55 protein-coding genes and 1 tRNA gene (2 of these 56 running past the window's edge) are annotated in these 57,154 nt (G+C 62.1%); 23 read left to right on the forward strand and 33 right to left on the reverse strand.

Going from position 1 to position 57,154, the window contains the following annotated elements:
• Positions 1-974, reverse strand: partial view of an ATP-binding cassette domain-containing protein gene (locus CEW83_RS10400; RefSeq protein ID WP_108949279.1) — the 5' portion only. It extends 937 nt beyond the left edge of the window; 974 of the gene's 1,911 nt are visible here — the first part of the coding sequence; its start codon is at positions 972-974; its stop codon lies off the left edge, out of view.
• Positions 975-1,109: 135 nt separating this feature from the next.
• Between CEW83_RS10400 and CEW83_RS10405 the strand changes: the two genes are divergently transcribed.
• Both CEW83_RS10405 and CEW83_RS10410 read left to right on the forward strand, forming a co-directional pair.
• Positions 1,110-3,239 (forward strand): site-specific recombinase, encoded by a 2,130-nt coding sequence (locus tag CEW83_RS10405; RefSeq protein WP_234418765.1) that lies wholly within the window; start codon positions 1,110-1,112, stop codon positions 3,237-3,239.
• A gap of 34 nt (positions 3,240-3,273) precedes the next feature.
• Positions 3,274-3,348: transfer RNA gene (locus CEW83_RS10410), tRNA-Arg, on the forward strand.
• Between the two features lie 22 nt (positions 3,349-3,370).
• On the opposite strand, the gene CEW83_RS10415 is transcribed toward CEW83_RS10410, so the two are convergent.
• The 7 genes from CEW83_RS10415 to CEW83_RS10445 form a co-directional block, all read right to left on the reverse strand.
• A complete protein-coding gene (locus CEW83_RS10415) occupies positions 3,371-4,162 on the reverse strand; it encodes a S1 family peptidase (RefSeq protein WP_108949280.1) in 792 nt (263 codons plus the stop codon).
• Positions 4,159-5,040 (reverse strand): lytic transglycosylase domain-containing protein, encoded by an 882-nt coding sequence (locus CEW83_RS10420; RefSeq protein WP_108951336.1) that lies wholly within the window; start codon positions 5,038-5,040, stop codon positions 4,159-4,161. Before CEW83_RS10420 ends, CEW83_RS10415 begins: the two co-directional genes overlap by 4 nt.
• Positions 5,041-5,120: 80 nt before the next feature.
• Positions 5,121-6,401, reverse strand: a complete 1,281-nt coding sequence (locus tag CEW83_RS10425) for a nucleotide sugar dehydrogenase (RefSeq protein ID WP_108949281.1) — start codon at positions 6,399-6,401, stop codon at positions 5,121-5,123.
• A gap of 119 nt (positions 6,402-6,520) precedes the next feature.
• Positions 6,521-9,325, reverse strand: a complete 2,805-nt coding sequence (gene prsT / locus CEW83_RS10430) for an XrtA/PEP-CTERM system TPR-repeat protein PrsT (protein WP_234418766.1) — start codon at positions 9,323-9,325, stop codon at positions 6,521-6,523.
• A 2-nt stretch (positions 9,326-9,327) separates the two neighbouring features.
• Positions 9,328-10,686 carry a PEP-CTERM-box response regulator transcription factor gene (gene prsR / locus CEW83_RS10435; RefSeq protein WP_108949282.1) on the reverse strand — a complete coding sequence of 453 codons (1,359 nt, stop codon included), beginning with the start codon at positions 10,684-10,686 and terminating at the stop codon, positions 9,328-9,330.
• Positions 10,679-12,763 carry an XrtA/PEP-CTERM system histidine kinase PrsK gene (prsK, locus tag CEW83_RS10440; RefSeq protein WP_108949283.1) on the reverse strand — a complete coding sequence of 695 codons (2,085 nt, stop codon included), beginning with the start codon at positions 12,761-12,763 and terminating at the stop codon, positions 10,679-10,681. The genes prsR and prsK overlap by 8 nt, the downstream gene beginning before the upstream one ends.
• 76 nt (positions 12,764-12,839) lie before the next feature.
• Complete coding sequence (locus tag CEW83_RS10445; protein WP_108951338.1) at positions 12,840-14,222, reverse strand: TIGR03013 family XrtA/PEP-CTERM system glycosyltransferase; 1,383 nt, start codon at positions 14,220-14,222, stop codon at positions 12,840-12,842.
• Positions 14,223-14,587: 365 nt separating this feature from the next.
• On the opposite strand from CEW83_RS10445, the gene CEW83_RS10450 reads away from it, so the two are divergent.
• Complete coding sequence (locus CEW83_RS10450; RefSeq protein WP_108949284.1) at positions 14,588-15,037, forward strand: MaoC family dehydratase; 450 nt, start codon at positions 14,588-14,590, stop codon at positions 15,035-15,037.
• A gap of 149 nt (positions 15,038-15,186) precedes the next feature.
• On the opposite strand, the gene CEW83_RS10455 is transcribed toward CEW83_RS10450, so the two are convergent.
• The 7 genes from CEW83_RS10455 to nifH all read right to left on the reverse strand — a co-directional run bounded on the left by CEW83_RS10455 (position 15,187) and on the right by nifH (position 21,092).
• Entirely contained in the window at positions 15,187-15,453 is a 267-nt protein-coding gene (locus CEW83_RS10455) for a DUF6129 family protein (protein WP_108949285.1), read from the reverse strand.
• Entirely contained in the window at positions 15,450-16,172 is a 723-nt protein-coding gene (locus CEW83_RS10460) for a dinitrogenase iron-molybdenum cofactor biosynthesis protein (protein ID WP_108949286.1), read from the reverse strand. The genes CEW83_RS10455 and CEW83_RS10460 overlap by 4 nt, the downstream gene beginning before the upstream one ends.
• 65 nt (positions 16,173-16,237) lie before the next feature.
• Entirely contained in the window at positions 16,238-16,441 is a 204-nt protein-coding gene (locus tag CEW83_RS10465) for a 4Fe-4S dicluster domain-containing protein (protein WP_108949287.1), read from the reverse strand.
• 29 nt (positions 16,442-16,470) lie between these two features.
• A complete protein-coding gene (nifT, locus tag CEW83_RS10470; protein WP_234418768.1) occupies positions 16,471-16,683 on the reverse strand; it encodes a putative nitrogen fixation protein NifT in 213 nt (70 codons plus the stop codon).
• Positions 16,684-16,824: 141 nt separating this feature from the next.
• Positions 16,825-18,393, reverse strand: coding sequence for a nitrogenase molybdenum-iron protein subunit beta (gene nifK / locus CEW83_RS10475; RefSeq protein WP_108949289.1), 1,569 nt, complete (start codon positions 18,391-18,393; stop codon positions 16,825-16,827).
• A 191-nt stretch (positions 18,394-18,584) separates the two neighbouring features.
• Positions 18,585-20,060, reverse strand: a complete 1,476-nt coding sequence (nifD, locus tag CEW83_RS10480; protein ID WP_108949290.1) for a nitrogenase molybdenum-iron protein alpha chain — start codon at positions 20,058-20,060, stop codon at positions 18,585-18,587.
• A gap of 126 nt (positions 20,061-20,186) precedes the next feature.
• Positions 20,187-21,092 carry a nitrogenase iron protein gene (gene nifH, locus CEW83_RS10485; protein ID WP_108949291.1) on the reverse strand — a complete coding sequence of 302 codons (906 nt, stop codon included), beginning with the start codon at positions 21,090-21,092 and terminating at the stop codon, positions 20,187-20,189.
• Positions 21,093-21,226: 134 nt separating this feature from the next.
• Between nifH and CEW83_RS10490 the strand changes: the two genes are divergently transcribed.
• The 3 genes from CEW83_RS10490 to CEW83_RS10500 all read left to right on the forward strand — a co-directional run bounded on the left by CEW83_RS10490 (position 21,227) and on the right by CEW83_RS10500 (position 23,564).
• Positions 21,227-22,129 carry an NAD(+)--dinitrogen-reductase ADP-D-ribosyltransferase gene (locus tag CEW83_RS10490; RefSeq protein ID WP_199915094.1) on the forward strand — a complete coding sequence of 301 codons (903 nt, stop codon included), beginning with the start codon at positions 21,227-21,229 and terminating at the stop codon, positions 22,127-22,129.
• Between the two features lie 191 nt (positions 22,130-22,320).
• Positions 22,321-23,166: an SIR2 family protein gene (locus CEW83_RS10495; protein WP_108949292.1), complete on the forward strand. Its 846-nt coding sequence runs from the start codon at positions 22,321-22,323 to the stop codon at positions 23,164-23,166.
• A gap of 2 nt (positions 23,167-23,168) precedes the next feature.
• Complete coding sequence (locus CEW83_RS10500) at positions 23,169-23,564, forward strand: bacteriohemerythrin (protein ID WP_108949293.1); 396 nt, start codon at positions 23,169-23,171, stop codon at positions 23,562-23,564.
• A gap of 41 nt (positions 23,565-23,605) precedes the next feature.
• On the opposite strand, the gene draG is transcribed toward CEW83_RS10500, so the two are convergent.
• The 8 genes from draG to nifB form a co-directional block, all read right to left on the reverse strand.
• Positions 23,606-24,538 (reverse strand): ADP-ribosyl-[dinitrogen reductase] hydrolase, encoded by a 933-nt coding sequence (gene draG / locus CEW83_RS10505; RefSeq protein ID WP_234418770.1) that lies wholly within the window; start codon positions 24,536-24,538, stop codon positions 23,606-23,608.
• Positions 24,539-24,561: 23 nt separating this feature from the next.
• Positions 24,562-25,137, reverse strand: coding sequence for a nitrogen fixation protein NifQ (locus CEW83_RS10510; protein WP_108949294.1), 576 nt, complete (start codon positions 25,135-25,137; stop codon positions 24,562-24,564).
• A 72-nt stretch (positions 25,138-25,209) separates the two neighbouring features.
• Positions 25,210-25,572 (reverse strand): 2Fe-2S iron-sulfur cluster-binding protein, encoded by a 363-nt coding sequence (locus CEW83_RS10515; RefSeq protein WP_108949295.1) that lies wholly within the window; start codon positions 25,570-25,572, stop codon positions 25,210-25,212.
• Between the two features lie 54 nt (positions 25,573-25,626).
• On the reverse strand, positions 25,627-25,914 hold the full coding sequence (locus CEW83_RS10520; RefSeq protein WP_108949296.1) for a 2Fe-2S iron-sulfur cluster-binding protein: 288 nt from the start codon (positions 25,912-25,914) through the stop codon (positions 25,627-25,629).
• Between the two features lie 10 nt (positions 25,915-25,924).
• The gene (locus tag CEW83_RS10525) at positions 25,925-27,214 is read right to left on the reverse strand and encodes an FprA family A-type flavoprotein (RefSeq protein ID WP_108949297.1); all 1,290 of its coding nucleotides are present in this window, start codon (positions 27,212-27,214) and stop codon (positions 25,925-25,927) included.
• A complete protein-coding gene (locus CEW83_RS10530) occupies positions 27,211-27,684 on the reverse strand; it encodes an arsenate reductase family protein (protein ID WP_108949298.1) in 474 nt (157 codons plus the stop codon). The genes CEW83_RS10525 and CEW83_RS10530 overlap by 4 nt, the downstream gene beginning before the upstream one ends.
• Positions 27,672-27,962: a 4Fe-4S binding protein gene (locus tag CEW83_RS10535; RefSeq protein ID WP_108949299.1), complete on the reverse strand. Its 291-nt coding sequence runs from the start codon at positions 27,960-27,962 to the stop codon at positions 27,672-27,674. The genes CEW83_RS10530 and CEW83_RS10535 overlap by 13 nt, the downstream gene beginning before the upstream one ends.
• A gap of 13 nt (positions 27,963-27,975) precedes the next feature.
• A complete protein-coding gene (gene nifB / locus CEW83_RS10540) occupies positions 27,976-29,487 on the reverse strand; it encodes a nitrogenase cofactor biosynthesis protein NifB (RefSeq protein WP_108949300.1) in 1,512 nt (503 codons plus the stop codon).
• Between the two features lie 374 nt (positions 29,488-29,861).
• Here nifB and CEW83_RS10545 point away from each other — a divergent pair, with 374 nt between their 5' ends.
• Complete coding sequence (locus tag CEW83_RS10545; RefSeq protein ID WP_108949301.1) at positions 29,862-30,938, forward strand: cytochrome-c peroxidase; 1,077 nt, start codon at positions 29,862-29,864, stop codon at positions 30,936-30,938.
• A 70-nt stretch (positions 30,939-31,008) separates the two neighbouring features.
• Here CEW83_RS10545 and CEW83_RS21045 read toward each other — a convergent pair whose 3' ends face one another.
• From CEW83_RS21045 to nifL, 3 genes are all read right to left on the reverse strand, one after another.
• On the reverse strand, positions 31,009-31,146 hold the full coding sequence (locus CEW83_RS21045) for a hypothetical protein (protein ID WP_159099441.1): 138 nt from the start codon (positions 31,144-31,146) through the stop codon (positions 31,009-31,011).
• Between the two features lie 185 nt (positions 31,147-31,331).
• Positions 31,332-32,876 carry a nif-specific transcriptional activator NifA gene (gene nifA, locus CEW83_RS10550; protein WP_108949302.1) on the reverse strand — a complete coding sequence of 515 codons (1,545 nt, stop codon included), beginning with the start codon at positions 32,874-32,876 and terminating at the stop codon, positions 31,332-31,334.
• On the reverse strand, positions 32,873-34,432 hold the full coding sequence (gene nifL / locus CEW83_RS10555; protein ID WP_108949303.1) for a nitrogen fixation negative regulator NifL: 1,560 nt from the start codon (positions 34,430-34,432) through the stop codon (positions 32,873-32,875). The genes nifA and nifL overlap by 4 nt, the downstream gene beginning before the upstream one ends.
• Positions 34,433-34,759: 327 nt before the next feature.
• Between nifL and rsxA the strand changes: the two genes are divergently transcribed.
• The 8 genes from rsxA (at position 34,760) to CEW83_RS10595 (ending at position 41,310) form a co-directional block, all read left to right on the forward strand.
• Positions 34,760-35,341 (forward strand): electron transport complex subunit RsxA, encoded by a 582-nt coding sequence (gene rsxA / locus CEW83_RS10560; RefSeq protein ID WP_108949304.1) that lies wholly within the window; start codon positions 34,760-34,762, stop codon positions 35,339-35,341.
• 23 nt (positions 35,342-35,364) lie between these two features.
• The gene (locus tag CEW83_RS10565) at positions 35,365-35,892 is read left to right on the forward strand and encodes an RnfABCDGE type electron transport complex subunit B (RefSeq protein ID WP_108949305.1); all 528 of its coding nucleotides are present in this window, start codon (positions 35,365-35,367) and stop codon (positions 35,890-35,892) included.
• 10 nt (positions 35,893-35,902) lie between these two features.
• A complete protein-coding gene (gene rsxC, locus CEW83_RS10570) occupies positions 35,903-37,447 on the forward strand; it encodes an electron transport complex subunit RsxC (protein WP_108949306.1) in 1,545 nt (514 codons plus the stop codon).
• On the forward strand, positions 37,444-38,499 hold the full coding sequence (locus CEW83_RS10575) for an RnfABCDGE type electron transport complex subunit D (protein WP_108949307.1): 1,056 nt from the start codon (positions 37,444-37,446) through the stop codon (positions 38,497-38,499). Before rsxC ends, CEW83_RS10575 begins: the two co-directional genes overlap by 4 nt.
• Before the next feature lie 26 nt (positions 38,500-38,525).
• A complete protein-coding gene (rsxG, locus tag CEW83_RS10580; RefSeq protein WP_108949308.1) occupies positions 38,526-39,188 on the forward strand; it encodes an electron transport complex subunit RsxG in 663 nt (220 codons plus the stop codon).
• Complete coding sequence (locus CEW83_RS10585; RefSeq protein WP_108949309.1) at positions 39,185-39,916, forward strand: electron transport complex subunit E; 732 nt, start codon at positions 39,185-39,187, stop codon at positions 39,914-39,916. The genes rsxG and CEW83_RS10585 overlap by 4 nt, the downstream gene beginning before the upstream one ends.
• A 12-nt stretch (positions 39,917-39,928) precedes the next feature.
• A complete protein-coding gene (locus tag CEW83_RS10590; protein WP_108949310.1) occupies positions 39,929-40,204 on the forward strand; it encodes an RnfH family protein in 276 nt (91 codons plus the stop codon).
• A gap of 68 nt (positions 40,205-40,272) precedes the next feature.
• On the forward strand, positions 40,273-41,310 hold the full coding sequence (locus tag CEW83_RS10595; RefSeq protein ID WP_108949311.1) for an HD domain-containing phosphohydrolase: 1,038 nt from the start codon (positions 40,273-40,275) through the stop codon (positions 41,308-41,310).
• A gap of 36 nt (positions 41,311-41,346) precedes the next feature.
• Here the strand turns inward: CEW83_RS10595 and gloA are convergent, their stop codons facing one another.
• The 5 genes from gloA to ffh are packed head-to-tail and all read right to left on the reverse strand — an operon-like array spanning position 41,347 to position 45,438.
• The gene (gloA, locus tag CEW83_RS10600; protein WP_108949312.1) at positions 41,347-41,736 is read right to left on the reverse strand and encodes a lactoylglutathione lyase; all 390 of its coding nucleotides are present in this window, start codon (positions 41,734-41,736) and stop codon (positions 41,347-41,349) included.
• Between the two features lie 3 nt (positions 41,737-41,739).
• Positions 41,740-42,522: a SprT family zinc-dependent metalloprotease gene (locus CEW83_RS10605; protein WP_332871087.1), complete on the reverse strand. Its 783-nt coding sequence runs from the start codon at positions 42,520-42,522 to the stop codon at positions 41,740-41,742.
• Entirely contained in the window at positions 42,504-43,253 is a 750-nt protein-coding gene (locus CEW83_RS10610; protein WP_108949313.1) for a competence/damage-inducible protein A, read from the reverse strand. The genes CEW83_RS10605 and CEW83_RS10610 overlap by 19 nt, the downstream gene beginning before the upstream one ends.
• Entirely contained in the window at positions 43,250-44,059 is an 810-nt protein-coding gene (locus tag CEW83_RS10615) for an EI24 domain-containing protein (RefSeq protein WP_108949314.1), read from the reverse strand. Before CEW83_RS10615 ends, CEW83_RS10610 begins: the two co-directional genes overlap by 4 nt.
• 11 nt (positions 44,060-44,070) lie before the next feature.
• Positions 44,071-45,438, reverse strand: coding sequence for a signal recognition particle protein (gene ffh, locus CEW83_RS10620; RefSeq protein ID WP_108949315.1), 1,368 nt, complete (start codon positions 45,436-45,438; stop codon positions 44,071-44,073).
• Between the two features lie 49 nt (positions 45,439-45,487).
• On the opposite strand from ffh, the gene CEW83_RS10625 reads away from it, so the two are divergent.
• From CEW83_RS10625 to aspS, 8 genes are all read left to right on the forward strand, one after another.
• Positions 45,488-46,318, forward strand: a complete 831-nt coding sequence (locus tag CEW83_RS10625) for a cytochrome C assembly family protein (RefSeq protein WP_108949316.1) — start codon at positions 45,488-45,490, stop codon at positions 46,316-46,318.
• 162 nt (positions 46,319-46,480) lie between these two features.
• Positions 46,481-47,674, forward strand: a complete 1,194-nt coding sequence (locus tag CEW83_RS10630) for an HlyC/CorC family transporter (RefSeq protein ID WP_234418772.1) — start codon at positions 46,481-46,483, stop codon at positions 47,672-47,674.
• Positions 47,675-47,813: 139 nt separating this feature from the next.
• Entirely contained in the window at positions 47,814-49,526 is a 1,713-nt protein-coding gene (pilB, locus tag CEW83_RS10635) for a type IV-A pilus assembly ATPase PilB (protein WP_108949318.1), read from the forward strand.
• 25 nt (positions 49,527-49,551) lie between these two features.
• Positions 49,552-50,790 carry a type II secretion system F family protein gene (locus tag CEW83_RS10640; RefSeq protein WP_108949319.1) on the forward strand — a complete coding sequence of 413 codons (1,239 nt, stop codon included), beginning with the start codon at positions 49,552-49,554 and terminating at the stop codon, positions 50,788-50,790.
• 51 nt (positions 50,791-50,841) lie between these two features.
• On the forward strand, positions 50,842-51,693 hold the full coding sequence (locus CEW83_RS10645; RefSeq protein WP_108949320.1) for a prepilin peptidase: 852 nt from the start codon (positions 50,842-50,844) through the stop codon (positions 51,691-51,693).
• A gap of 213 nt (positions 51,694-51,906) precedes the next feature.
• Positions 51,907-52,188 carry an FmdB family zinc ribbon protein gene (locus tag CEW83_RS10650; RefSeq protein WP_108949321.1) on the forward strand — a complete coding sequence of 94 codons (282 nt, stop codon included), beginning with the start codon at positions 51,907-51,909 and terminating at the stop codon, positions 52,186-52,188.
• Between the two features lie 24 nt (positions 52,189-52,212).
• Complete coding sequence (locus CEW83_RS10655) at positions 52,213-52,839, forward strand: DUF502 domain-containing protein (protein ID WP_108949322.1); 627 nt, start codon at positions 52,213-52,215, stop codon at positions 52,837-52,839.
• A 59-nt stretch (positions 52,840-52,898) separates the two neighbouring features.
• On the forward strand, positions 52,899-54,698 hold the full coding sequence (gene aspS, locus CEW83_RS10660; RefSeq protein WP_108949323.1) for an aspartate--tRNA ligase: 1,800 nt from the start codon (positions 52,899-52,901) through the stop codon (positions 54,696-54,698).
• A 75-nt stretch (positions 54,699-54,773) separates the two neighbouring features.
• Here aspS and CEW83_RS10665 read toward each other — a convergent pair whose 3' ends face one another.
• Both CEW83_RS10665 and CEW83_RS10670 read right to left on the reverse strand, forming a co-directional pair.
• Positions 54,774-55,823, reverse strand: coding sequence for a Glu/Leu/Phe/Val dehydrogenase dimerization domain-containing protein (locus tag CEW83_RS10665; protein WP_108949324.1), 1,050 nt, complete (start codon positions 55,821-55,823; stop codon positions 54,774-54,776).
• A 152-nt stretch (positions 55,824-55,975) separates the two neighbouring features.
• Positions 55,976-57,154, reverse strand: partial view of an indolepyruvate ferredoxin oxidoreductase family protein gene (locus CEW83_RS10670; protein WP_108951342.1) — the 3' portion only. Its footprint extends 2,397 nt past the window's final position; only the last 1,179 of its 3,576 coding nucleotides appear in the window; the start codon falls outside the window, past its right edge — the gene reads right to left on this strand; it ends in the stop codon at positions 55,976-55,978.

The following is a 57,154-nucleotide window of genomic DNA, read 5'->3' on the forward strand; positions in this document are numbered from 1 at the left end:
ACATTGGTCAGCTCTGCGACCATCTGCCCGCTTTTCTCGCCACGGTCGACCGCCAGATTGACGTTGCCGAGGCGATCCCGGCGCGCCACGCGCTCCCTGCGCAGCGCTTCCAGCCGCCGAACGCGGCCTTCATTACGCGTGCGCCGGGCCTCCACGCCCTTGCGAATCCAGACCTCTTCCTGCGCCAGCATCTTGTCGAAGCGCGCATTGGCCTTGGACTCGGACTCGAGTTCCTCGGCCTTGCGCCGCAGATAATCCTGGAAGCGGCCGGGATAGCTCGCGAGCTTGCCCCGATCCAGTTCCGCGATGCGGGTTGCCACATTGTCGAGAAACACCCGGTCGTGGGTAATCAGCATCACCGCACCGCGAAAATCCCGGATCAGCCCTTCGAGCCAGAGGATGCCGTCGAGGTCGAGATGGTTGGTGGGTTCGTCGAGCAACAGCAGGTCGGGTTCTGCCACCAGGGCGCGGGCAAGCGCAACACGCTTGATACCGCCACCCGACAGGCTCGACACCATGGCCTCACCCGGCAGTGCCAGCAGCCCGAGCATCCGTTCGACGCGCTGGCTCAGGCGCCAGCCATCGGCGGCTTCAATCGCATGTTGCAACGCATCGAGCCGGGACAGGGCGTCAGCATCGCCGTGGTCGGACACCGCGACCATGGCCGCATGGTAATCGACCAGCAGTTGTGCGGCATCGCCAAGCCCGTCTGCGACGGTGGCAAAGACATCGCGATCGAGCGGAAAATCCGCCTCCTGGGGTACATAGGCAACCGTCAGCCCGGACTGGCGCCACACAGTGCCGTCATCAAGCGTTGACTGGCCTGCCAGTGCGCGAAGCAGGCTGGATTTACCCGAACCGTTACGGCCGATGAGCGCAACGCGCTCTCCGGCATCAAGCTGAAACTCGGCGTGAGCGAGCAGGTCGACGTGACCGAAGGCAAGACAGGCGTTGTCGACAGATAGAAGTGGCATGGCGTGCTCGACTGTGGCGAATTCTGGAAAGAGAAAGGGATTTTAACGGGCTGCACCCTTCGCGGACACAAAGCCGCATAATGCAGCGCAACATTTGGACAGCCGACCAGTGTAAGGATACGGGGAAGACACCGGGTGAACACACTGCTTTCACGACTTGCCGAACGCGCCGCCACGGAGGCGGACCAGACCCGAATCTGGGTGGAGCTGGTCGACAGCATTCGCCCGCCGCACGCCAGCCGTCATGAAACGGCCAGTGAGGCCTTGCGCTCGCTGACGCACATCCTCGCGCGTCGCGACGAGTTGAGGCGCCCCTTGCGCTCGGCTTTCCTGCGTCTGTTCATGGAGCGCAAGCAGGTTTCACTCTACGTTTCGTCGGGCCTGCTGCCGTCCACGGGCTTCTTCTCGGAAACCGGCCGGCGCATCTCGGACAAGTTGCTGCCCGACGTTGTCGACACAGCCTACATGAAGGACGTGCTGTCGGTTGTTTTTCATCGCCACGACGACGAAGTCTGGGTGAATGCGATTGCCGATGAAACCTGGATCGACTTCATCCATGCCTTGCTCGCCCCGGAGGGGGATGCGATTCCCGCCAGTCCCGGGCACAAGGCGCCGATGGCGGTCACCGAGATTCTCGAAGCGCTGCGCATGCTTTCGTACCACGTTTCGGCGATCGGGCTCGACCCCGAACTGGTGCGAGTGGACCCGAAGCTGGAAGAGGTGGAGTCTCCATTTCTCGCCCAGAATGCGGAAATCGTCCGTTACCTCCGTCACTACAAGACGTGGTGGAGCGCGCCGGACACGCCGATTGATGACTCGGATCATCTCACGGTCATGCTCGACCAATGCGCCGAAGTCCTGCTGCGCATCCGCAGACGGGCCATGCGCCGGGGCACGAGCCTGACCCTGACCTTCAAGCTCGAGCGACTGCGACAGCACCTTGATCGGATCGGTGAGTTGCTCGGACTCTTGCGCGATCTCTATGCTTCACGGCTGCTGATGCCCCTGCTCCCGCGCGCAGTACGACTGTTCAAGCGCCTGGTGCATGCCGAATGCCGCAAGAACCGCCTCTCCGACTACTGGGGGAAGAACGTCGAACTCCTGTCCCTGCGCATGACCGAAAGCGCAAGCAAGACTGGTGAGCGCTACATCGCCTCGAATCTGCGCGAGCATTTCGAGCTGCTGCGTTCAGCGGCGCTCGGCGGTTTCATCATCGCCCTGATGGCCGCCCTCAAGGTTCTGATCGACCGCCAGGACTTTGCCCCCCTGAACGAGCTCCTGGGCTTCTGCCTCAACTATGGCCTGGGTTTCGTACTCATCCACATGCTCGGCGGCACCGTGGCAACCAAACAGCCTGCGATGACGGCGAATGCAATTGCGGCATCGATCGGTGAAACCCGGGGCAAGACACGCAGCCTGGACAACCTCGCCGACCTCATCATCCGGACCATCCGCAGCCAGGGCGCGGCGATTCTGGGCAACGTCGGCATCGCCGTGCCGGTCGCGATCGGGCTTTCGCTCGCCATCCTGGAGCTCACGGGCACACAGTTCATCGACACGACCAAGGCCGCAGCCCTCCTTGATGAAGCAGCCCCGCGTGGCAGCACCCTGTTCTTTGCCGCCGTCGCAGGCGTCTGTCTGTTCCTGTCCGGCCTGATCTCGGGCTATTACGACAACCTGTCAGCATACAACCGGGTTCCGCAGCGCCTGCTGCAGTTGCGCTGGCCACGGCGACTCCTCGGCGATGCACGCATGGCACGCATATCACGCTATGTGGAGAACAATCTGGGGGCGCTCGCAGGCAACTTCTTCTTCGGCTTTCTGCTTGGCGGCGCCACGGCCCTCGGAGTGCTTTTCGGCCTGCCGATGGATATCCGCCATATCGCGTTCTCTTCGGCCTACGTCGGCTACGCTGCAGCAGCGTTCGACTTCACGCTCCCGGCGCATGTGCTGAGCCTCGCACTCGGCGGGGTCTTGCTCATCGGCGTGGTCAACCTTGCGGTGAGCTTCACGCTCACGCTGTATGTCGCCATGCGGGCTCGGCGCATCACCTTCGCACAGGGCAGGACGCTAAGCGCTCTGGTGCTGCGGCGCATGCTGTTTCGCCCCAAGGATCTTTTCATCGCGCCACGGCGGAATGCCGCGGCTCAGCGGACTGACGCAGGACCACAAACGCGCCAGCCCCCCTTGAAAACGACGTCATCTGCCGAAAACAACCGAACGCCGGACGGAGAAAAGACGCCGCCGCCCCAATCGCCGCTTTGAACAGCGGCGCCAACCGGATAGAATGCCGGCCGGCCTCCTTGTAGTTCAATGGATAGAACAGCCGCCTCCTAAGCGGCAAATGTGGGTTCGATTCCCGCCGAGGAGACCAACGCCCATCAGGCTTGATGACCTCAGTTCAGGCCTTCGATCAGGTTCGCCAGGTATTTGACCGGAATCGCATAGCTGATGCCCGAGGGGCTGCTCAGGATATTTTCCTTCGTCGTCTTCACGAACACCATGTTGACGACGCCGAGCACTTCTCCTGAATCGGGGTCGAACACCGGGCTGCCGCTGTTTCCCGGGTATGCGGTAGCGTCAAGCTGATACACACGAAAGGCACCGCCGGCCAGACGCCTCACCAGGGCAGGATTCAGATCACGCGCATTGCCCTGTGGAATCCCGATCGGCGTGAGCGCAGAAATGATCCCACGATGCGTGACCGGCGTCATGCCCAGAGCATTCCCGATTGGAAAGCCGGTAAAGGCGATTGACTGCCCTTCCTGCGCGCCGCCGTTACCCGAAAGCGTCAGAGGCGGGAGCGAATTTCCCGCATCAAGACGCAGCACCGCAAGATCGCGTTCCGGGTCGACCGCAACCCGGGTAACCCGTCTTACGCCACGCGTCTGCTCGTCTCCGGGCAGCACGACAACGAGCATCTCAAACTGATCCTCCGAAACCACATCGGGGATAACGTGCGCATTGGTTGCAATCAGGCGCCCATTGCCAACCGCAAAACCTGTCCCGAGAAAACGGAAGGGGGGGCTCCGGGTCTGCTGGTAAGTGCCTACGGCGACCACCGACTCCTTGATGTGCGGCACGGTTTCGATCAGGCCTGCAGCGACCGGCAGTGCCAGAATCAGGGAAAAACCACAGACCAGAATGCGTGCGGCACGAGAAAGAACGGGCAAAAGCAAACCAGTCATGAGTCCTGCTCCTTTTGCGCGGCCAGACGAAAGGTGGAGATTGCCGAACTGGGCGCAACGACGCTGCTGTCATACGGGTGCTGACGGTTGCGCACGAACGCGAGGATGCGTTCAACGTATTTCTGGGTTTCGCGATACGGCGGCACGCCGCGATAGCGTTCGACCGCCCCCTCTCCGGCATTGTAGCCGGCCGCGACCAGCGCAATGTCACCTTCGAAGTAGGCAAGCAACCAGCGCAGATACGCCAGCCCCCCCTTGATGTTCTCTTCCGGGTCGAGCGGTTTGCGCACGTTGAAGCGCTCAGCCGTCTCCGGAATGAGCTGCATCACACCCATTGCGTTCTTCGGCGACAAGGCCGAAGGATTCAGATTCGACTCGGCGAGCGCAATGGCAAGCGCAAAGCGCGGCCGGATGCCGTAGCGCGGCGCATGCTCCACCAGCAAGCGGGCAATCCGTTGCCGGTCTCCCGACATCGCAGCAATCAGCTCATCGGCTGGCCACTCGGCGAGCAGCGTGCTTGCAGGCGGATGCAGACAGTCGGGCACGGCGCCGGTGTAGTCACCCGTATAGCGCGTCATTTTTTCTGCATGTGCATTGCCAAGGAAGGCAGCCATCGCAAAAAGGGTCCCTGCGTACTCGTCGTTGCGGGTGACACCGCGTGCATTGGCGTACATCCAGCCAAGGGCATACATCGCCTCGGGGTCGCCGAGGCGGGCCGATTCGCAATAGAGCACCGCAGCGTGCTCGGGGTCGCGACGCACGCCTTCCCCATGCTCGTAACTCAATGCCTGCTCTGCCAGATAGCGCGCCTGACGGGCAAACGCCGATGCAACCTCGTCCTCCGGCGTCGCATGCGCTGGGGAGACACTGCTCATCATCAAGCAGGCGGAGAACAGCCCCCACCTGCTCAACAGGCGCCAGACCGACAGGTTCGGTTTCACGCCTGGCGCGAGGAACATCAGAGCCGCCAAATCCGCGAGCCGGCCGACTTCAGCGCATCCGGATCATAGGCCGACTTGACGTCGGTGAACACGCCACCCGGAACCAGCTTTTCGAGAATGCGCTCGACCGGCATCTGCAGATATTGGCTGTGCGACACCGCGGCGACAATGGCCTGCGCCTGCGGGAGATCGTCCCATTCAGTCAGGCTGACACCGTACTCGTGCATGGCCTCATCAGACTCGGCAACGGCGTCATGCACGTGGACCTTGCAACCATAGCTCTGCAGCTCACGAATGACATCGATGACCTTGCTGTTGCGCAAATCCGGGCAGTTCTCCTTGAAGGTCAATCCAAGCACGATGACATCCGCCCCCTTGATGCTGGAACCCGCGCCAATCATCTCCTTGACGGTCTGCTCTGCGACGAACTTGCCCATCCCGTCGTTGATCCTGCGACCGGCCAGGATCACCTGGGGGTGGTAGCCGAGCATATCCGCCTTGTGCGTCAGATAGTAGGGGTCGACGCCGATGCAGTGACCGCCGACAAGGCCCGGCCGGAACGGAAGGAAGTTCCACTTCGTGCCGGCGGCCTTGAGCACCTCAAGCGTATCGATCCCGATCTTGTGAAAGATCAGCGACAGCTCGTTCATCAGCGCAATATTGAGGTCACGCTGGGTGTTTTCGATGACTTTCGCCGCCTCTGCGACCTTGATCGAACTGGCAGGATAGACGCCAGCCGTAATCACCTCGCCATACACCTTGCTGACGGTTGCGAGCGTCTCCGCGGTATCGCCAGAGACGACCTTCACGATCTTGGTGACCGTACGCTCCTTGTCACCCGGGTTGATTCGCTCAGGCGAATAACCAACAAAGAAGCCCTCCTTCCACTTCAATCCTGACTCGCGCTCAAGGATCGGAATGCAGACTTCCTCGGTTGCCCCCGGATACACGGTCGACTCGTATACGACGATAGCGCCAGGCTTGAGGTTTCGTCCGACGGTCTGGGACGACTTCACCAGAGGCGTGAAGTCCGGTTGATGCGCCTCATCGACCGGGGTCGGCACCGCGACGATAATGAAATCCGCATCCTTGAGGACGGCAGGGTCGGTGTGGCAGCTCAGCTGAGTCGCCGCTCGCAGATCTTCCGACGAAACCTCGCCCGTGGGGTCAACAAAATCACGATAGGCCGCCACCTTCTCTTCCGACAGGTCGAAACCCAGCGTGCGGAACTTCTTTCCGAACTCAACGGCCAGGGGCAAACCAACGTAGCCCAGGCCAATAACGGCGATCGTACTCATTGAACTGTTTCCTTGATCAACTCAAAAAATTCAGCGCTGAAGCATCAAGCGAGACAGGCGCCTGGGTCTATGGGCAGGCATTACACTCGACGAAGCCCCGACTTCCAGGAACATGCTGCTCAAAGCGTCTTAAGCAACTCCGCCGCCTCTGCCTGGATAGGCGAACCAGCTTCCAGCTTGGGCAACAAAGCCTGCAGCATTTTCTTCGCATCAGCCTTGCGGTCAAGCCTGGCGTAGGTTTTTGCCAGATTCAATCGCAGCGTTGCGATATCCGGTGCAAGGGATACGGCACGCTCAAGGTTGGCCACGCCCTTCTCGATCTGCCCGGCGTCAACCTGAATCATCCCGATCGTATCGAGCACCACAGGATTGTCCGGTGCCGCCGACAGCGCCTGTTCGGCATACGTCAATGCCTGCCCATCCTTGGCCGCTGCAGCGGTCCACGCAAGATTATTCAGAATCAGGGCATTGCCGGGAGAAAGCTCATTCATCGCACGGAACAACTGCAAGGCGTCACCATAGCGCTTCTCGCCGAGCGCACGTTCAGCCATGTACCCGCGCGCAACGAGATCGTTTGGCTCGCTACTCAGCCAGTCGCTCATCACCTTGTCGGCTTCGGCCTTGCGGGAGCTTCGCATCAACGCGGAATGAAGCTTGTTCACCAACTCGCCGCTCTTGCCGCGATCCATGGCCTTGCGGTAGGCAGCGGCAGCCTCTGCCCATCTTCCGCTGCTGACAAGCACATCACCCTCGAGCACATATCCGGCAGCAACAGTCGGCTGCTGCTTCTGAACCGTCTTCGCCGTTTGCAAGGCTGCGTCCCGGTCACCACGAGATGCCTGAATCGCAAACAGTCGTTGCTGTGCCTCAAGCAAGTCCGGCTTCAGCGCGAGGGCCTTGAGCAGGCTCTGCTCAGCCGCGCTGTCATCCTTACCCTGCCGCTGAGCATCCGACAGTAATACCAAGGGCCCCGGAGACCGTGGTGCGAAGCTGCTCAGCTTGTTCAACGAGGCGATGGCTTGCAGCGTCTCCCCTGCAGCCATCTGCGCACGTGCTAGCGCTTCGATCGCGCGCGGATCGGAAGCGTGCGCAGTCGACGCCTGCAAGGCGATCGTCATGGCCTTCGCCGGCTCGCGCACCCTCAGGAAATGTTGAATCAGCGCAAGTTGAGGTGGCAACAGTCCCGGGCCGGCGGCCGCGGCGCGCTCGAGACTGGTCAGGACCTCCTTCGGATCTGACCCGGTTGCACTTTGAAGGTCGGCATAAGCCAACCATGCCTCGACATTCTCCGGAGTGGCCTTGATGATGCGCTCGAAGCGCGCCTTCGCTACCTCAGGCTTCTTTTCAGCAAGATCCAGGCGCCCAAGATTGATGGCGGCCGCGAGAAAGCCGGGTTGAAGCTCAAGCGCTTTGTCAAAGGCGAGACGCGCACCGGCAACATCGCGTTTCGCAAGAAGGATTCCGCCCTTCAAGTTATATGTCTGCGCACTATTCGGCTGTTTCTGCTCCAGAACTTTCTGGGCATCAAGCGCTCGGTCAAACTCACCCCTGCGCATGTGCGCAAGAATCAATGCAAGGTCTGCCTGCCCGGAGCTTTCATCAAGCGCAGAAGCCGCCTCTAGATCGGCATATGCGCGCGCCACGTCGCCCCCAGCAAGGCGGGCCACCCCGAGACGTGTCCGTGCGCGAGCGTCGTCAGGGGCCCCTTGTGCCGATCTCGCGAGGAAGACCTCAGCCCTCTCGTAGTCCCCCATGGCCAGATAGATCTGGCCGACAAGACCAGCCAATGCGGCATCCTGACCCGGCGAGGCCAGCAGGGGTTGAATGATCTCGAGCGCACGAGACGCTTCGCCCGTTGCAAGGTGAGATGCTGCAAGCAGCCTGCGAGCGAGCGTTTGCCTTGGCGCTCGTGCCACGACCATGGATAGATGCGGCCTTGCCTGTGTATGCTCATTCATGCGAACCAGTACCGAGCCCGCCAACAACCGTGCAGGAAGGAACTCCGGCGCGTTCTTCACCACTTCCAGAATTTCATCACGCGCCTCGGGCAGGCGACCGTTACGGAAATCAAGAAACGCCTGCACGTATCTCGTTGACGGATGCTTGGGAGCAATCTTCTTCATTGCCTCCAGCTGGATTGCAGCACCTTCAAAATCGTTCTGCCTGAGCATGAGCGACACCAAGGCGAAATTGTGGCTGACCGAATCCGGTTTCGCCTTGACGGCCGCCTTGAGCGCGGCAACGGCCGCCTCCTGATTGCCTTGCACCATCATCACGTCTGCAAGCAAGACCTGCGCCTCAGCCAGATCCGCCCGGCGCGCAATCACCGACTCAGCCTCCGCGAGCGCGCCAGCCGCGTCTCCGGAAAAGAGCTTGGCACGCCCAAGCCCGACGCGGGCGAGATCGTCTTCAGGATTCAACTCAAGCGCGCTCTCAAACGCCTTACGTGCCTTCTGCACGTCTGCCTTGGCGAGGTGTGCATCCCCCAGAACGCCAAGCAGTTCAGCCTGCGCCTTGTTGTCATTCAACGTCGTAGCGCCGAACTCCTTCAGCACTCGGTCGACCTCGGCGGAGCCCAGCAACGCCCGTGCGAGCAAAGGCGTAACCTTCTCGTTCGCATAACCGTATTGCAGCGCGCGCTCGAACTCCTTCACTGCCCCCAGCATGTCCCCTTGCTCAAGGTTGATCTTGCCGAGCAGATAGCGACCTTCGGCCAGACTCCCATCTTCCTGAAGCGCGTTCTTGAGCTGAATGACAGCCGCATTCAAATCATCTTTTGCAATATAACCCTTCGCGGACTCGAGCATCGCCTCGGGGCTGTCGCCACACCCTGCCAGCAGGACAGCGGATACCAGCACGGTGACAGCGTTGCGGGCATGTGCCGGCCATGTGGAGTGACTCCGGCTACTACGCGTCTTCGACAAGATCAATTCTCCTTCTTCAATCCGAAACGATTCATGAGATCGTAAAGCGAGGGCCGACTTACGCCGAGCACTTCAGCTGCCTTTGCGATGTTGCCATTGGTACGGGCGATGACGCGCACCACCGCCCGGCGCTCCGCCTCATCTCTGACCTGTCTGAGATTGAGCATCTCAAGGTCTTCATCGGCGCTCTCCAGGCCAAGATCCTCGGCCGTGATCCGGTTGCCGTCAGCCATGATCACCGCGCGCTTCAGGCAGTTCTCCAGCTCCCGCACATTCCCCGGCCACGCATGAGCCTCAAGTGCGGGAATCGCATCCTCTGCCAGGTGCATGCTGCCGCGTCCATTCTCGGCGGCAAAACGCTGAACGAAAGCATGTGCAAGCAGAATCGCATCCCCTTCGCGCGCTCGCAGCGGCGGGATATCGACCACGATCTCGGCAAGCCGGTAGTAGAGATCCTCGCGAAACTGCCCGGCCTCGATCTGAGCCTTCAGATCACGATGGGTCGCACAGACGACGCGCACATCGACCGGGATCTCCTGCCGTCCGCCGATGCGCTCGATGACCCGTTCCTGCAGAAAGCGCAGAAGTTTCGCCTGCAACGGCATTGGCAGGTCGCCAATTTCGTCGAGAAAGAGTGTACCTTTGTGAGCGGTTTCGATCTTGCCCGGTGTCTGCTTTGCGGCGCCCGTAAACGCCCCTTTCTCGTAACCGAAAAGTTCGCTTTCGAGCAGGTTTTCGGGAATCGCAGCGCAGTTGATCGCTACAAAACGCTCCTTGGCACGCGGCGACATCGTATGCAGGCCGCGGGCAAGCACTTCCTTACCGGTACCGCTTTCTCCGAGCAGCGCAACCGTGACAGCGGCAGACGCAACCTTCTCAATCATCCTGCAGACCTTCAGCATCCCGGGATCGCGCGTCAGCAGGCCGGAGAGCGGCCCCGTCTGACTCTCGCGCAGCCGCGTATTCTCCGCCTGAAGGTCATGAAGCCGAAACGCGCGCTCGATGGTCAGCGCGAGCAACTCGGGCTCGAAGGGCTTACCGAAGAAATCGTATGCCCCCATTCCCACCGCACGCACAGCATTCTCACGATCGTGCTGCCCTGTGAGCACGATGACCTTGGTGTCGGGCGCCAGGGCCAGCATTTCCGCCAGGAGCGCAAAGCCTTCAGACACATCATCGGGGGCAGGAGGCAGACCAAGATCCATGGTCACGACAGCGGGCTCATGGCGACGCAACTGCGCAATCGCGCTCTCCCGGTCGCTGGCCACAACCGTCTCGAAACCGTCGAACGCCCAGCGCATCTGCTTCTGCAGGGCAGGATCGTCTTCAACGATCAGTAAGGTTCGCTGCTTCTCAGCCATGCTGACTGACCACTCCCTGATCTTCAATCAAACTGCCCCGGACCATCCGCGGCAAAACTATGGTGACGCAGGTGCCGACGCCCTCCTCGCTTTCGAAATGGACATCACCACCCAACTCCCTGATGTACTGCCGGGTCTCGTAGACGCCGATTCCCATACCGCTCGACTTCGTGGTTTCGAAAGGACGGGCAAGGCGGTCGCGAAGAAAAGCCTCTGACATGCCGCGCCCGGTATCCTGCACGACAATCCGGATTCGATCGTCATCGTCGGCATCCAGACGTACTATCACCTTACCATCCTCCGAAGTCGCCTCAAGTGCATTTTGCACGATATGACCAATAACTCGTTCGAGTCGCTCAGGATGGGCGCCAACCGACCAGTCACCAGCAGATGGAAGCATCAGTTCGACCATGGGCAGCTGAGTTCGGCGACGGCGACAGATCGCCTCCAGCGTCGATGGCAAGGCAACGGTTCGCGTCGGGTCGATCGAGCGCTTCTCCTGCAATTGCGCCATCAGCCCTCGCATGCGCGCTTCAACATGCGCCACAGTCTCCAGCATGTCATCCTGAAACTCGGGATTGTGACGGTGACGCTCAGCGTTCTTCAGCATCAACGAGAGCTGGGCAACGAGGTTCTTCAGGTCGTGAACCACGAAGGCCGACATGCGATTGAACGACTCGAACTTCCGTGCTTCGAGCAAGGCCTCTGCGGACTGCATCCGCGCCAGATAACTCGCGGCCTGACGCTGTGCGGTCTTGAGCAGGTCCAGCACCTCCCAATCGACATCGAAACGCGCTCTGGGTGCGCTCAGAACGAGGAATCCAACCAGGCCATTTCCATCCTTCAACGGAATCAGCAACCACGCATCCGGAAAATGCGCGAGCCACTCGGGCAGCACAAGCCCCTTGTACACCGCTGGACTGGAGCGATACTCCTCAAGATTGATCACCCACTCCCGCTCGTTGAGATACAGCAGGAATGGCGAGTCCGGCGGCTCGGAGACATCAACCTGCGGCTGATTCAATCTGGAGTGGACCGATACCCGCCCATCCGCCCCCCTCAGCCACAGACTTCCCCCCGGACTCTCCACCAGATCCGACAAGGCCTTGATCACTGACTCACCGAGATCGAGCTTCCCATCGGCCGACGACAGGGCCTGAGTAAACCTGAGCCACTCATTGCGATAGTCATAACGATAAGGAAACAGGTGCTTGTTGATCAGCACCCGCATTCGTGCGCGCTGGGCGCCCGAGAAGAAGAAAACGGCCAGCAACAGCAGTGCGGCAAACAGCAGGGCCGCCTGGAGCGCACGCCCCCAGTCGCCACCGAAGTAACGGACGTAGTACCCCGCGCCTGCGACGGCCAGCAAGTACAGCCCGGCAACAGCCAATGCGGTCGAATGGAACACTGCCTCCCGCGACATTGCCATCCTCAGCGACCACGAGGATGTCCTCGCGCCCGACAGCGCGATCAAGGGCACCACCAGGGCGTGAGCCAAGCCTCGCACGGCCCAGACATCGGGGTCAAGGCGACCAAAGAGGAAGCCTTCAGCAAACAGGTAGAGCTCGAACATGTAACTGGCACTGAGACCAAGGCAGAGCGGCTTGAGCCCCCAGCGCGACTCACGAGGAATGCCTCGGTAAAGCTGTTCAACCAGCACCAGTCCGAACACGGCAGAGGCAAGTGATGCGGAGATCGTGAAGCGCAGGGCCCAGTCGGGGGAAAGTTGCTCGAATCCGGACAGAAGGACGCTGAGCAGTTGGGCGCCGATGATCAGTGAAGCGAAGCCGACGGGCCATCGCACACCAGGGGGAATAAGCGGTTTCTGCAGAATCAGCAGAAACGCAAACCAGCAGGCTGAACGAAAGACGTCAAATACGAGTGCAAGCTGGAACAGCCAGGCAAGCTGGGTGCTTGCATAGATTGCCGAAACCAGCGCCCAGACGAACGACACCCCTACCGCGACGAGCAGCAAGCCCCCCTTGGGGGCTCCACGCCAGGCGGCGTAGAGATACACGCCAAACACGAAATAAACGAGGGCCGTCAGACCATAGCCCCACACCGCGAAATCAGCCAATACTCACTCCCTGCGCTGGCACCCAGACAGTTTCCATGGCGCAAAGAGTGTCCCGCTCAGAAAAGCGCGCGAAACCTCAATGAGCGCCTTCTCCGGTCAGCACGACCCGAACCGTTTCGAAGAGAACGAGCGTATCGAGCACCAGTGTATGGTTTTTTACGTAGTACAGATCGTACTGCAGCTTCTGGATTGCATCGTCGACCGACGAGCCGTACTGATACCTCACCTGAGCCCAACCTGTCACCCCGGGCTTCACACAGTGACGAACGCCGTAGAATGGAATCTCTTGCGCCAGTTGATCGACAAAATAGGGGCGCTCAGGCCTCGGGCCAACCAGACTCATCTCTCCCACCAGCACGTTTAGCAGCTGCGGCAGTTCATCGATGCGCAACTTTCTGATAATGCGCCCCACGCGGGTCGCACGATCATCATTCGACGCGGCCCATCTGGGCTTGCCATCCTTCTCCGCATCCGTGCGCATGCTACGGAACTTGGTCACCTTGAAGGTCTTGCCCCCCAGACCAACACGCTCCTGCCGATAGAAAATCGGGCCACCGTCTTCAAACAGAATCAGCAGCGCCGTGATCAGCATGATAGGCGCCGCCAGCAACAGCAGCACCGTTGCGGCAAAAAGGTCGAAACAGCGCTTGATCAGGGCTCGTCCAAGACTCTGCCTGAATCCGTCACCGTAGATCAGCCAGCTGGCACGCAGGGAATCCACCCTCACCTGCCCTTGCACGCGCTCGAAGAAGGAAGACAGGTCAAAAACCCGCACACCATCGAGCTTGCAATCGAGCAGTTCGCGCAGAGGAAGCACGCCGCCCCTGCGCTCACGCACGGCAACGATCACCTCATTGACCCGGAGCCTGCGCACGACCTCAACCAGCCCGGAGCCTGACAGCACTTTCCGCGGATCGACCTCAACCGGATCGTCACCGCCACCTGAAAAGAAGCCGACAATCTCCATGCCGCCCTGGGCGGGGCAGGCAAGCGCGCGCTGAACTGCCAGGGCGTCTGGGCCAGTCCCTAGAATCAGGACCCTGGGGGCGAACAAAGAGGATGCCTGACGGCGATTGACCAAGGCCCTCATCGACAGCACAACCCCCAGCATGAGCAGAACCGATGCCTGCATCGCACCAGAGTTGAACCCCGACCACGGGAGCCAGCGAAAAACGCCGTAAGCGACAGGGAGACTGACCAGCACCGACAGCAGGACCCTCGCAATGGCGGCACGATGCGAATACTGTGCCGCGGGTCGATACAGACCCATTGCCGAATTCAACGCAACCATCAAAAATGCGAAACTCAGGGCGGAAGGAATCACGACCTCCCACTCGACAGTCTCTGCGTGCGCCTGGAAGGTCACTGCGAGCACGACTGCAACAAACAGCAGCAGGGCATCAAGCAGGATCTGTTGCAGCGTATGTGACGGGAAATAGTGGCTGAATACCTTCAGCATGATTTTTCCTTCAAACCAGTCATTGAATGCTCTTGCGCCAAGGATGCACATCACATGCAACCGTGCGTATCCCTGTGGATACGATAGCGGATCACTCCAGACACGCCCGTTAAACCGGTCACGAACCGCACCTGTGGTGCCTTCTCGAGCAGCGAAAAAGCCATAATCAACTGTTTTGTATTGATTTTTATACTTGGTTATTTTTCGCCGTCAGGATATTAGCACAGGCGTATTGCATTTCCGCTGCGCAGCAAGAAATGGCAGCAGTCAGGCTGCAGACGCCCTCTGCCCGGCTACACATAGGATATGCTTGAGCCACCGAACGACGATTCAGACCCCTTCCCGCTCACTTCCAGGAGAAATCAATGGCTAACGAAGTTCGTGACTTTTCGGAGATGTATGGTTACAGCTACGAGGACCTCAAGGAGGGCATGACCGCCGCCGTCTCCCGAACCGTAACCGACGCAGATATTCTCATGTTTGCAGGCGTATCAGGCGATACCAATCCGGTGCACCTTGACGCAGAGTTTGCGGCCAGCACCATGTTCGGCGGCCGGATTGCGCACGGGATGCTGTCTGCAGCCTTCATTTCGACGGTTTTCGGCACGCGTCTGCCAGGCCCGGGCTGCATCTACCTGTCCCAGACCCTGAAGTTCAAGGCGCCCGTCAAGGTTGGCGATACCGTGGTCGCACGCGTGACGCTCACCGCGCTCAAGCCGGAAAAGCGACGCGCCGTTTTCAACACGGTGTGCACAGTAGGGAGCACCGAGGTGCTGGCAGGCGAGGCCGAGATCTTTCTGCCGCCGCGCGGCTGATCAGCGACGCGTAAATGGAAATCACAACCAGAACGCGTGACCGGTTGTGATTCAGGTGCTTGTTGCCTTGCGCGGCACACACTGGCACTTCACGCGAACTATTAGTTCGCGTGAAGTGCCCCTCGCTAATCGGCGAGCTTGCTTGCGAGTCAGTCTTCGACGCTGGCGACGACAATCCCGATGGCCGAATCTGCATCCTGCGAGAGCGCAAGACAATGCTCGCCGCCACCGACGAGATAGAGATTGAAGCCATCCGCCTCGAATGCGGGAGACAAACGGGCCGGAATATCGTCTTCGGAACAGACGACGAAACGCAGACCGGGCCACTCCTTGCGCAGTACGCTCACACAGGCATCACCGAGCCCCTCGTAGGCGACGAGCGCGGCAGCCTTGGCCAGAATGGCTTCGGTAATCATGTGTCAAGCTCCGCGCCTGGCATGTAGCGCTGCAAGCTGGAAGGCGCTCTGCCAAGCAGCTTGGCAAGCCATGGCGGCGGACTCTGCAGCGTCCCCTGCAACTGTGCGAGGACCTCGCGCGCAGCACCACCGACCGGATACTTCACCGGATGAATCCCCGCACGGACGACTTTCGCTGCCGCCGGACCGCCGATCGACTGCATGTAGGCAAGATGACAGTCCCCGATCAGTTCGGCGCGCGCGACGTTGCGGTCCTCTGCATCATCGGTCACCCGCGTTGAGCGAACCTCGGACAGGAAAATCCCGGTCTCGGACACCAGATAGATCAGGAAACGGCTGCACGAGCCAAAGTGCCCGTCGAGCATCTCCCCTGAATTCGAAGCCACCGCGACCCGTAACAGGCCTTCGCCAGCAGGCGCATCGACATCGGGCACGGGTGCGCCATCGTCAATCCCCTCTCCCCACAGGTAGCGCACGGCAGACTTGAGCGCACTTGCGTCAACGCCAGGGTCGACGATCTCGTCCCCCTGCAGCATGGCCTTGATATCGGCCACGGTCATACGGGCAAGCTTGGCTTCGGTCACTGGGGTACCAAGCCGGTCACCAAGGGAACGCACAAACGCTGACACCTTGACGTCGGGTAAAGCACGCGCGGCAAGCGCGATGCGCAACGCGGCCTCACGGGTCACAGGGCTGGCGGTGGAACTGGCGGCATTCATGACTGACCTCCCGGGGCAGGTAAAACAGACGGGGCGTGCCGTGAGGACACACCCCGGATTCAGGATCAGGCCGCAAGCGGCACGATACAGGTGTCGGTGCCCGGGCAGACCGCGACGCACTGCGGCTCGTCGAACTCGCCCTCGCACTCGGTGCAGGTATCGGGGTTGATCTTGAAGATGCCGCCCTTGTCGGTAATCGACTTGGTCGGGCAAACCGGCTTGCAATCGCCGCACGACGTGCATTCAGCCTGTACGATCTTGAGTGCCATGATGAACTCCTTTCAATGAGGAAACGCCCCTATTCGGGCGCATCCACTCGCTTTGCACGCACGGAAACCGGCAGTCGCGCCGGTGCTTCCTGAGGCTCGATGTAATACGTTCCGCCACTGGCGAGCTTGAGCTCTCCGCCCCATTTCGCCGGGGTATCGAACTCGATCGAGGCGATGTTGTCCTCGAGATCGCGCTTGGGCAGGTAGAACACCAGGCCGCCTGCGTCATTCTTGCGAATCATGATATTGGCCACAATGGACCTCCTTGTAGGCTCGGACACAAGGCCCGACGCCAGGGGCGTTTTCGCCCCTGGCCACGACAACCCCCGGAGTCGGCTTGCGCGAGGGCGTTTTCCCTCAGCCGCTCCGGACGACCTTCTTGCTTAGCGAATCAGGTCGTAGTTGTAGTCGGTGGTGCCCATGCCGCGGGTCTCGTCGTCGAGCCGCTCGAGGACTGCATTGACCAGGGTGGTGAGGATGTACATCGCGCCCTCGTAACCCAGCGTGGTCATCCTGTGCAGGTGGTGACGATCGAAGATCGGGAAGCCGAGACGGATCAGCGGCACCTCGAACTCCTTGCCCTTGTGCACCGTGTCGCGCTGGATGTACTTGCCGTACGAGTTGCCGATCAGGAAATCGGGCTTGTCGGTGAAGCACAGGCTACGCAGATGCCACAGGTCGGCACCGGCGTGGACCTTGCAGTTGGCGCCCACCGGCGACTCGGCCAGCATCTTGTCGACCGCCTTGGCCCAGCGCTTGTTGGCGTTGTTGCACACGATGTGGGTCGGCTCGGCACCGAGTTCGAGCAGGAACTTGACCATGCCCATGACGAAGTCGGGATCGCCGTACAGCGCGAACTTCTTGCCGTGCAGCCAGGTATGGCTGTCCTGCATCATGTCCATCAGGCGGCCACGCTCGAGGGCCAGCGACTCCGGGATCTCCTTGCCTGTGATCTCGGACACCTTCATCAGGAGCTCGTCGGTCCACTCCATGCCCATCGGGATGTTGAGCTTCGGGATGTCGTGGTTCCACGTGTTTTCGACGAACTTCTTCGTCTTCTCGAGTTGCCACGGCTGCAGCAGGATGGTGTTGTGCGCATTCGGTGCGTCCTTCACTTCATCCATCGTCGTGCCGCCCGAGTACATGCGGAACTCACCGTCGGACGGGGTATCGAGCACTTCGGTGGGGTCGGACAACAGGGTCGCATCGACGCCCATCTCACCCATCATGCGCTTGATGACGCGGTAGTTGCCGAGGTAGGTCTCGAAGCCCGGCACGAAGTTGAGCTTGCCGTTGGAGCCAGCAACCTTGCCTTCCATGCTGTTGAGGGTGAAGTAACGTGCGATACCCTCGAACATGTTGTCCCAGCCGGTGGTGTGGCTACCGACAAACGACGGCGTATGGGCGAACGGAACCGGGTAGTCCTGCTCGATGTGACCCGCCTTCTTGGTGTTGTTGATGAAGGCGTTGAGGTCGTCACCGATGACCTCGGCCATACACGTGGTCGACACGGCAATCATGTCGGGCTTGTACAGCGCCTTGGCGTTTTCCAGGCCGTCGAACATGTTCTTCTGGCCACCGAACACCGCAGCATCTTCCGTCATCGAGTCGGAGACGCACGAGATCGGCTCCTTGAAGTGACGGTTGAAGTAGGTGCGAAAATAGGCCACGCAGCCTTGCGAGCCATGCACGTACGGCAGGGTCTTGTGGAAGCCGAGCGAGCACAGCACGGCGCCGAGCGGCTGGCAGGCCTTGGCTGGGTTGATGGTCAGCGCTTCGCGCTTGAAGTTGAGGTCCTGGTATTCCTGGGTGGTGGTCCACTGGAACACTTCCTCAACCTTGTCCGCCGGGTGGCGCTCTTCAAACAGGTCCTGTTTGTTCTTCAGCGACGCCTTGTAGTCGTCGTCACGGAACAGGGGGTAGCAGGGCTTGATATCGTCAACGGTCTGCATTTCTGGCTCCTTGCCTGCGCCGCCAATCTGCGGACGTCAGGCACAAGGTTTTGGGTTGCGCGGAGTGGCCTCCGCGCATCAACACTTTGCGCACCGGGAGAAGCATCGCGACCCGATTCATCCGGCCCCCGAAGTGGGTGGCCTGAATCGCAGGCGGATCGCGACGTCGTACCCGGCAGACTCGCGCGCTATTACGCAGCGGCCTTCACTTCTTCGGCGGGCTTGACGGCCTTCCACGGCGGGGTTTGCTTGCCCCAGCACGGGTTGTTCAGCGTCATGTCCATGTCACGGGCGAAGATGGCAAAGCCGTCAAAGCCGTGATACGGGCCGGAGTAGTCCCAGCTGTGCATCTGGCGGAAGGGAATGCCCATCTTCTGATAGATGTACTTTTCCTTGATGCCGGAGCCAACCAGGTCGGGCTTGATGCGCTTGACGAACTCCTCCAGCTCGAAGCCGGTGACGTCGTCGTACAGCAGCGTGGCGTTGCCCATTTCCTGAATCGTGCGATCGTAGTCGTCGTTGTGGCCGAACTCGTAGCCGGTGCCGACCACTTCCATGCCCAGATCTTCGTATGCGCCGATGACGTGACGCGGACGCAGACCGCCGATGTAGAGCATCACGCGCTTGCCTTGCAGACGCGGCTTGTACTTGGCGATGACGGCTTCCATCATCGGCTTGTACTTGGCGATCACGCGCTCGGCGCCTTCCTTGATCGAGTCGTCGAAGAAGGCTGCGATGCGACGCAGCGACTCTTCGATCTTGGTCGGGCCAAAGAAGTTGTACTCCATCCATGGAATCCCGTACTTCTCTTCCATGTGACGGCTGATGTAGTTCATCGAGCGGTAGCAGTGCAGCAGGTTCAGCTTCGCCTTCGGGGTGTTTTCCATTTCAGCGATGGTGCCGTCACCTGACCACTGTGCGATCACGCGCAGGCCCATCTCCTCGAGGAAGATGCGCGATGCCCAGGCGTCGCCGCCGATGTTGTAATCGCCGATGATGGTGACGTCGTACGGGGTCGATTCGAAGTGCTGACCGTCGCGGTTCGACAGCACCCAGTCACGCACCGCGTCGTTGGCGATGTGGTGACCGAGCGACTGCGACACGCCGCGGAAGCCTTCGCAACGCACCGGCACGACAACCTTGTTGATTTCCTTCGCGGCCTTCTTGGAGACGGCTTCGATGTCGTCACCGATGAGGCCGATCGGGCACTCCGACTGCACGGTGATGCCCTTGTGCAGCGGGAACAGGCTTTCGATCTCGTTCATGATCTTGGCGAGCTTCTTGTCGCCGCCGAAAACGATGTCCTTCTCCTGGAAGTCGGAGGTGAAGTTCATCTCGGCAAAGGTATTCACGCCCGTGGTGCCGACGTAATAGTTACGACGACCGGCACGTGAGTACTGACCGCAACCGACGGGGCCGTGGGAGATGTGGATCATGTCCTTGACCGGACCCCACACCACACCACGCGAACCGGCGTAGGCACAGCCACGGATGGTCATCACGCCGGGCAGCGACTTGCGGTTGGAGGTAATGCACTTCTTGGACTGCTCGACCGACTGGTCGTTGATCGCGAGGTGCTTTGCGCGATCCTTCTTGGCCTTCTCGGGATAGACCTCGAGCACTTCCTGGATCAGGCTCTCGGTTTCTTCACGGGTGAGCGTAGACATCTTGCTTCTCCTGTTCACGACGACACCAATCTGTGCACGGCGTGGGTAGGTTTGCTCGACACCCGACGACACAAGCGGTGTTGTGCCGGCGGGCGGTTAGGCAGACATCTGCCTGCCGGACAACGGTCAGGCAGCAGCAGCGGCAGCGGCGTCAGCAGCCAGTTCAGCGGCGGTCTTGCCGATGATGGCGGTGTTTTCCACTTCCATGATGCCGAACTCCATCAGCAGTTCTTCAAGCTCGTCCATCGTGATCGGGGTCGGGATCACGAACTTGGTGTTATCGACGATCTTGCGGGCCAGCGCACGGTACTCATCTGCCTGCTTGTGCGTCGGGTCGTACTCGATCACGGTCATGCGGCGGATTTCAGCGTGCTGCACTGCGTTGTCGCGGGGTACGAAGTGGATCATCTGGGTGCCGAGCTTCTCAGCCAAGGCCATGATCAGTTCGTCTTCACGGTCGGTGTTGCGGCTGTTGCAGATCAGGCCGGCCAGACGCACGCCACCCGAGTTGGCATACTTCACGATGCCCTTGGCGATGTTGTTGGCGGCGTACATGGCCATCATTTCGCCGGAACAGACGATGTAGATTTCCTGCGCCTTGTTCTCGCGAATCGGCATGGCGAAGCCGCCGCAGACCACGTCACCCAGCACGTCGTAGAAGACGAAGTCGAGATCTTCGTCGTATGCGCCTTCCTCTTCGAGGAAGTTGATGGCGGTGATCACGCCGCGGCCGGCGCAACCGACGCCAGGCTCAGGACCACCGGACTCGACGCACTTGACATCGCCGAAACCGACGGACATGACATCCTCGAGTTCCAGGTCTTCCACGCTGCCAGCTTCGGCGGCGAGTTCCATGACCGAGTTCTGAGCCTTCGAGTGCAGGATCAGACGGGTGGAGTCGGCCTTGGGATCGCAGCCAACGATCATCACCTTCTTGCCGGCTTCGGCAAGTGCGGCGACGAGGTTTTGTGTGGTGGTGGATTTGCCGATGCCACCCTTACCGTAGATGGCGGCTTGACGAAGTTTTGCCATGGTGCGTTACTCCTTGTCGGAACTGAACTCGTGAATCGATCGTGTTGCGTTGAACCACGAGCACTCATTTGCAATCGGCGTGCCAGCTCTGAATTCCACGCTCAACATATTGTTTTATTTAGGATTTAACGAGATTGTCAGGCAGCAAACCAACCTCTCCGTGCGACAAAGACCCTACAATTTGTAGGGCCGACAACATTCACGTCGCAATTCCTGCAAGCCTTGCACGCCTGAGTGTCCCGCCCACGGCAAGACGCTCGCTGAACCGCTGCAACCTGCCGACGGAGGCCCTTGGCAGCTTCGCCTTCCAGCTCACCCCGTGCGCCCTCAGCCTCGACGGCGTCCTGCCCTTGCACCAGCCGCTGTTCGACCGCCTCGACACGCTCGATTCCGCACCGGAACGCACCTGCGTGTTCCGAACCTACATGAACGCGCATTTCATGCTCGACGATGCACCCGCCCTCGGACTGTCGGAGAATGTGCGCCTCGATCGCAGCAGGATGGACTACCTGCGTCTGCTCAGGGGCTGGCTGTTTGATTCGGAGGGCCGGGAGGGGGCGATCCTGAAAGCCTGGGTGGAGTCTCGCTTCGGCCTCCTCACCCGCTACCATCGCGGACCGCTGGGCGCCGAGGACAGCGCTGGGCGCAGCGGCTTCGAGCAGGAGGTCTCCGCCGGTCTGTACTCCACCGCCGGACTGGAAGCACAGGTGGACCTGCTCTATTCGTGGACGCAGTACGAGCTCGCGCGACGCCTTCACGGGCGTACCCACCTGCAGCTCTACCGCGGCTGTTCCGACCCGAGGGCGCTGCGGGAGATGCATGCGCTCGATGACGGCAGGCGCGTGGTCGAACTGAACAACCTCAGCTCTTTCTCCGCCAACGCCGAGCGCGCTGACGAGTTCGGCGATCGCGTCTTTTCATGCGCCACCCCCATGCCCAAGATCCTCGCCTTCAGCGGACTCATGCCGGGACTGCTGCAGGGCGAGAATGAATACCTGGTCATCGGCGGTATCGCCGCAATCACGATCGAATACTGAAGTCTGCCGCCTTGTCGGAAGTCGGACATTGGCATGTCGGGCGCGCGACAGCATCGGGCGCGCCCTCGCCTCCATCGACACCCGGAACCGCAGCAGCGCGAGGGCGGCTCCCCTGGACTCCGGTGGCATCGATCTTGCTGATCGAAGCAGGAAATCGCGAAGTACGCGCCCTGCAACCACAAGGAAGCCCCATGACGACCGTCTTCGACCAGATCCGCGCCGGCCTCGCAGCCGGTGAAGTGGTTCCATTCATCGGCGCCGACGCCCTTGCCGATGTCACCCACGGCAAAACCGGTGCCAAGATTCCGGCCACCAGCGACGAACTGATTCTCGCGCTCAACAACGGCCAGCCCATGGCGCCGCGGCTTATGTACGAGTTTCCACGTGCAGCAATGAACATCGAGCTCAAGCGCGGACGCAATGCAGTCAATCGCGCACTCGAGAACATCTATGCAGATACCGAGTGGTCTCGCGCTGGCCTGCACGAGTGGCTCAACGGACTCAACCTGCCCTATATCATCGACCTAAATCGTGACACCGGCCTCCAGCAGGCGTGGGCAAGCCACCCGCATACGCTGATCGTTGGCATCGCCCGCATCGCCGGCGGGCTGCGCTACAAGCTCTTCAGCCACGATGGCACCGCCTACACCGCAGCACGGGACGAAAGCGGCATCGACCCTGCTGCCCCCATCCTGTTCAAACCCTGTGGCACGCCGTGGCCGGAGCCGAACTGGATTGCATCGGACGCCGACTTCGTCGATTACATCACCGAGCTCATGGGCGGCTTTGCCATCCCGCCCTATCTGAAGGAAAGGCGCAAGGGACTGCGCTACCTGGTGCTTGGGGCACGTCTGAATCGCGACACCATCCGCATGCTGCTGGCGGATTTCATCTACAGCGCCGGCGAGCCCGCAGGCTGGGCGCTGATTCCCGGTGCGAACGACAAGGAAAAGCGTTTCTGTGCCCACCTGGGTCTGGAGGTGGTCGATGCCGACTGGCGCGAACTGGCCGACATGCCCCTGATCGAGGCCGCGTAACAATGCGCGAATGGGACGAGGCCAGACACGCGCTCGGCAATGCCGGGATGGATGCAACACATCGCGCCTTTGTCGGCCTCGTTACCCGGCTGGCAAGCGCAGACGATGCCAGCTTTCCGGCACTGTTCAACGAACTGCTCGATCACAGCCGCGAGCATTTCGCTGCCGAGGATGTGCTGATGCGTTCCAGCCGTTTTGCGGCCACCGGAGAACACATTGGCGAGCACCAACGGGTGCTTGCCGAACTGCGCGCGTTCAACCGCAGCGTGAAGGGAGGAAGGCTCATGGTCGCCAGAGCCTACGTTCGGGAGAGCCTGCCCGAATGGTTCGACCTGCATCTGTCGACAATGGACGCTGCACTCGCCGCCCATCTGCGCAAGCGACACGCTGCCGCCTGAAACCGCATGCGCCAGCGGTCCGGCTCCGCGCCGGACCGAGACTACTGGATGCGATACGCGGGTGACAGTTCGATCAGGGCAGACGCATCACGCACGCAGGCCTCGCGCACGCTCGGGCTGAGTGCGCGCAGCCATTCCCCCGGCAAGGTCCGCTCACCACACAGCGCCCCCATCACCATGCCGGCAATCGCACCCGTCGTATCGGCGTCGCCGCCACGATTCACGATATCGACCAGCACGGGCTTGAAGCCGTCCTGGGTGGCCACCGCCTGGCATACTGCCCGCATCGTATCGACGATGTAGCCGCTGGGGTTGTCACAACGCCGGCCGCGGTAGTCGAAGTCGGCATGTGCCGACACCAGCCGGTCCGCACATGCAACGACCTCATCGGTACCCGAGCCGGCGAGCGCGGTTTGAACCATCTGGATCACGCTCAGCGTTGCCGCATCAGTCAGAGGGTTGTTGTGGGTGACGCGCGCCTGCACCAGGGCCGCCCGGGACACGAGTTCGGGCGCCGCGCCATAGCAGGCCAGTGCAACCGGCAGGCAACGCATGGTCGCCCCATTGCCGGCGTCCGAGGAAAGCGGCGCCTCCGTGCTGCCGCTCAGGCGCCAGCGCACGATGCCTCGGCGCACCGTGTTGCCGATATCGACCGGCTTGCTGCGCATCCAGCCATCGAACGCCCGGGCGCAGGCGTCAGCATCAGGCATGCCTTGCGTCTCGATCCACGCCCCGGCCAGGGCAAGCGTCATCGTGGTGTCGTCGGTGACATCGCCAGCCGCAAGACGCAGCCAGCCGCCTCCGCAGATCCTGTCATGCACCCCGTACTGCGCGCCAATTTCGCGTGGGGTCATGAACTCCACGGTCGCACCGAGCGCATCACCGATCGCAAGGCCCAGCATCGCGCCACATGCCCGGTCGCGCAGGACATTGCGTGCCTCGTCATGAACGGGATCCGGCACATTCGTCGTCACGCGGCGCGCGGAAGCCTGCGAAGTCACACCTCGGGCCCGAAGCAGCTGGCATAGTCGGCACACGCCTCGCACGACGGTGACGCGCAGACATAGATGCCTTCACGCTGGCACAGCTCGCGGTAGAGAAACTTCTTCCACTTCATGTCGCGATTATTGGCCTCGGCGAGCGCGGGAAAATTGAGCGCGATGAGCTGCGACAGATCCCGGCGTGAGGGCAGACCGAGATCCTGCCAGAGATGGTCACTCCCCATGCACGCGGTTGCCATGACCACGGCCATGTCACTGGCACCCGCCACGACATCGGCAGCATGGTCCGCAACGAAATGGAGCAGATCATCAAACTCCGGGTGAAGCACGGGCGTCGGCCCCAGCGCCTTGTTCGGACGCCAGACCAGGCCAGGAAAATGCCGCTCGACGAGCGCAGCGAAGCGCACCTCGCCAAGTCCGAAATCTGCAGGCAGCACGCCCTCGCCGACCGTCCACCCGGCAATCAGATGGGCAATGAACTCGTCGTTCGGGTGGCCAGCTGCGTGATCCAGCAAGTGCGCGTGCAGCGCGTTACGGACGGGTGAAGTACGAGAGCTCAGGGGTGCCAGCATGATGAAAGACTCCTTCTGGTTCGATCCAGTGCGCACCGGACAGGCAGCCCCGTGCCGATGCGCGCGATCCGGTCAGTACTCGACCAGCAGATCCTCGTCGCGCAGGATCATCTGGCATGCGAGGCGCCACGGCGTGACGGAGACATCCTCGACACGCATGCGCTCGATGTCTTCCGCGTTGATCTTCTTGTGCTCGCGCAGCACGACGAGCTCCTTGTCGGTCAGGCGGCTGGCCATCGGGTCGGTACGTTGTCCGTGGTTCGCCAGTGGCGTGATCTTGACCATGCAGGTCGCGCACTCGCCGTCTTCACAGGAAAAATCGATCGGGATGTGATTGTCCTTGGCGATCTTGAGGATGGTCTGGGTGTGCGAACCGGCCACGGCATAGACAGTCTTGTCCTTGTGGATCGGGCTTGAAAAGGTGATGTTAGGCATGGTGAAACTCCACTGCGGTTGATTGAACGGCCTCTCTGCCGGTTGTTGTCGGGTTCAGCCCGGGCGCACCACGACATGCCCGCCCAGCACCTGGGCCTGGCAGGCAAGCCGGTTGGCAACGCCGGCGTAGTTCTCCTTGAGCACCTTGTCCTCGAGCACGGAGGGCGTCGCCAGGTGCTCGGAGCCGGTGACGATCTTCATCATGCAGGTGCCGCACTCACCCTCACGGCAGCCGTAGGTGAGGCCGGCACCGATCTTTTCCGACACCTCAATCAGACGGGTTCCGGCGGGAACGGTGACGGTGACGCCGATGTCTTCAAACGTGACCTGGGCCTTGGGCATGGTCGGGCTCCTATGCGGTAAGCGCGTTGGGCGCGGTAAAGTCGATATGGCGGGGGGCGACGCGGCCAACCAGGTGCTCGGCCAGTTCGCGACCAAGCGCCGCGCAGCTCTCGAGTTCGTCGTCGGTGGGAATGAGCTTGACCTTCACGCCAGGTCGCGGGACACGAAGCTTGAGGCCGCGCAGACGGTCCTCGACCAGCCCGACGGCTTCGCCGCTCCAGCCATAGGAGCCAAACGCGCCGCCGAACTTGCCCTTGACCTTGACCAGCGTCAGCGACGAGAGCAGATCCCACACTGGCTTGACCGCATCGCCGTTGATCGTGGGCGAGCCGAACACCAGACCATCGGCTTCCTCGATGAGATCCACGAACGGGCCGGGATCGCCACCGGCAAGGTCGTACATCGAAACGCGGACGCCCTCGACGCCCTCGGCACCATTGCGCACCGCCTGAGCCATGCGCTCGGTGTTGCCGTAGGCGCTGATGTAGAACACCAGCAGCGTCTTCTCGCGGCCGCCGGCCTCGTTGGCCAGCAGGGGGGCGGCGAGCTGACGGTAGCGTCGAACGTAGCTCGTCGGCGCATCACGCAGGATCGGGCCATGTGCCGGCGCCAGAAGGCGAAGCGGCAGCGGCTCGATCAGGTCGAGCGCGGTCAGCACATGCTCGCGGAAGGGCCGCATGATGTGCTGATAGTAATAGTCGAAGGAAAAACGGAAATCGCCGACGCAATCGTTGAACAGGCGCGAATCGCAGAAGTGGCAACCGAACACGTCACCCGAAAACAGCAATCCCTCCTCCTCGACCCAGGTGCATTGGGTATCCGGCCAGTGCAGATAAGGCGTATGCAGGAAGCGCAGGGTGCGACCGCCAAGATCGATGCGGGTGTCCTCGTCGACCGGAATGATGCGGGCCTCGTCCAGGCTCTCCTTGACCAGACCCTTCAGCATCTTCAGGGCCGGATAGGAGAGGTAGAGCGAGGCCTGGGGCGCGGCCTTGAGCAGCGCGGGCAGCGCGCCCGTGTGGTCGGGTTCGAGATGGTTGAGCACGATGGCGCGGATCTCGTCCGGGCGACAGCAGGACCACAGCCGCGCGAAGAAGTCCTCGGCAAACTCGGCCTTGACCGTATCGATCACTGCCACACCTTCGCTTCCCCGCACGGCATACGCGTTGTAGCTGGTGCCGTTGGCCGTGCGCAGGATGATGTCGAACTGGCGCAGGTCCGGGTCGAGCGCGCCCACCCAGAACACATCCGGGGCAATGGCAACCGGCTCGCCAGGAAGGACTGCGCCGGCGCGACTCATGGAAAGCTCGCTCCGGACGGCGGCGCACAATAGACCGCAGGATTGCGCGGGGGCTTGCACTCAGCCACCTCATCGCCGCTGGCCGCATGACTGCAGCCCTGCGGCACGGCCCCGTCGGGCAGCCGAACCCCGCGCTGCACAAGCCACACGGCATCGAACCCGCAACAGCGTTCGCCAGCCAGTTCGATCAGTGGCCGGCGAATCAGCAGGGGCTCGGCAACGAGGCGCGAAAGTGCGGTCTCGGCGCTGAACTCGGCGGGAACGAGCGTCCCCGCCTTGACCGCGGGCGCGGCTGGATTGAACCACTCGCGCACCGGTCGGGTGCCGAAGAACGCCGACAATGCGCTCGTCGTCCATGGCTCCGTCAGGAGATCACGGACGACGACCTCACAGCCGGCCTCCCGCAGCAGCCCGATCTGACGCGTGTTGGTCGCGCAACCGGGCTTCCACCAGAAGCTTACTGTCGGCATTCCGCTTCCCTCATCTGCTCGAGCAGGTGAAGCGGAATGCCGGTCAGCGAACCCAGCGGATTCAGCGCATCGCCATACTCATCGACGATCGCCCCCTCGATCGGGCAGATCTCCGCACATTGCGGCAGATCGTGATCGCCAAGGCACTCGGTGCACTTGTCAGGGTTGATGAAGAACAGCGGCTCGCCCGGCTGCATGACCGCCGAGATGGCCTTGTTCGGACACAAGGGCTCGCAGGCATAACAGCCCACACAGGAATCGACGATTTCAAGTGACATGTCTGTTCTCCTGTCAGGCAGCCTGGGCCGAGGCGCCGGCCACGGGCATGTCGAGCTTGCCGGCCGCTGCCATTTCGTCATACACGGCGCGGATGGCCTCCTCGATCGGCTCCATCGCATGCTCGCCATTGGGCTGAATGCCGGCCTTTTCGAGATCGGCCCAGGGCTCGAAACCGATCTTGCTTGCGAGCAGGACCTCGACCCCTTCCAGCGACTTGATGATGCCGCCGAGCACGGTTTCGCCGTCCCCACAGGACTCGTCGCCCATGCAGTACGCAGTGCACTTGCGGTGACCGAGGAAGCGGTGCTCCTTCGGACCCACTTCGTACACCAGGAACTCATGTGCATGGCCGAAGTGCTCGTTGATCACCCCGCCGCCCTTGGTCGCAATCGCGATGCGGATGTTGCGGGTCGCAGGCGCAGCCTCGTCCGCCACCGGTGCATCCGGACTGAACCTGGGCGCAGCCTTGAGCGCGCGCTTCATTTCAAGCTCGGTGGTGATGGCCTCGTGCACCTTGGCGCGCTCGACCATGGCGGTGGCGTAATCGACTTCCATCTCGTCGATCTTGTCGAGGGTGAACTCGTCACCGCGGTCCTCGCCCAGCAGCCCGACCGCATCGGCACGACACTGCCGACAATGACGCATCATCGACATGTCGCCGGAGCAGTCGTCCTGCAGCGCCTGAAGTTCGAGCGGCGTCGGCTCGGGCTGACCCATGATGCCGTAGTAGGTGCCGTGCTCGGCCTCGGCGATCAGCGGCATCACGTTGTGCAGGAAGGCGCCCTTGGCCTTGACGATCTTCGACACCTCCTTGAGGTGCTGGTCGTTGACCCCCGGAATCATCACCGAGTTGACCTTCACCAGAATGCCGCGACTGGTGAGCATCTCGAGCCCCTTCTGCTGCTGCTCGATCAGGATTTTCGCGCCTTCCACACCACGGATGCGCTTGTTCTCCCAGAAGATCCACGGATAGATCTTGGCGCCGATCTCGGGATCGACACAGTTGATCGTGATCGTGACGTGGTCGATGTTGTGCTTCGCCAGCTCATCCACACAGTCCGGCAGCGACAGGCCATTGGTCGACACACAGAGCTTGATGTCCGGCGCCTGCTCCGAGAGCTGACGGAAGGTCTCGAACGTGCGCTCGGGGTTGGCGAGCGGGTCTCCGGGTCCGGCAATGCCGAGCACCGTCATCTGCGGAATCGCGGCTGCCACGGCGAGCGTCTTCTTGACCGCCTGATCCGGCGTCATCAGTTCGGACACGACGCCCGGACGGGATTCGTTGGAACAGTCGTACTTGCGGTTGCAATAGTTGCACTGAATGTTGCAGGCAGGCGCGACCGCGACGTGCATGCGGGCAAAGTAGTGATGAGCCTCCTCCGAATAACAGGGGTGGTCCTGCACTTTGCTGCGGATATGGTCGGGCAGATGCGACAGCGCATCCGGCTCGGTACCACAACCGCTCTCACTGCATCCGCCTCCGGCACTCGGGGGCGCGGCGTTGCTGATGACCGGGAGTTCCATCGTCAATCCCCTAGTAGATGTCTGACGGGGATTCTTCTGCAAACCGCGTGCCAGTGCGAGGACGGCGCTAGAGCGCTGAATTTACTGAGACTCCGTCACGCCGCAGGCACACATTGTAGGAAGTACAACAGGACGAGCTGTGGGACTCGCGACACCTTCGCCACAAGAAGGCCTGCGCGCGCTCATGCCACCTGCAGCCTCGAGTGCGCAACCGGGGCCGAAGGCGACGCTGCCGGGGCTGCTAATTCTTTCCGCATGGGCAGCGTTCACCTCGCGTTCACTTGGCATATGCAATTTTCACAATCCGGGAGGCCCCCGGTATCCCGGAGCATCTTCCACCTCTCACGACGCATTGCTGAACCGGAGATCAAAGCATGAAACCACTGTCCCGATACCTGGCACTGTCAGGCCTGTGCGCCCTTGCCCTGACGGCGCACGCCCAACAATGGGAGCCCCTCCCCGAACACCCCCCAATCCCTGCGGACAATCCGCAAAGTCAGGCCAAGATCGACTTGGGCAAGACCCTGTTCTTCGATCCACGCCTTAGCGAACACGGCACGCTGTCCTGCAATTCCTGCCACAACGTCATGGCCGGCGGTGACGACAATCGCCCCAACTCGATCGGCATGCACGATGCCCGTGGCGGACGCAGCGCACCGACGGTATGGAATGCTGCCTACCAGTCGGTGCAGTTCTGGGACGGTCGGGCAGGCACGCTGGAAGAACAGGCCAAAGGCCCGATCACCAACCCGATCGAGATGGGCATGAGCGATGCTGCCGTAGCCGTTGGCCGGCTGAACCAGATTCCGGCCTATCTGCCGCTGTTCAAGGCCGCCTTCCCGGCAGCATCAAAGCCGATCACGATGGACAACGTGGCCAAGGCCATCGCCGCCTATGAACGCACCCTGGTGACGCCCGACTCACCCTACGACCGCTACGTGAAGGGCGACAAGACGGCCCTCACCGCGCAGCAGGCCCGCGGCATGAAGACATTCGGCGACCTCGGCTGCACGGCCTGTCACGCCGGCGCGAACTTCAGCGGACCGCCCATGCCGATGGCACAGGGCTTCTTCATGAAGTTTCCGACCTTTGCAGGCAGTGCGTTCGACAAACAGTACGACCTGCTCTCGGACACGGGCCGACACGCATCGACGGGCAAGGACAGCGACAAACACATGTGGCGGGTGCCGACCTTGCGCAACATCGCGCTGACAGCCCCCTACATGCATAACGGCAAGGTTCCGACACTGGAAGAAGCCGTACGGGTGATGGCGAAGACCCAGCTCAACCGGGACATCGACGCCACGCAGCTTGCGGATGTCGTGGCCTTCCTCACCAGTCTGAGCGGGAAATTCCCGGAGCAGACGATGCCCCGGCTGCCACTGACCAGCGGCAACTCCATCGTCCCCCCGATCGACCCCCATCTTAAGACCGCGAAAGCGACGGATTAAGGACAGCACAGCGCGGAGGTGGGCGCGCCCGCCCCCGTCTCATGTCTGCACCGCCGCTCGAGTCTCACGCTCAAGTAAGGTGTGCGACGCCTCCTGCAATCGCAATGCTGGCCGGGATCGAAACGAAGGCAAACGTCCCGACGACCAACAGCAGGCCCGTCGCAACGGCAACAAATTCGCGAAAGAATTCGGTCTCACTGAGCTTCATGTTCAGACACTCCTGATCTGTATGCAAAAAATGGGAGAACCACCCCACTGAACCCAGCGACGAATCTGGCCGAAGGGCATGAATGCATACTGACAGTCCCCCGCTGAACACTTCGTGAAGACAACATTCACGCACCGTTCAGCGAAACGTCACGGCATCGGACCGGGACGGACGACTATGCGCACTCAGATCTGACGCACCTTGATGTTGAGCGTCTGAATGCGATAGGCGATCTGTCGCGGCGTCATGTTCAGCAGTCGGGCGGCCTTGGCCTGTACCCAGCCGGCCTGCTCAAGTGCAGCGATGACCCGCTCGCGCTCATCCAGATCCGGATCATCGAGATCCACCGAACCGCCTCCACGCATTGGCGACACCCGCTCTTCGACACCCGAGATCAGCACCAGATCGCGATCGATGACGCCATCCTCGCTCATGACCGCCGCGCGCTCGATACAGTTTTCGAGCTCGCGCACATTGCCCGGCCACGCATGGTGGAGAAGGATGCGCAGCGCGCTGTCGGTGATCGAAAGCGGACGCCCCTGCATTTTCGCCACCTTGCCGACCAGGAACGAAGCAATCTCGGGAATGTCCTCGACGCGCTCCCGCAGCGGCGGCAGCATGATGGGCATGACGTTCAGGCGGTAGAACAGATCCTCGCGGAACTTGCCCGCTTCGACTTCCAGTTCCAGATCGCGATTGGTTGCAGCAATCACCCGCACATCCACCCGCAATGTGCGCACGCCGCCAACGCGCTCCAGCTCGCCTTCCTGCAGCACGCGTAACAGCTTGGCCTGGAAGGATGCGGAGATTTCGCCGATTTCGTCCAGGAACAGCGTGCCGGCATCGGCCGTCTCGAAACGCCCCTTGCGCTGCGTGAGCGCACCGGTGAATGCCCCCTTCTCGTGGCCGAAGAGCTCGGACTCCAGCAGGTTCTCCGGCAGGGCCGCACAGTTGAGCTTGACGAAGGGCCCCGCTGCGCGCGGGGAGTTGTAATGGATGGCCTGAGCGATCAGCTCCTTGCCGGTGCCGGTCTCGCCGCGCACCAGCACGGTCGTGTTCCACTTCGCCACCTGCCGTACCTGATCGAACACCTTACGCATCACGGCGGTGTGCCCGATGATGCTGTCGAAGCCGAAATGGCTTCGCACGGTGCGCCGCAAACTGTCGCGCTCCTCCGAAATATCCCGGCGTTCCTGGCGCACCTGACGGGAGAGTCTCACCGTCTGACCAATCAGGTTGGCCACCATCTCCGCAAAATGGGCATCGTCGTCGAGGCGTTCCCGAACCGCCAGCGGAGGCTGCAGCGCAAGCACACCGACGGTTTCATGTGCGACCCGGATCGGCACGCCGATAAAGGGTGCGTCGGCGTCGAACACCCCGCGCTGACGCAGGTAATCGGGGCTTTCGGCAAGGCGCTGGAGAACGAGCGGCCTCGAGCGCTGCTGTACGCTGCCGATCACACCCTCGCCCGCACGCCAGCGGATATCCGGATCGATCGTGCTATCCACGCCATGCAGGGCCGAAATCGCCATCGCCTCCCCATCGGGCTCGCTCAAGGTGACCAGGGCCCGATTGAAGCCGCACTCCTCATCCAGTACGCGCAGGAGTTCCGCAAGGGTTTCGCGCAGTTCCAGCGAACGCGACAACACCCGGCTGACCCGATACAAGGCCTCAAGCGACGATTCGAGCCAGGCTGCGCGCGCCTCGTCCAGCGGATCGCTCGCAGTCATCTTTCGCCCTCCTCATCGGCCACGGGGATCTGCCCCAGGGCAGGAATGCTCACCAGAAGCCGGCAGCCGCCTGCATACGACGGATCGATCTCGAGCACACCGCGATGCCGGCTGACGATCTCCTGAGCCAGCGACAATCCAACCCCGCGCCCCGCTGCGCGCCCCTTCTTGGTCGAGAAGAAGGGCTCGAACACTTTCAGGCGCAATTCGTCGGGAATGCCCGGGCCGGTATCGGTCAGCGCCGCACGCACATACTTGCCATGCACCTCGGTGCTCAGGCTCAGGTTGCGTTCGGTCCAGCCGCGCACATTCATGGCTTCCACCGCATTCGTCACCAACTGCCGGAACAGGGTCCTCAGCGCGGTGGGATTGCCCTGGACCGAAGGCAGGACATGCGCTGGCAGCCAGTCGACCGTTACCCCTGCCGACAGGAAGGTCTCTGTCTCGAGCATCAGCACGTCACGCAGAACCTCATTGAGGTTAACCAGTCCGGTGGGGGCCTCGGGCTCGGGCGGCATCGCCGCCTGCAAGGTGGAGATGGCCTCTTCTCCCGCACGCTGCGCGTCCGCAAGGGCCTTGGCGAGCGCATCACCTCCTGCAGCCCCGCCAGCACGGCGACGCTGCAGACTCGCCGCTGCCGAGATCAGATTCACCGGCCCCTGCAACTGAAAGATCGCCCCCGACAATGCCTCACGCAGACTCTGGTTGAATTCGCCCTCGGACAGCATCGCGCGCATCGCTGCAATACGCAGCGCCTCCTGCTGACGCTTGGAGGCACTGATGTCGTGCATCACCAGCAGCATGTAGTCGGAGCAACCGTCGCCGTAGAACGCATCGGGGCTGGTATGACGCTCCTCGAACCACGACACCGAACACGAATACCAGCGCGGCTCTCCCGAATCCGAATCGAAGCACAGTTCGTGGTTGAGCAAGGCACGGCGGTGAGCCAGTGCATGCTTGAAACTCTCACCGAGACTTTGACGCAGTGCATCCATCACCGAATGCGCCGGCTCGGTCACCCGCATGTCGGAGACCACACGGCGGTAAGCGGGGTTGTCGAGGACGACCTTGCCCTCGACGTCGAGCAGCGCAACCGCGACTGGTGCCACCGAGATCACCGACTCGATGAGCTGCTTGTGATTGCTCAGCTGCTGTGCCAGACGGTGCTCTTCGGTCGCGTCCCAGTGCATGCCGAGGTAACGGGTTTCCTCTCCCTTAATCGCGGCGGAGCGCAACGGCGTGACCGTCAGCTCGGCCACATAGGGCGTTCCGTCGCGCCGGCGGTTGAGCAGGCGCCCGGTCCACGACTGGCCGCTTTTCAGGGCCTGCCACATCGTCTGGTAGACCGAGCGCGGTGTCGATTTGTAGGACAACAGCGACTGGCGCTGCCCAACCACCTCGGAGGCGGCGTACCCGGTGATCGCCGAAAAGGCCGGGTTCACATACAGGATGTGCGCATTGACATCGGTGATCGAGATCGCAATCGCAGATTGCTCTACCGCATCGTGGAACACGGCATCGGAGAACACGGCATGCATCGAGTCAGGGGCCGACATTGAAGTCTCTCAAGGGACAGTTTGCTCCTCACTAGCAATCATTGTGCCAAACCTAACAATTCGATGCACTTGTCCGGTGCATGACAGCCGGACACCTGTCCTGCCACGGAATCGACACTTTTCGGGCTGCCCCGGGGACCCAGCGGAACCCGCCACAGACCTTGTCGTGTTTACGACAATCCCTGCGCAACTGACGTACTCGAAACATGCCGGCGCACCTCCTGAAACATCACACCTCCATGAAATCAGTCACTTGCCGACAATCCCACGGTGGCATGTCTCATGCAACACACAGCATGAAAACCGCAATGACGGAGATCGTCGGCAATGAGTGAATGGTTGATGCTGCTACTGGGCACGGCGCTGGTAAACAACGTCGTGCTGGTGAAATTCCTGGGCCTGTGTCCCTTCATGGGGGTCTCGCGCAAGATCGACAGCGCGCTTGGCATGGGAATGGCCACGACCTTCGTGCTCACGCTCGCGAGTGCCGTGACCTGGGTGCTCGAGCATGCCTTGCTCGCACCCTTCGATCTGGCTTATCTGCGCATCCTGGGCTTCATCCTGGTCATCGCCGCAACCGTCCAGTTCGTCGAAATGGCGGTCAAGAAGAACGCGCCCGCCCTGTACAAGGTGCTCGGCATCTATCTTCCGCTCATCACGACCAACTGCGCGGTGCTCGGCGTGGCGCTGCTCAATGTCCAGGAGGGCGCGGGCTTCGTTCGCAGCGTCGTCTACGGGCTGGGCTCAGCCGCAGGCTTCACCATGGTTCTCGTACTGTTCGCCGGACTGCGCGAGCGCCTGGCGCTCGCACGGGTGCCGGCAGCCTTCGCCGGCGCACCAATTGGTTTTGTGACTGCCGGACTGCTGTCGCTCGCGTTCATGGGCTTTTCCGGCCTCACCAACCACTGACCGACACTCTCAAAGGAGCCGACATGTTGATCGCCGTAGTTAGCCTCTCCGTGATGGGCGCTGTTTTCGGCCTCGGGCTGGGGCTTGCCGCACGCTTCTTCCATGTCGAGCGGGACGGCGTCGAAGCCGAAATCGAAGCCATGATGCCCGGCACCAACTGCGGTCAGTGCGGCTTTCCCGGTTGCGCAGGCGCCGCCGAGGCGCTCATTGCGGGAAACGCACCTGCCACCTGCTGCCCGCCCGGTGGCCTGCAACTGGCCGAAGCGCTGGCCGCACGGCTCGGACTCGCACTCGACGCCGGCGCCGTCCAGATTCAGGTGCCACGCATCGCGGAAGTGCGCGAGGAAATCTGCATCGGATGCACGAAATGCTTCAAGTCCTGCCCCACCGATGCGGTGCTGGGCGCCGTCAAGCAGATCCACTCGGTGATTCGCGAGGCCTGCACCGGCTGCGCGAAATGCGAAGAAGTCTGCCCCACCGGGGCCATCGACCTTGCTCCGGTGCCCGTCACACAGCAAACCTGGGTCTGGCCGAAACCGGTCAGCGCCTGAGAGTGATGCCATGAATACCCCTGCCTTATCCACCCCCTCCTTCCTGCGCCGCATGCTGCAGCGCTGGGGCGCCCACCCCGAAGGCCGCAAACATCCGGCCGCGGATACCGAGATCACGGTGCTGCCTCTGCCTCCGCGGCTGATCCTGCCGCTTGCCCAGCATATCGGCGCGCCGGCACGCCCACTGGTGCAGGCAGGGCAGTATGTGCTGCGCGGCGAACTCATTGCCGAAGCGCAGGGGGCGATCTCTGCGCCGATACATGCGCCAACATCCGGCACCGTGATCGGCATCGCCGAGGTACCGGTGCCGCACGCCTCCGGCCTTGCGGGTCCGGCCATCCTGCTTGATACCGACGGTCTTGACGAAGCCCTGCCACCGGATCACACCGACCCGTTCAGCCTCGAACCCGCGGAGATTGCGCGCAGGGTTGCGGCTGCCGGCGTGGTCGGCATGGGCGGTGCCACCTTCCCGGCGGCCGTCAAGCTCGCCCTCGGCCAGAAGAACCCGATTCCCACGCTGATCCTGAACGGTGGCGAGTGCGAACCCTACCTTTCGTGCGACGATCGCCTGATGCGCGAGCGCGCCCCCGAGGTCATCGACGGCGCGCGCATCATCCTGCGGGCCATTGGCGGCGAACGCGCATTGATCGGCGTGGAGAACAACAAGCCTCAGGCGATCGCTGCCCTGCGTGCGGCGGCCGAGGGCGTCGCCGATGTGGAGGTCGTCGAGGTTCCGAGCCGCTATCCGATGGGCTCGGAGAAACAGCTCATTTCCTGGCTGACCGGGCGTGAAGTGCCTGCGGAAGGCCGTTCGGCAGATATCGGCGTCATGGTGCAGAACGTCGGCACCGCCGCCGCCATTCACCGTGCGATCCGCTTCGGCGAGCCGCTCACCCGGCGCATCGTCACCGTCTCCGGCGGCGCCATCCGCACACCGCGCAACCTTGAGGTGCGCATCGGCACGCCGCTCTCCACCCTGGTGGCATTCTGCGGCGGAACGACGGAACCGGTCGCGCGCTGGGTCATGGGCGGGCCGATGATGGGATTATCCATCCACTCGCTCGACATCCCGGTGATCAAGGGAAGCGGCGGACTGCTTGGACTGGTCGAACACGAACTCGCAGCCCTCCCGGAACCCGGCCCCTGCATTCGCTGTGCTTCCTGCGTGGGCGCCTGTCCGATCGGGCTGATGCCGCTGGAGATGGCCGCACTGATCAGGAGCGGCGACCTCAAGGCGTCGGTCGAGATCGGACTCAAGGATTGCATCAGCTGCGGTACCTGCTCCTTTGTCTGCCCTTCCCAGATTCCGCTCGTCCAGTACTTCAACCATGCAAAGGGCGAACTCGCAGCCCAGGGCCGAAACCGCATGAAACAGGATGCCATCAAGGAGCTTGTCGAAGCGCGTGAAAGCCGCATGGAACGCGAAGCGCGCGAAAAGGCCGAGGCTGCGGAGCGACGCAAGGCCGAGCGCGCCCGCGCCAAGGCAGCTGCCGCCGAAGCCGCAGCGGCAAAGGCAAGCGCAGCCGCGAAAACAACCGAGGAGACCACGGCATGAACCCGATTTCCTCACCTCACGCGCACGGAGCCCGCTCCGTTGGCCGTGTCATGCTGCTGGTGATGCTGGCACTGACCCCGGCAACGGTGGCCGGCTTCTGGCACTTTGGCTGGCCGGCGATCACGCTATGGTGTGTCACCATTCTTTCCGCCCTGATCTCCGAGGCCTTCTGTGCGCGTCTGGCGGAGCGGCCCGCAGGCCCCTTGCTCGCCGACGGCTCGGCAATGCTCACCGGCTGGCTGCTCGCCCTGTCCCTCCCCCCCTGGGCACCGTGGTGGATCGCTGCGGCGGGCGCGAGCTTCGCCGTCATCGTTGCCAAGCACGCCTTCGGCGGCCTGGGACAAAACCTCTTCAACCCGGCAATGGCCGCGCGGGTGATGTTGCTGATCTCGTTTCCGGTCGAGATGACGCAATGGGTTGCCCCCCACGCAGCAGGCTTGAGCGCCGGGCTTGACCCGATGACCGCACTGAGCGTGACCTTCGGTGGCAACGTGCCGGACGCCATGACGAGCGCATCACTGCTGGGCCACGTCAAGTCCGAGGCATCGCGCGGCATCGCCCTGTCGCAATCGCTGACCGGACACTGGGATCCGTTCAGCTTCGGCCTCGGCCAACGCGCCGGCAGTCTGGGGGAAACCAGCGCGCTGCTGCTCGCCGCTGGCGGCGTGTTCCTGATGCTGAAACGGGTGATCGGCGTGCAGATTCCGGCCGCCTTCATTCTGGGTGTGGTGCTGCCCGCAGCCTTTGCGCACCTCCTCGCTCCGGATCAGTATCTGCCGCCCCTGGCTCATCTGCTGACCGGTGGCGTCATGCTCGGCGCCTTCTTCATTGCGACCGACTATGTTAGCTCGCCAAGTACCCCGCTCGGACAGTGGATCTTCGGTCTGGGCTGCGGCTTGCTGACCTGGGTCATCCGCACATGGGGTGCTTATCCGGAAGGCGTGGCCTTCGCCGTACTGCTCATGAATTCGGCAGTGCCCCTGATCGATCGCGTAACGCGTCCCCGCATCTTTGGCCGCCGCCGCAACGGTCACTCGATGACCGCCCCGTGAATCAACTTCAAGCGCCGAATCCAGCCATGCGCAAATCGCCATTGTCCTCTCCGCCCATCGAGGCCCTGTGGTACCAGGGCGCCTCGCTTGGCCTCGTCGCCCTGACTGCAAGCGCTGCACTCGCGTTCGCGCATCAGGCCACCGGACCTGCCATCGCCGAAGCCGCGGCGCGCGACACCGCCGCCTCGCTGGCTCAGGTTTTACCGCAGGGGTTTGCCGACAACGACCTGCTCAAGGACACCATCAGCCTGCCGATGGCTGGCACCCCGCCGCTGACCGTCTATCAGGCGCGCCGGGCAGCCGAGGTCCGCGGCGTGGTCTTCGCCGTGACCGCCAAGGGCTATGCCGGGCCGATCCGCATCATGATGGGCGTCGATCGCAGCGGTCGCCTGCTCGGCGTGCGCGTCACCCGCCACACAGAGACGCCCGGACTCGGCGACAAGATCGAGTTCGCCAAGAATCCGTGGATCGACAGCTTCGCCGGCAAGTCGCTTGAGTCCCCGCCGCCAGCACGCTGGGCGGTGAAGAAGGACGGTGGTGATTTCGACCAGTTCGCCGGCGCCACGATCACCCCGCGCGCAGTCGTCAATGCGGTCCGTGGCGGGCTCGAACTGTTTGCGCACAACCGCAGCGCCATGCTGGGCGAGGACGATCACCTGCTGACCCTGAAGAAGGAACCGACATCATGAGTCTGCACTGCAAGGACACAGGATCCGAACCTGAAGCGGCCCCGAGGCTGCCATTCGGCAACATCATCCGCGACGGGGTGTGGCGGCAGAACGTCGTATTCACACAGATGCTCGCGCTCTGCCCCCTGATGGCAGTCACCAGCACGGCCACGAACGGCCTCGGCATGGGGCTCGCCTCCACCGCCGTACTGGTGCTGTCGAACGCCATCGTTGCAGCGATCCGCAACTTCGTCAGTCCCAGCGTACGTATCCCGACCTTCATCGTGCTGATCGCGACCCTGGTGACCCTTGTGGATATGAGCCTGAACGCATGGCTGCACGATCTGCACAAGGTGCTGGGGCTCTTCATTGCCCTGATCGTGGTCAATTGCGCGATCCTTGGCCGTGCCGAGGCCTTCGCCTCCCGCCAGCCGGTGCTCTCCTCCATCGTCGACGGCATCGCCATGGGGCTGGGCTTCACGCTCGCACTGATCGTACTTGGCGCGACACGCGAAGTGCTCGGCAGCGGCACGCTGTTTGCCAGCGCCAGCCTGCTGCTGGGCGAGTCCTTCCGCTTCCTTGAGATCACGGTCATCCCGGACTACAAGGGCTTTCTGATGATGATCCTGCCGCCCGGCGGCTTCCTCGCACTCGGCTTCCTCATGGCATTGCAGCGTCATGTCGAGACACGACGGACACACCAAACCCCCGCACCCGAAGCCTTGCCGGCGGAAGGCGCCTCTCTCTGAGCGAGCATCCGGATGAGAATCGGCATAGCGTATTCCGATGGCGCCCAGCACTGCTGGCTGCGCATCGATGTGGCGGACGAGGCCACGGTAAAGGATGCGATCGAGCATTCGGGCGTGCTGGCCATGTATCCGCAGATCGACCTCACGCAACAGAAGGTCGGCATCTTCGGCAAGCTGGTCAAGCTCGACGCCCCTTTGCAGCCAGGCGACCGGGTCGAGATCTACCGTCCGATCACCTGCGATCCGACCCAGGTCCCGCGGCGGGGCGGCATGGAGGATGAGGACTGAGCATCTACATGCTGGCAGCAGCATCACACCTGGGACATACTGTCGTCATTGAATGACCCGGGGCGACCATGCTCGTTGCCATTGTCGACGACACTCCGCTGAACCTGACCCTGATGGAGAAGCTTGTCGGCCGCGTGGGCGGCTGCCAGGCGGAGTGTTTTGCCGAACCGCTCGCCGCGCTCGACTGGTGCGAGCGCAATGAGCCCGACCTGATCATCGTCGACTACATGATGCCGGGCATCGACGGTATCGAGTTCATACGGCGTATCCGGGCCTTGCGTGACCATGATGACCTGCCGATCCTGATGGTCACGGCCAATAATGAACGCCGCACCCGCTACGATGCGCTTGAGTTCGGCGCCAACGACTTCCTCAACAAGCCGATCGACCCGCACGAGTTCGAACCCCGGGTACGCAACATGCTCAAGTTGCGCGAGGCCCACCTGGCGACACGCGACCGCGCGGTGCGACTTGCCGAAGCGGTGCGCCAGGCGACGGCGGAGATTCACGCCCGTGAACGCGAAACCATTACCCGCCTGGCTCGTGCAGCGGAGTTCCGTGACCCTGAAACCGGTGCCCATATTCAGCGCATGGCGCACTATTCAGCACTCGTCGCCCGACGCCTGGACATGGGCGAACAGTATGCGGATGAAATGCTGCAGGCTGCCCCCATGCACGATGTCGGCAAGCTCGGGATACCGGACTACATCCTGCTGAAAGCGGGCCGCCTCAGCGCGGAAGAAATGACGGTGATGAAGCGCCACCCGGCCATCGGCTACGACATTCTCAAGGACTCGTCTTCGTCGGTCGTGCGGATGGGGGCGGTCATTGCGCTAAGCCATCACGAGAAATTCGATGGCACTGGCTACCCGGGCAAGCTGCGGGCCTCGGCGATCCCGCTCGAGGGTCGCATCGTTGCCGTTGCCGACGTTTTCGACGCGCTGACTTCGGAGCGCCCCTACAAGCGCGCCTGGACGCTGGACAAGGCCATCGCCTTCCTGCGTGAAGGCCGCGGCAAGCACTTCGACCCAACCTGCGTCGACGCCTTTCTGCGCGGCTGGAAGGATGTGCTCGAAATCCGGAAGCGCTTTCAGGACGAATGGTAGGCGGCTCACCGAGGCAGGCGCCGCCCACCCGCCAGGCTAGCCCGGCTTGCGCTCGATCAGTTCGACCTTGTAGCCATCCGGATCTTCGACGAAGGCGATGACCGTACTGCCGTGTTTCATGGGACCCGCTTCGCGCACCACCTTGCCGCCACGGGCACGGATATCGTCACAGGCCTTTCCGGCGTCCGGCACTTCCAGCGCAATGTGCCCGTAGGCAGTGCCAAGATCGTACTTGTCCACGTCCCAGTTGTGGGTGAGTTCAAGCACCGTGCCCTCGTCCTCGTCCTGATAGCCGACAAACGCCAGCGTGAACTTTCCATCAGGGTAGTCATTGCGGCGCAACAGCCGCATGCCGAGCACTTCGGTATAAAAGGCAATCGATCGATCCAGATCGCCTACGCGCAACATGGTGTGGAGCATTCTCATGGTTCAGTCCTCTTGTATGACGGGGGTAAGATCCCGCGCATCGATCAATGGCAGTCGGCCACCCTGCACGCGCAGACACCGACGCGCATCCTGCCAGCCCGGATATAGCCGTTCCACCACCGACCAGAAACGCGGTGAATGATTCATTTCCAGCAGATGCGCAACTTCATGCGCAACAACGTAGTCGATCAGCGCGGGCTCGAGGTGGATCAGCCGCCAGTGCAGGCGAATACCGCTCCTTGAACTGCAGCTGCCCCAGCGCGTGCGCGCTGACGACAGTCTGACCTCGGGCAGCGGAAGCCCCAGGCGATGGCAATACTCTTCGACCCGACCGCGAAACCAGTCGATTGCACGTGTGCGCAGGGCGCGCACGAACTGCGCCGTCGTCGCGGAAGCGGGCAGCCAGAGTTCGTCCGCGCCATCAGCCGCAAGCCGCCACTGCACTCGCCGCCCCGACTGCAGGATGCACAGCCGTGCGGCCCTTCCCAGCAGGGGAAACTCGGCGCGATCGGCCATGACGAAACGCTGGACGTCGGCTTGCGCCTGTTGCGCACTGAGGCGTGCGAGCAGCCAGCGGCCATGCATGCGGACGAAATCTTCCGCTGCCGCCACCGAGGTACCGTGGGGCACCGCAACCCGGGCGCCGCGGTGGTCGACCTGCAGCGCAAAGGATCGCCGGCGCGAGTGTCGCATCACGAGAGCCACGGTGCGGCCCTCGACCTCCATCACATGCGCCGCTTCCACCGTCGCAGGCGCACGCGGGACACTCAGGCCTTGTCTGCCCACTCAAAGCCTCGCTCGAGCACACCTGCCTTGAGTCTGGCCATGGCTTCATCAACGCGTGCGGCAGTGCCTTTCATTCCGAGCTCGAGCGAGCGCCGCTCGCCCTCTCCGGCAATCGTCGGCAGGCTGAACAGGGTCGTATCGGGAAAGCTTTCCGTCAGCTCGCGCATGAGCCCGATCAGTTGCCCCTCATATGCGTCCCACACGGTCACCGCACGCTCGACATAGTCCTCTGCATGATGCAGATCGGCATAGCAATGATCGAGCACCCACTCCACCATCGGCCAGGCCATGATCGGGAAGCCGGGCACGAAATGATGCCTGCTCACCGAGAAACCCGGAATGCGGTTGTAGGGATTGGGAATGATCTCGCTGCCAACCGGAATCACGCCCATCTGCAATCGCTCGGGCGTCACCTCGCCACCAAAGCGGGCCCGAATCTCGGCCTCGGCCTGAGGGTGAAGCGCGACGCTGGTACCGAGGGCAGCGGCAGCACACTCGCGGGTATGGTCGTCCGGGGTCGCGCCAATGCCACCGAAGCTGAATACGACATCGCCGGTAGCAAAGGTCTGGCGCAGGGTATCCGTCAGTTGTGCGGGCTCGTCGCCGGCGTATCGGGCCCACGAGAGCTTGAGCCCACGCGCACCCAGCAGTTCGATGAGACGGGAAAGATGCTTGTCGCTACGGCGACCGGAGAGGATCTCGTCGCCGATGATGAGCGCGCCGAATTTCATTTGTTGATCCGGTTCGGTTTAGGGACGGGGGCAGAAGCGGGAGCAGAAGCGGGAGCAGGAGCAGGGTCGAGTATCGTCACACCGTTACGCAGGCGCTCACGGCGCAGGGACTCGAGCATGAAGTGCACGAAAGACAGGCCGGAAAACGCTGGCGCAATCAGGTTGACCAAGGGCACGTAGGCCAGCAGCGCGGTACCGCCCCCCAAAACCATCATCGGCATGCGCTGATCCTTGCGCAGACGGACAAGCTCGTCGCGGTCGGCATGAAACATGAGCGCGTCGTACCCGAAGGCGCGCTGGTTGAGCCAGCCGGTAAGCAACACCGGCACGATCAGGCCGACACCTGGAATCAGCCAGAACGGCAGGGACAGCAAAATCGCGCCCAGAAACAGCAGGGTCGCAACCAGGGCATTCCATCCGCTCCCCACGTTGGAGCCGCCCCTGCGCTGCTCGAGATCGGCATAGTCGCGCTTGGCCACGCGCTCCAGCATGAGCGGCAAGGCCACCACTGCAACAAGCACCGCGGCAGTGACATAGATCAGCGGCACAAAGGCGAGCGCGACGGCGATCTTGACCAGCACGAGCAGGATGCCCGCCGCCAGCTCGGACGACGCCAGCCAGCCGCTCAACCAGTTCAGGCTCCCGATCCAGTTCATCACGCCGTCGATGATGAAGGCCCAGGAGAAAATCGCAACCACCGTCCACAGGACCGACGCCAGCACGCCCGGCCAGATCAGGTGCCAGAAGATGCCGGTCCGCGTCAGGCTGCGCAGCGAGCGTCCGAGCGCAAGAAAGATATCGCCCATTGTGCTGCCTTCTAGCGGGGCATCCCCGGCATGCCGGGAAGCATGCCTTTCATGCCGCGCATCATCTTTGTCATTCCGCCTTTGGAGAATTGCTTCATCACCTTTTGCGTCTGCTCGAACTGGTTCAGCAGGCGGTTGACCTCCTGCACGGTCACCCCGGCACCGGCAGCGATCCTGCGCTTGCGGCTGGCCTTGAGCAGTTCGGGCTTGGCGCGTTCCAGCGGCGTCATGGAATTGATGATGCCCTCGATGCGGCCAATGGCCTTTTCCTCGGTTCCGCCCTGCAACTTGCCGGCAGCCTGTGCAAACTGTGCAGGCAGCTTGTCGAGCATCGACGACAGCCCGCCCATCTTGCGCATCTGTCCGATCTGCTCCTTGAAGTCGCTGAGATCGAAGCCCTTGCCGGTTTTCAGCTTCTGCGCGAAGGCGCGGGCCTTGTCCTCGTCGACCCCCTTGCGCGCCTCTTCGACCAGACCGAGGATGTCGCCCATGCCCAGGATGCGGCTTGCCATACGATCGGGATGGAAGGGCTCGAGACCGGAAAGCTTCTCGCCCACACCGGCGAACTTGAGCGGCTTGCCGGTGACATGGCGCACCGACAGCGCCGCGCCGCCACGAGAGTCACCGTCGAGCTTGGTCAGCACCACACCGGTCAGGGGCAAGGCCTCGTTGAAGGCACGCGCGGTATTGACCGCGTCCTGACCAAGCATCGCATCGACCACGAACAGGGTTTCGATCGGGTTTACCGCCGCGTGCAAGGCCTTGATCTCGGCCATCATGGCTTCGTCGATCGCAAGACGACCGGCGGTATCGACCAGCAGCACTTCGTTGTGATGCTTGCGCGCGTAATCCAGCGCAGCCAGCGCAATATCGACCGGCTTCTGCTCTGCTGTGGACGGGAAGAAATCCACCCCGGCCTGGGCCGCGACGGTTTTCAGCTGCTCAATTGCCGCCGGGCGATAGACGTCGGCCGACACCACCAGCACTTTCTTGCCGTGCGTCTCCTTGAGATGCTTGGCGAGCTTGCCGGTGGTGGTGGTCTTACCGGCGCCCTGGAGACCGGCCATCAGTACGACAGCCGGGGGCTGGGTAGCGAGATTCAGCCCCTGGTGCGCGCCGCCCATCAGGATCTTGAGTTCGTCATGCACCACGCCAACGAGCGCCTGCCCCGGGGTCAGCGAGGCGATCACCTCCTGCCCGACGGCCTTTTCCTTGACGCGATTGACGAAATCCTTGACCACCGGCAGGGCGACGTCGGCTTCGAGCAGCGCCATGCGCACCTCGCGCATCGCTTCCTGAATGTTGTCCTCGGTCAGGCGGGCCTGACCACGCAAGGTCTTGACGACTTTGGACAGGCGCTGAGTAAGATTATCTAGCATGTTCTGGAGACCTTCGGCCGGGGTGACTTGGAGTAAACTGCGGGTCTGTATGCAGCCAATTCTACTTCATCTCCTCCCTGCGACGCTCTATGCCGGCCTCGGTGCCTGGTTCTGGCGTACCTGCGTGCTGGCGGCGCCCTCCGCCCAGAAACGACAATGCATGTCGGGACGCGAGCGTCTCATCCTCCTTCTGGCCCTTCTTGCCCACGGCGCGGCGCTCCACGCGGCGCTGTTCCCGGGTACCGAGATGCGCTTCGGTTTCGGCGTCGCGCTGTCGCTGATGGTATGGCTCGCGATCTGCTTCTACTGGGTCGAAACCCTGTACACACGGCTCGACGGCCTCCATGCAGCGGTTCTTCCTGCCGGTGTGCTGGCCTGCCTGCTGCCGCTGGCCTTTCCGGGCGAGCATGTACTGACCAACGCCACCTCACCTGCGTTTCGTGCCCACTTCATCATTGCGATGCTCGCCTACAGCCTGTTCACGCTGGCGGCACTGCACGCGATGCTGATGGCCATCGCCGAGCGGCAACTGCACAGCGCGCGCTTCTCGCGCATGCTCTCGGGGCTGCCGCCGCTGCTGACCATGGAGGCACTCCTCTTCCGCCTGATCGGCATTGCCTTCGTGCTGCTGACCCTGACGCTGCTATCGGGCATCGTGTTCTCGGAGACGCTGTTCGGGAAGGCATTCCGCCTCGACCACAAGACCGTTTTCGCCATCGTTTCCTGGCTGTTGTTCGGCACGCTGCTGTTCGGTCGCCGTGCCTGGGGCTGGCGCGGCAAGCAGGCCCTCAGGTGGACGCTTGCCGGTTTCGTGGCGCTGATGCTCGCCTATGTCGGCAGCCGCTTCGTCATCGAGGTGCTGCTCCATCGGCCTGCCTGAGGCTGATGGGCTGTCAACCGGCATGCATGCCGGTTGACACCAACTCCCCGGGCCTTCGATACTCAAGGCCCGCATTCTGTAGCCCACTCCGTGTTAGATATCGGCCTTACGGCGCAATTCAGCGCCCTGGTTTTCCTCCTTCTGGTGTCCGGTCTGTTTTCCATGTCGGAAACCGTGATGATGGCGGCAAACCGATACCGGCTGCGCTCACTGGCTTCGCAGGAGCATCGCGGCGCCATCCTCGCCGTGAATCTGCTGAATCAGACGGACCGCCTTCTCGGCGTGATCCTGCTGTTCAACAACCTGGTCAATACCGCCGCGGCGACCCTGGTCAGCGTCATTACCATGGAGCTTTTCGGTGACGACCGCTGGGCGCTGGGTGCCGCCACCCTGTTCGTCACCTTCCTGATCCTGGTGTTTTCCGAGATCACGCCGAAAGTCATTGGTGCGCACCATGCCGACCGCCTCGCCCTGATCGTCAGCTACCCGCTGAGCGGCCTGTTGCGCGTGTTTTACTCGGTCATCTGGTTCATCAACCTGTTCTCGAGCGGTCTTCTTCATCTGATGCGCCTGCAACCACGACACGACAATGGTGCTGCAGCGCTGTCGGTCGAGGAGCTGCGGTCGATGGTGCTCGAATCAGGCCAGTACATTCCGCAGACTCACCGCAGCATTCTGGTCAATCTGTTCGACCTGGAGAGCATTACCGTCGAAGACGTGATGACGCCGCGGGGCGCGATTGACGGCATCGATCTGTCCATGCCAATCCACGAGTTGCGTGAACGCATCGCGACCAGCTATCACACGCGCCTTCCGGTCTATGACGGCGACAGCGAACAGGTGATCGGTGTCCTCCATCTGCGCCGCCTTCTGGGCGAGGTACTGGCGACGGAGCTCAACGTGGAGCTGATCCGTGAGCTTATGACCAAGCCCTACTTCGTCCCGGCTGACACGCAACTCTACTCGCAGATCCAGTTTTTCCAGGAGAACCGGCAACGACTGGCCCTTGTAGTAGACGAATATGGCGAAATGCTGGGCCTCATTACGCTAGAAGACATCATCGAAGAGCTCATCGGCAAGTTCACCACCAGCACGCCGGAATCCGGCCGCCACCTGAAGTGGGGTGAGGATGGCAGCATTACCGTCGATGGCAGCACGAACCTGAGGGAGATCAACCGCGCACTGGGTCTGGACCTGCCGATTGACGGCCCCAAGACCCTCAACGGCCTGCTCCTCGAGTACCTGCAGGACATTCCTGAAACCGGTCTGTCCGTTCGCATTGCCGGCACACCGATTGAAGTCATTCAAACCCAGGACCGGCGCGTTCGCACCGCCCGCCTGTTTCGCATGCCGTAAGCTGGACCGGGCCGGAACGCCCGGCGATCAGTGTGCGGCTCGGCGCGGGGCTTTACAAGCCGTTACAGGGCGTGCAACATCGAATGTCACTTAATTACGATTACCGGCGCAGACATCGCCGGTGCTTCGAGAGCGGGAAATGGCAGCAAACCCACAGACCGCACTGAGCGGACTTGCCCGGGCACTTATTCAGAATGGTCGCCTCACCGAAGCCGACGCGCTGAGCTGTTCACCCACTGCAAACGGCTCGTCCAACGCCTTCCTGCTTGAGATCTGCCAACGCGGACTGATGAATCCGCGCGAAATTGCAAAATTCGCAGCCGACACGTTTGGCTACCCCCTGCTGGACATCAATGCGGTCGAGCGCGGCTCGCTGCCCCGCGATGCCATCGATCGCAAGCTGATGAACCGCCACCAGGTCGTCGCGCTCGGGAAACGCCAGAACCGGATTACGCTTGCCGTCGCCGACCCGTCCAACATGCGGGTACTGGACGAAATCCGCTTTCAGACCGGGCTGCAGCTTGACCTGATCATTGTCGAGGTCGACAAACTCGGCAAGCTCGCCGAAGCCCTTAGCGAGACTGCACAACAAACGCTGCAGGATTTGACCGGCGAAGATTTCGACATGGACCTCCTGCAACAGGACGGTCCTACCGATCAACCCGCAGACGACAGCTCGGAAGTCGATGACGCCCCCGTCGTCAAGTTCATCCAGAAGATCCTGATCGACGCGATCAATGAAGGTGCGTCCGACATTCATTTCGAACCCTACGAGAAGTACTACCGCATTCGCGTTCGTACCGACGGCGTGCTACGTGAAATCGCACAACCACCCCTGGTGCTGAAGGAAAAGATCGCCGCGCGGATCAAGGTCATTTCGCGCCTCGACATTTCGGAGAAGCGCGTACCGCAGGATGGCCGAATGAAGCTGGTGCTGTCCAAGACCAAGGCCATTGATTTCCGCGTATCGTCTCTGCCGACCCTGCATGGCGAAAAAATCGTGATGCGTATTCTCGACCCGAGTTCGGCAATGCTCGGTGTCGATGCGCTCGGCTACGAACCCGAGCAGAGGAAAGCGCTCCTCGACGCCGTTGAACGCCCCTACGGCATGATTTTGGTCACCGGGCCGACCGGTTCGGGCAAGACGGTCTCGCTCTACACCTGTCTCAATCTGCTCAACAAGGCGGGCGTCAATATCTCCACCGCCGAGGATCCGGCGGAAATCAACCTGCCGGGCATCAATCAGGTCAACGTGAATGAAAAAGCGGGCCTGACGTTTGCTGCGTCGCTACGCGCCTTTCTGCGCCAGGATCCGGACGTCATCATGGTCGGCGAGATTCGCGACCTCGAAACTGCCGAAATTTCGGTCAAGGCCGCGCAGACGGGTCACCTCGTCCTGTCCACGCTGCATACCAATGATGCCCCCTCGACGCTCGAGCGCCTGAAGAACATGGGTGTGGCGCCATTCAACATCGCCTCGTCTGTGATCATGATCACCGCACAGCGCCTTGCACGCCGGCTGTGCACCTGCAAGAAGCCAATGGACATTCCGATCGAAGCCCTGCTCCAGGCGGGCTTTCACGAAGATGATCTGGACGGCAGCTGGCAACCCTACGGCCCGGTCGGCTGCGAGCGTTGCAAGGGCAGCGGCTACAAGGGGCGGGTAGGCATCTACCAAGTCATGCCGGTCTCTGAGGAAATTGCGCATATCATCATGACCAACGGCAACTCGATGGATATCGCAGCCCAGGCTGAGCGTGAGGGCGTGAAGGATCTGCGCAAATCCGGTTTGCTCAAGGTTCGCCAGGGCGTGACCTCGCTAGAGGAAGTGCTGGCAAGCACCAACGAATAAGACAAATACACAGGAAGATCCACTCATGGCGACTGCATCCCGAACTGCCAAACGCCGCGTGAGCGTCGGGCCGAAGGAAGAGTTGTACAACTGGGAAGGCAAGGACAAGACCGGAAAGATCATCCGCGGCGAGATGCGCGCCACGGGCGACGCCATCGTTCAGGCAACCCTGCGCCGCCAGGGGGTGCTGGTCACCAAGGTCAAGAAGCAGAAGATGTCCCGTGGCCACAAGATCACGGAAAAGGATATCGCCCTGTTTACCCGCCAGCTGGCCACAATGATGAAGTCTGGCGTGCCGCTGCTGCAGGCGTTCGAGATTGGTATCAAGGGCTCGGGCAACCCCAGTCTGGCGCGAATGCTGAACGAGGTCCGCACGGACGTCGAAACGGGCTCTAGCCTGTCGCAGGCTTTTAGCAGACATCCGGTTCACTTCGACAAGCTTTTTTGCAACCTGGTAGCGGCTGGCGAACAGGCAGGCATCCTGGACAACCTGCTCGACCGCATCGCGACCTACAAGGAAAAAATTCTTGCCATCAAGAGCAAGATCAAGTCTGCACTTTTCTATCCGCTCGCAGTCATCGTTGTTGCAGCGCTCGTCGTTGCAGTGATCATGCTGTTCGTAGTCCCGGAGTTCAAGAACGTATTTGCGAGTTTTGGAGCAGAGCTACCCGGCCCGACCCTGATCGTCATCGCAATGTCCGACTTCTTTGTCGACTTCTGGTACCTGGTATTCGGCATCATTGCCGGCACCATCATGAGCATCGCATTCCTGTACAGGCGTTCTTCGGCAATGCAGATCGCTGTGGACAGGTTGGTGCTCAAACTCCCAGTGGTGGGAGACATCATCCTGAAAGCCACTGTGGCGCGCTGGTCGAGAACCCTGTCGACCATGTTTGCTGCCGGTGTGCCTCTGGTCGAAGCACTGGAGTCCGTAGGCGGCGCAGCCGGAAACTATGTCTATCTGACCGCAACCAAGGCGATCCAGAACGAAGTGAGTACCGGAACGAGTCTCACCGTGGCGATGCAGAACAGCAACGTGTTTCCAACCATGGTGGTACAGATGGTGTCGATCGGCGAAGAGTCGGGCCAGCTCGACAGCATGTTGTCGAAAGTCGCGGACTTTTTCGAGCAGGAAGTGGACGACGCTGTTGCAGGCCTGTCCACCCTGCTGGAACCTATCATCATGGTCTTCCTCGGCGTCGTGATCGGCGGCCTGGTGGTTGCCATGTACCTGCCGATCTTCAAACTCGGCGCCGTTGTCTGACCTTTCCAGGCCCGGCGACAGCCGGGTCCTGACCTTCTGCAAATTCAATCCATGTCAGAGTTCCTGAGCGACCCGCTCGCCTTCACCCCACTCGTCACGCTGCTCGGTCTCTTTGTCGGCAGTTTCCTCAATGTCGTGATCCATCGCCTGCCGCGGATGATGGAGCGCGACTGGCAGGTGCAGGCGGCGGAAATGCGCGGCGAACCCGCCCCCGAATCCGAGCGCTTCAACCTCGCCGCCCCCCGGTCACGCTGCCCCCATTGCGGACACCTGATCACCGCGCTTGAAAACATCCCGGTGGTCAGCTATCTGTTCCTGCGTGGCCGTTGCGGCCACTGCTCCGCGCCGATCAGCCGCCGCTACCCCATGGTGGAAGTGCTCACCGCCGTGCTCTCCGGCTACGCGGCATGGCATTTCGGTTTCGGCCTGGCCGCCGCCGGCGCATTGCTCTTCCTCTGGGCCATGATCGCGCTTGCCTTCATCGATCTCGACACTCAGTTGCTCCCGGACGACATCACGCTGCCACTGCTCTGGCTTGGTCTCGCGTTCAACCTCGCCGGCGTCTACACGGACCTGCCGAGCGCAGTGATTGGCGCGATGGCAGGTTACCTGACGCTGTGGTCGATCTTCTGGCTGTTCAAGCTTGCGACCGGCAAGGAGGGCATGGGCTACGGCGACTTCAAGCTCCTCGGCGCCATTGGCGCATGGCTTGGCTGGCAGACGCTGCCGCTGACCATTCTTCTCTCCTCGGTCGTCGGGGCGGTGATCGGCATCAGCCTGATCGTATTCGCCCGCCACGGCAGAAACATTCCGATACCGTTCGGCCCATATCTCGCGACGGCCGGCATCATCGCGCTGTTCTGGGGTGAAGCGATCACACAGCGCTACATGGGCGTGCTCTGAGCATCACACCAACAGGGCGTACGAACGCCGTCTCATCAGTGACTGCCGCCAGGCGCTGAGCCACACATGCAGTGGCAGGCTAAGCCTGCAAGGGGCGCTTGAATTCGGGTCCGACAGCCCCCATATCCACCGCAGCCAACAAAGCGTGGCACTTTGCTTTTTCCTTATGCTGCATTGCGTTAGACTTGCGCACTTGCCTTTCCGGAGCTTGTCATGCCCATCTACGAATACCGTTGTGAAAGCTGTGGATTCCAGAAGGAACATCTGCAGAAAATGAGTGATCCGGTGCTCGACACCTGTCCCAACTGCGGAAAAGGAAGCTACGTCAAGCAGCTGTCTGCTGCCGGATTCCAGCTGAAAGGCAGTGGCTGGTATGCAACCGACTTCAAGGGCGGAAGCAAGACCTCATCCGCGGCGAGTGCCGCGACGACAGCATCGTCGGATGCGGGCAGTGCGCCCGCATGCGCAGGCAGCTGTGCCTGCCACCCGTCCTGACCTCCTGTCCTTGCGAATCGCCGCGTGAAAAAATACTTCATCACCGGGCTGCTGATCTGGATCCCGCTGACCATCACCTTCATGGTGCTGGCATGGATCATCAACACCCTGGATCAAATCCTGCTGTGGTTGCCCACGGGCTCCCAGCCGAGAGACGTACTCGGGTTCAACATCCCCGGCATTGGCGTACTGGCCAGCCTGCTCATCGTGTTCTTCACGGGCCTGGTTGCCGCAAACGTGCTGGGACAGAAAGTCGTGCAGCTATGGGAAGGCATCCTTGCACGCATCCCGGTGGTGAAGTCGATCTACTACAGCGTGAAGCAGGTCTCCGACACGCTGTTTTCGAGCAGCGGTCAGGCCTTTCGCAAGGCGCTGCTGGTGCAGTACCCGCGCCAGGGCTCGTGGACAATTGCATTCCTCACCGGCAAGCCGGGGGGCGATGCGGCCAAGCACCTCGAGGGCGACTTCGTCAGCATCTATGTGCCAACCACGCCCAACCCGACTTCGGGTTTTTTCCTGATGATGCCCAAAGAGGATGTCATCGAACTCGAGATGAGTGTGGACGAGGCACTGAAGTACATCATCTCGATGGGGGTGGTATCGCCCCCGACGCGCAAGCCGCCGCAACGGCCCGCGCTGCTCAACGAATGACCATTACCTGAATCCCGCAGCCCCTCTCGGGCTGCGTCTGAATTGCCGGAACTCAAACCATGCGTACTCAATACTGCGGTCAGGTCACTGCCGCCAACCTCGACCAGACTGTCACCCTGTGCGGCTGGGTGCACCGCCGCCGTGACCACGGGGGCGTGATCTTCATCGACCTGCGTGACCGTGAAGGCCTGGTTCAGGTCGTTTGCGACCCTGACCGTGCCGAGATGTTCGGCGTTGCAGAATCGGTACGCAGCGAGTTCGTGCTCAAGATGAGCGGCAAGGTTCGCCGCCGCCCCGCTGGCACGGAGAACGCCAACCTGACCTCCGGCGAAATTGAAGTGCTCTGTCACGAGATCGAAGTGCTGAACTCCTCGGTGACGCCGCCCTTCCAGCTCGACGACGAGAATCTGTCCGAGACGGTACGCCTGACCAACCGGGTCGTCGACCTGCGCCGTCCGCAGATGCAGAAGAACATGATGCTGCGCTACAAGGCCGCCATGTCCTTCCGTCGCTTCCTCGACGGTGCCGGCTTCATCGACATCGAAACCCCGATGCTGACCAAGAGCACGCCCGAAGGCGCTCGCGACTACCTGGTTCCGTCCCGCGTGCATCCCGGCCAGTTCTTTGCCCTGCCGCAGTCGCCGCAGCTGTTCAAGCAGCTGCTGATGGTGGCCGGCTTCGACCGTTACTACCAGCTCACCAAGTGCTTCCGCGACGAGGACCTCCGCGCCGACCGCCAGCCCGAATTCACCCAGGTCGATATCGAGACCTCGTTCCTGAACGAGGTCGAGATTACCGCCCTGATGGAAGAGATGACCCGCTTCGTGTTCAAGGAAACCCTTGACGTTGAGCTGCCGTCGCCCTTCCCGCGCATGAGCTACGCCGAGGCCATGCGCCGCTTCGGTTCGGACAAGCCCGACCTGCGCGTCACCCTTGAGCTGACGGACGTTACCGATGCGGTGCAGGACGTCGCCTTCAAGGTCTTCTCAGGCCCGGCCACGACGGGCGGTCGCGTTGCAGCGATGCGCGTACCCGGTGGCGCCAGCCTGAGCCGCGGCGAAATCGACGAATACACCAAGTTCGTCAGCATCTACGGTGCCCGCGGTCTTGCCTACATCAAGGTCAACGATGCGGCGCAGCCCAACGAAACAGGCCTGCAGTCGCCCATCGTCAAGAACCTGCACGAAACGGCGCTGCGCACCATTCTCGAGCGCACCGGCGCCCAGTCCGGCGACCTGATCTTCTTCGGTGCAGACAAGACCAATGTGGTCAACGACGCCCTTGGCGCCCTGCGCACCAAGCTCGGTCACGAAAAGGGCTTCGTCACCGGCGAAGCCTGGTGCCCGCTGTGGGTGGTCGACTTCCCGATGTTCGAATACGACGACGAGAGCAAGCGCTGGACGGCCTGCCATCACCCCTTCACCAGCCCGAAGGATGAGCACCTCGACCTGCTCACCACCAGCCCGGGCGAATGTCTGGCCAAGGCCTACGACCTCGCGCTCAACGGCTGGGAGATCGGTGGTGGTTCGGTGCGTATCCATCGCGCCGACGTGCAGGCCAGGGTGTTCGATGCGCTCAACATCGGCCCCGAAGAGCAGCAGCTCAAGTTCGGCTTCCTGCTCGACGCCCTCAAGTACGGCGCACCGCCGCACGGTGGCATGGCCTTCGGCCTCGACCGTGTGGTGACCATGATGGCCGGCGCCGAGTCGATCCGTGATGTCATCGCCTTCCCCAAGACTCAGCGCGCGCAGTGCCTGCTGACCAATGCACCAGGCGAAGTGGACGAAAAGCAGTTGCGCGAACTCCACATCCGTCTTCGGCAGAAAGTCGAGACGCAGGTCGAAGTCGGCAAGAGCTGATCCGGTCCGCACCAACGAAAAATGCCGCGATCCGATCGCGGCATTTTTTTGTGTCATGCGAATCAAACGCGCAACTCAGCGCATGAAGCGCTCCTCGGCGATGGCGTCAGCCACTTCGCCGGTCGGACGCGCTTCCTTCAGTGCGCGCTCGAAGACCTCCATCAGGTTGTCGTAAATGCCTTCGACGTGGCCCACCAGTGCAGAGCGGTCAAAGCCGATGCGCTCGTGGTAGACATCGATGATGCCACCGGCGTTGATCACATAGTCGGGCGCATACAGGATGCCTCGCTTCATCAGTTCGAGCCCGTGGCGCGACTCGCCGAGCTGGTTGTTCGAAGCGCCGGCGACGATGGAGGCCTTCAACTGCGGAATGGTCTGATCGTTCAGGATGGCGCCGAGCGCACAGGGCGCAAACACGTCAACATCAAGACCGAAAATCTCGTCAGGCGCCACCACGGTCGCTCCGAGCACTTTTGCAGCCTCGGCCAGCGACTCGCGATGGATGTCGGTGATCCACAGCTTTGCCCCCGCCGCCTTCAGTTGCTGCGCCAGGTCCAGCCCGACATGGCCCACACCCTGCACGGCCACGCGCAACCCGTCGAGCGAATCACGGCCGAGCTTCGCCTTCACCGCCGCCTTGATGCCAACGAAGGTGCCGTAGGCCGTGGCCGGAGAGGGGTCGCCGCTGCGGGTGCCGCCATCGGTCGGCTTGTCGACGATGCCTGACACATGCGAGGTGAACTGGGCCATGTACTTCATGTCTTCCACGCTGGTGCCGGAGTCTTCGGCGGCAATGTAACGGCCGTTCAGATTTTCCAGCGCACGTGCAAATGCCGCGAGCAGGGCCGGGGTCTTCTCGGTGCGTGGGTTGCCGATGATCACCGACTTGCCGCCGCCGAGCTTCAGGTTGGCCATGGCGGATTTGTAGGTCATGCCGCGCGACAGCCGCAGCACGTCGCGCACGGCCTCCTCCTCGCTGGCATAGGGCCACATCCGGCAGCCGCCGAGCGCAGGTCCGAGGTTCGAGTTATGAACGGCGATGATCGCCTTCAGCCCGCTCTTGTCGTCGCTGCAGAACACGACCTGTTCGTGATCGGCGAAATCGCTCAATGAAAATACAGCCATGGGGGTCTCCTTCCTTGTGTGGATGGTTGCATCACGACACACACCCTCGTTTGTGGTGCGGGCTATGTCGTGATGCAGGGTGGTGGTAAATTGATTTATCGCGGCCCGGAACGTTCATGTCGTTTCCGGGCCTGGCACACTGGCGGGAAGGCTTAGCCTGCAATCACCGCAATCGTCTTGCGCGCCTTCCCGCCGACCGTTGCCGCGAGCGGCTGACGCGATTGAAACGCCGCAAGCAGTGCAGCCTCGCGCTTCCTGGCCTGTGCCAGATAACGTTCGCGCACATGACCAAAGCCCCGGATCTGGTCCGGCAAGGCCGCGAGCTCGACCGCGGTCTCGTGGTTGGCGAGCTCCAGCCCGCGCAGCACCTCGTCGATCAGCTGCTCGTAGTCCGCAATCAGTTGCCGGTCGAGCTTGCGATCATGGCTGCGCGCAAAGGGATCGAGCGCACTGCCGCGAAGATGCCGGAACTTCGTCAGCATCCGCATCGCCTTGAGCATCCAGGGGCCGTAGGACTTCTTCTGCAACTCGCCGCTCTGCGGGTCCTTGTCTGCCAGCATCGGCGGCGCAAGATGGAAGATCAGCGAGTAGTCACCTTCGAACTGCTCCTCGACGCGCTTGAGGAAGTCGCTGTCGGTATACAGGCGCGCGACCTCGTACTCATCCTTGTAGGCCAGCAGCTTGTAATAGCCGCGTGCGACAGCCTCGGTAAGCAGCGAGATCCCCGGCATCAACTGTGATTCGGCGGCGCGGACGCGATCGACGAGCCTGGTGTAACGGGCTGCATACGCGGCATTCTGGTAATCGGTCAGCTGCGCCTGGCGACGGGCGATCACCTCGTCGACCGTGGTCGAGAGGGTGTGATGCGCAGGCTTGCCATGCTGCGGCTTCGCCGCCTCGCTCACGGCATTCAGATCCACTGCGGCCCGACGCCCCCACTGGAACGCTGCCTTGTTTGCCGCCACCGCGGCACCGTTGATCTCGATCGCACGCAGAATGGCGTCGTCGCTCAGCGGCACGAGACCCTTTTGCCAGGCATAACCGAGCATGAACAGATTGGTGGCGATCGCGTCCCCCAGCAGGCTGGTCGCAAGACGCGAGGCATCGATGAACTCGGCCGCCTCGGCGCCCACGGCCTCGACGATCTGCTGCTCCATCGAACCGGCCGGGAACTGCGGATCCGGCACTTTCATGGCATCGCCACTGCGGGCCTGAGCTGCAAAGCCGCGCACGAACTCGCTGGTCATGGACTGATCGCGGTTGATCACGACCCGCGTGTGGCCGTTGCGCATCTTCGCCAGCGACTCGTCGCTCGCGGCCACGACCAGATC

The sequence above is a fragment of the Parazoarcus communis genome (assembly GCF_003111645.1).
Classification (GTDB): Bacteria; Pseudomonadota; Gammaproteobacteria; order Burkholderiales; family Rhodocyclaceae; genus Parazoarcus; species Parazoarcus communis_A.

Coding starts and splice junctions, on each gene's coding strand:
- CEW83_RS10665 (WP_108949324.1), bottom strand. CDS start 55,823: ATGGCTGTATTTTCATTGAGCGATTTCGCCGATCACGAACAGGTCGTG.
- CEW83_RS10465 (WP_108949287.1), bottom strand. CDS start 16,441: ATGGCACTCAAGATCGTACAGGCTGAATGCACGTCGTGCGGCGATTGC.
- CEW83_RS10515 (WP_108949295.1), bottom strand. CDS start 25,572: ATGCCTAACATCACCTTTTCAAGCCCGATCCACAAGGACAAGACTGTC.
- rsxC (WP_108949306.1), top strand. CDS start 35,903: ATGAATACCCCTGCCTTATCCACCCCCTCCTTCCTGCGCCGCATGCTG.
- nifD (WP_108949290.1), bottom strand. CDS start 20,060: ATGTCTACGCTCACCCGTGAAGAAACCGAGAGCCTGATCCAGGAAGTG.
- CEW83_RS10650 (WP_108949321.1), top strand. CDS start 51,907: ATGCCCATCTACGAATACCGTTGTGAAAGCTGTGGATTCCAGAAGGAA.
- CEW83_RS10455 (WP_108949285.1), bottom strand. CDS start 15,453: ATGATTACCGAAGCCATTCTGGCCAAGGCTGCCGCGCTCGTCGCCTAC.
- CEW83_RS10420 (WP_108951336.1), bottom strand. CDS start 5,040: ATGATGAGCAGTGTCTCCCCAGCGCATGCGACGCCGGAGGACGAGGTT.
- CEW83_RS10575 (WP_108949307.1), top strand. CDS start 37,444: ATGAACCCGATTTCCTCACCTCACGCGCACGGAGCCCGCTCCGTTGGC.
- CEW83_RS10510 (WP_108949294.1), bottom strand. CDS start 25,137: ATGCTGGCACCCCTGAGCTCTCGTACTTCACCCGTCCGTAACGCGCTG.
- CEW83_RS10500 (WP_108949293.1), top strand. CDS start 23,169: ATGCGCGAATGGGACGAGGCCAGACACGCGCTCGGCAATGCCGGGATG.
- CEW83_RS10530 (WP_108949298.1), bottom strand. CDS start 27,684: ATGCCGACAGTAAGCTTCTGGTGGAAGCCCGGTTGCGCGACCAACACG.
- CEW83_RS10610 (WP_108949313.1), bottom strand. CDS start 43,253: ATGAAATTCGGCGCGCTCATCATCGGCGACGAGATCCTCTCCGGTCGC.
- rsxG (WP_108949308.1), top strand. CDS start 38,526: ATGCGCAAATCGCCATTGTCCTCTCCGCCCATCGAGGCCCTGTGGTAC.
- nifH (WP_108949291.1), bottom strand. CDS start 21,092: ATGGCAAAACTTCGTCAAGCCGCCATCTACGGTAAGGGTGGCATCGGC.
- CEW83_RS10625 (WP_108949316.1), top strand. CDS start 45,488: ATGCAGCCAATTCTACTTCATCTCCTCCCTGCGACGCTCTATGCCGGC.
- nifA (WP_108949302.1), bottom strand. CDS start 32,876: ATGACTGCGAGCGATCCGCTGGACGAGGCGCGCGCAGCCTGGCTCGAA.
- CEW83_RS10640 (WP_108949319.1), top strand. CDS start 49,552: ATGGCGACTGCATCCCGAACTGCCAAACGCCGCGTGAGCGTCGGGCCG.
- CEW83_RS10495 (WP_108949292.1), top strand. CDS start 22,321: ATGACGACCGTCTTCGACCAGATCCGCGCCGGCCTCGCAGCCGGTGAA.
- prsR (WP_108949282.1), bottom strand. CDS start 10,686: ATGGCTGAGAAGCAGCGAACCTTACTGATCGTTGAAGACGATCCTGCC.
- CEW83_RS10585 (WP_108949309.1), top strand. CDS start 39,185: ATGAGTCTGCACTGCAAGGACACAGGATCCGAACCTGAAGCGGCCCCG.
- CEW83_RS10425 (WP_108949281.1), bottom strand. CDS start 6,401: ATGAGTACGATCGCCGTTATTGGCCTGGGCTACGTTGGTTTGCCCCTG.
- CEW83_RS10415 (WP_108949280.1), bottom strand. CDS start 4,162: ATGACTGGTTTGCTTTTGCCCGTTCTTTCTCGTGCCGCACGCATTCTG.
- CEW83_RS10525 (WP_108949297.1), bottom strand. CDS start 27,214: ATGAGTCGCGCCGGCGCAGTCCTTCCTGGCGAGCCGGTTGCCATTGCC.
- CEW83_RS10445 (WP_108951338.1), bottom strand. CDS start 14,222: ATGCTGAAGGTATTCAGCCACTATTTCCCGTCACATACGCTGCAACAG.
- CEW83_RS10595 (WP_108949311.1), top strand. CDS start 40,273: ATGCTCGTTGCCATTGTCGACGACACTCCGCTGAACCTGACCCTGATG.
- CEW83_RS10565 (WP_108949305.1), top strand. CDS start 35,365: ATGTTGATCGCCGTAGTTAGCCTCTCCGTGATGGGCGCTGTTTTCGGC.
- CEW83_RS10535 (WP_108949299.1), bottom strand. CDS start 27,962: ATGTCACTTGAAATCGTCGATTCCTGTGTGGGCTGTTATGCCTGCGAG.
- CEW83_RS10545 (WP_108949301.1), top strand. CDS start 29,862: ATGAAACCACTGTCCCGATACCTGGCACTGTCAGGCCTGTGCGCCCTT.
- nifL (WP_108949303.1), bottom strand. CDS start 34,432: ATGTCGGCCCCTGACTCGATGCATGCCGTGTTCTCCGATGCCGTGTTC.
- rsxA (WP_108949304.1), top strand. CDS start 34,760: ATGAGTGAATGGTTGATGCTGCTACTGGGCACGGCGCTGGTAAACAAC.
- CEW83_RS10450 (WP_108949284.1), top strand. CDS start 14,588: ATGGCTAACGAAGTTCGTGACTTTTCGGAGATGTATGGTTACAGCTAC.
- CEW83_RS10630 (WP_234418772.1), top strand. CDS start 46,481: ATGTCGGAAACCGTGATGATGGCGGCAAACCGATACCGGCTGCGCTCA.
- nifT (WP_234418768.1), bottom strand. CDS start 16,683: ATGATTCGCAAGAATGACGCAGGCGGCCTGGTGTTCTACCTGCCCAAG.
- ffh (WP_108949315.1), bottom strand. CDS start 45,438: ATGCTAGATAATCTTACTCAGCGCCTGTCCAAAGTCGTCAAGACCTTG.
- CEW83_RS21045 (WP_159099441.1), bottom strand. CDS start 31,146: ATGAAGCTCAGTGAGACCGAATTCTTTCGCGAATTTGTTGCCGTTGCG.
- CEW83_RS10520 (WP_108949296.1), bottom strand. CDS start 25,914: ATGCCCAAGGCCCAGGTCACGTTTGAAGACATCGGCGTCACCGTCACC.
- nifK (WP_108949289.1), bottom strand. CDS start 18,393: ATGCAGACCGTTGACGATATCAAGCCCTGCTACCCCCTGTTCCGTGAC.
- CEW83_RS10590 (WP_108949310.1), top strand. CDS start 39,929: ATGAGAATCGGCATAGCGTATTCCGATGGCGCCCAGCACTGCTGGCTG.
- CEW83_RS10460 (WP_108949286.1), bottom strand. CDS start 16,172: ATGAATGCCGCCAGTTCCACCGCCAGCCCTGTGACCCGTGAGGCCGCG.
- nifB (WP_108949300.1), bottom strand. CDS start 29,487: ATGGAACTCCCGGTCATCAGCAACGCCGCGCCCCCGAGTGCCGGAGGC.
- aspS (WP_108949323.1), top strand. CDS start 52,899: ATGCGTACTCAATACTGCGGTCAGGTCACTGCCGCCAACCTCGACCAG.
- pilB (WP_108949318.1), top strand. CDS start 47,814: ATGGCAGCAAACCCACAGACCGCACTGAGCGGACTTGCCCGGGCACTT.
- CEW83_RS10645 (WP_108949320.1), top strand. CDS start 50,842: ATGTCAGAGTTCCTGAGCGACCCGCTCGCCTTCACCCCACTCGTCACG.
- CEW83_RS10615 (WP_108949314.1), bottom strand. CDS start 44,059: ATGGGCGATATCTTTCTTGCGCTCGGACGCTCGCTGCGCAGCCTGACG.
- gloA (WP_108949312.1), bottom strand. CDS start 41,736: ATGAGAATGCTCCACACCATGTTGCGCGTAGGCGATCTGGATCGATCG.